The organism is Streptomyces tyrfis, from assembly GCF_037034285.1.
GTDB lineage: Bacteria > Actinomycetota > Actinomycetes > Streptomycetales > Streptomycetaceae > Streptomyces.
This window is the reverse complement of sequence record NZ_JBAGJZ010000011.1, coordinates 55,893-112,262: the sequence shown is the minus strand read 5'-3', so window position 1 is coordinate 112,262 and position 56,370 is coordinate 55,893. Positions and strand designations below refer to the sequence as shown.

At 70.2% G+C, this 56,370-nt stretch carries 53 protein-coding genes, 1 tRNA gene and 3 pseudogenes (2 of these 57 running past the window's edge); 35 read left to right on the top strand and 22 right to left on the bottom strand.

Features of this window, described 5'->3' with window-relative positions; all coding sequences use genetic code 11:
- From WA762_RS11225 to WA762_RS11205, 5 genes and pseudogenes are all read left to right on the top strand, one after another.
- A protein-coding gene (locus tag WA762_RS11225; RefSeq protein ID WP_335935306.1) for a dsDNA nuclease domain-containing protein crosses the window boundary here: on the top strand, positions 1-575 show its 3' end. It extends 805 nt beyond the left edge of the window; 575 of the gene's 1,380 nt are visible here — the last part of the coding sequence; its start codon lies beyond the left edge, outside the window; it ends in the stop codon at positions 573-575.
- Positions 572-1,144 (top strand): hypothetical protein, encoded by a 573-nt coding sequence (locus tag WA762_RS11220; protein WP_335935305.1) that lies wholly within the window; start codon positions 572-574, stop codon positions 1,142-1,144. The genes WA762_RS11225 and WA762_RS11220 overlap by 4 nt, the downstream gene beginning before the upstream one ends.
- A 1-nt stretch (position 1,145) precedes the next feature.
- Complete coding sequence (locus WA762_RS11215) at positions 1,146-3,083, top strand: AAA family ATPase (RefSeq protein ID WP_335935303.1); 1,938 nt, start codon at positions 1,146-1,148, stop codon at positions 3,081-3,083.
- Positions 3,084-3,834: 751 nt separating this feature from the next.
- Complete coding sequence (locus WA762_RS11210) at positions 3,835-5,586, top strand: restriction endonuclease (protein WP_335935301.1); 1,752 nt, start codon at positions 3,835-3,837, stop codon at positions 5,584-5,586.
- Positions 5,587-5,709: 123 nt separating this feature from the next.
- Positions 5,710-5,829: pseudogene (locus tag WA762_RS11205) on the top strand (IS5/IS1182 family transposase); the annotation flags it as partial.
- Between the two features lie 15 nt (positions 5,830-5,844).
- Here WA762_RS11205 and WA762_RS11200 read toward each other — a convergent pair.
- Positions 5,845-6,744, bottom strand: coding sequence for an AbiTii domain-containing protein (locus WA762_RS11200; protein WP_335935299.1), 900 nt, complete (start codon positions 6,742-6,744; stop codon positions 5,845-5,847).
- A gap of 341 nt (positions 6,745-7,085) precedes the next feature.
- Positions 7,086-7,598 carry an NUDIX hydrolase gene (locus tag WA762_RS11195; RefSeq protein ID WP_335935298.1) on the bottom strand — a complete coding sequence of 171 codons (513 nt, stop codon included), beginning with the start codon at positions 7,596-7,598 and terminating at the stop codon, positions 7,086-7,088.
- A gap of 211 nt (positions 7,599-7,809) precedes the next feature.
- Between WA762_RS11195 and WA762_RS11190 the strand changes: the two genes are divergently transcribed.
- From WA762_RS11190 to WA762_RS11180, 3 genes are all read left to right on the top strand, one after another.
- Positions 7,810-8,373 carry a helix-turn-helix domain-containing protein gene (locus WA762_RS11190; RefSeq protein ID WP_335935296.1) on the top strand — a complete coding sequence of 188 codons (564 nt, stop codon included), beginning with the start codon at positions 7,810-7,812 and terminating at the stop codon, positions 8,371-8,373.
- A gap of 27 nt (positions 8,374-8,400) precedes the next feature.
- Positions 8,401-9,102 carry a hypothetical protein gene (locus tag WA762_RS11185; protein ID WP_335935294.1) on the top strand — a complete coding sequence of 234 codons (702 nt, stop codon included), beginning with the start codon at positions 8,401-8,403 and terminating at the stop codon, positions 9,100-9,102.
- A 273-nt stretch (positions 9,103-9,375) separates the two neighbouring features.
- On the top strand, positions 9,376-9,708 hold the full coding sequence (locus WA762_RS11180; protein ID WP_335935293.1) for a DUF2516 family protein: 333 nt from the start codon (positions 9,376-9,378) through the stop codon (positions 9,706-9,708).
- A 3-nt stretch (positions 9,709-9,711) separates the two neighbouring features.
- Here WA762_RS11180 and WA762_RS11175 read toward each other — a convergent pair whose 3' ends face one another.
- From WA762_RS11175 to WA762_RS11165, 3 genes are all read right to left on the bottom strand, one after another.
- A complete protein-coding gene (locus WA762_RS11175; RefSeq protein ID WP_335935291.1) occupies positions 9,712-11,334 on the bottom strand; it encodes a PP2C family protein-serine/threonine phosphatase in 1,623 nt (540 codons plus the stop codon).
- A gap of 665 nt (positions 11,335-11,999) precedes the next feature.
- On the bottom strand, positions 12,000-13,061 hold the full coding sequence (locus tag WA762_RS11170; RefSeq protein WP_335935289.1) for a C40 family peptidase: 1,062 nt from the start codon (positions 13,059-13,061) through the stop codon (positions 12,000-12,002).
- 569 nt (positions 13,062-13,630) lie between these two features.
- On the bottom strand, positions 13,631-14,422 hold the full coding sequence (locus WA762_RS11165) for a class I SAM-dependent methyltransferase (RefSeq protein WP_335935287.1): 792 nt from the start codon (positions 14,420-14,422) through the stop codon (positions 13,631-13,633).
- Positions 14,423-14,781: 359 nt separating this feature from the next.
- On the opposite strand from WA762_RS11165, the gene mshA reads away from it, so the two are divergent.
- Both mshA and WA762_RS11155 read left to right on the top strand, forming a co-directional pair.
- Entirely contained in the window at positions 14,782-16,134 is a 1,353-nt protein-coding gene (gene mshA / locus WA762_RS11160) for a D-inositol-3-phosphate glycosyltransferase (protein WP_335935285.1), read from the top strand.
- Between the two features lie 232 nt (positions 16,135-16,366).
- Positions 16,367-16,867 carry a type III secretion system chaperone family protein gene (locus WA762_RS11155; protein ID WP_335935420.1) on the top strand — a complete coding sequence of 167 codons (501 nt, stop codon included), beginning with the start codon at positions 16,367-16,369 and terminating at the stop codon, positions 16,865-16,867.
- 60 nt (positions 16,868-16,927) lie between these two features.
- Here the strand turns inward: WA762_RS11155 and WA762_RS11150 are convergent.
- Positions 16,928-18,047: pseudogene (locus tag WA762_RS11150) on the bottom strand (MFS transporter).
- 421 nt (positions 18,048-18,468) lie between these two features.
- Here WA762_RS11150 and WA762_RS11145 point away from each other — a divergent pair.
- Positions 18,469-19,248 carry a hypothetical protein gene (locus WA762_RS11145; RefSeq protein ID WP_335935284.1) on the top strand — a complete coding sequence of 260 codons (780 nt, stop codon included), beginning with the start codon at positions 18,469-18,471 and terminating at the stop codon, positions 19,246-19,248.
- Positions 19,249-19,494: 246 nt separating this feature from the next.
- Here WA762_RS11145 and WA762_RS11140 read toward each other — a convergent pair whose 3' ends face one another.
- Positions 19,495-19,737, bottom strand: coding sequence for a hypothetical protein (locus WA762_RS11140; RefSeq protein ID WP_335935282.1), 243 nt, complete (start codon positions 19,735-19,737; stop codon positions 19,495-19,497).
- The gene (locus WA762_RS11135) at positions 19,734-19,982 is read right to left on the bottom strand and encodes a hypothetical protein (RefSeq protein WP_073789286.1); all 249 of its coding nucleotides are present in this window, start codon (positions 19,980-19,982) and stop codon (positions 19,734-19,736) included. The genes WA762_RS11140 and WA762_RS11135 overlap by 4 nt, the downstream gene beginning before the upstream one ends.
- Before the next feature lie 183 nt (positions 19,983-20,165).
- Between WA762_RS11135 and WA762_RS11130 the strand changes: the two genes are divergently transcribed.
- From WA762_RS11130 to WA762_RS11095, 8 genes and pseudogenes are all read left to right on the top strand, one after another.
- Positions 20,166-20,762 carry an AAA family ATPase gene (locus tag WA762_RS11130; protein ID WP_335935278.1) on the top strand — a complete coding sequence of 199 codons (597 nt, stop codon included), beginning with the start codon at positions 20,166-20,168 and terminating at the stop codon, positions 20,760-20,762.
- Between the two features lie 94 nt (positions 20,763-20,856).
- Positions 20,857-21,210 (top strand): hypothetical protein, encoded by a 354-nt coding sequence (locus WA762_RS11125; protein WP_335935276.1) that lies wholly within the window; start codon positions 20,857-20,859, stop codon positions 21,208-21,210.
- Positions 21,211-21,722: 512 nt separating this feature from the next.
- Positions 21,723-22,469, top strand: coding sequence for a hypothetical protein (locus tag WA762_RS11120; protein WP_335935274.1), 747 nt, complete (start codon positions 21,723-21,725; stop codon positions 22,467-22,469).
- Position 22,470: 1 nt separating this feature from the next.
- Positions 22,471-24,069 (top strand): hypothetical protein, encoded by a 1,599-nt coding sequence (locus WA762_RS11115; protein WP_335935272.1) that lies wholly within the window; start codon positions 22,471-22,473, stop codon positions 24,067-24,069.
- Positions 24,070-24,430: 361 nt separating this feature from the next.
- Positions 24,431-25,227, top strand: a protein-coding gene (locus tag WA762_RS11110) for an IS5 family transposase (RefSeq protein ID WP_443080566.1) whose coding sequence is annotated in 2 segments (ribosomal slippage) — positions 24,431-24,773 and positions 24,773-25,227 — 798 coding nt in all. Because the reading frame shifts where the segments join, the coding sequence is not laid out codon by codon here.
- A gap of 33 nt (positions 25,228-25,260) precedes the next feature.
- Positions 25,261-25,656: a hypothetical protein gene (locus WA762_RS11105; RefSeq protein WP_335935271.1), complete on the top strand. Its 396-nt coding sequence runs from the start codon at positions 25,261-25,263 to the stop codon at positions 25,654-25,656.
- Positions 25,657-25,772: 116 nt separating this feature from the next.
- On the top strand, positions 25,773-25,979 hold the full coding sequence (locus tag WA762_RS11100) for a DNA-binding protein (protein ID WP_335935269.1): 207 nt from the start codon (positions 25,773-25,775) through the stop codon (positions 25,977-25,979).
- 81 nt (positions 25,980-26,060) lie between these two features.
- Positions 26,061-26,603, top strand: a pseudogene (locus WA762_RS11095) (tyrosine-type recombinase/integrase); the annotation flags it as partial.
- 69 nt (positions 26,604-26,672) lie between these two features.
- Here the strand turns inward: WA762_RS11095 and WA762_RS11090 are convergent.
- Entirely contained in the window at positions 26,673-27,434 is a 762-nt protein-coding gene (locus WA762_RS11090) for a phosphoglyceromutase (protein WP_335935267.1), read from the bottom strand.
- A gap of 285 nt (positions 27,435-27,719) precedes the next feature.
- Here WA762_RS11090 and WA762_RS11085 point away from each other — a divergent pair, with 285 nt between their 5' ends.
- Complete coding sequence (locus WA762_RS11085) at positions 27,720-29,192, top strand: MDR family MFS transporter (RefSeq protein ID WP_335935266.1); 1,473 nt, start codon at positions 27,720-27,722, stop codon at positions 29,190-29,192.
- 161 nt (positions 29,193-29,353) lie between these two features.
- On the opposite strand, the gene WA762_RS11080 is transcribed toward WA762_RS11085, so the two are convergent.
- Both WA762_RS11080 and phoU read right to left on the bottom strand, forming a co-directional pair.
- Positions 29,354-29,503, bottom strand: a complete 150-nt coding sequence (locus WA762_RS11080) for a hypothetical protein (protein WP_187438691.1) — start codon at positions 29,501-29,503, stop codon at positions 29,354-29,356.
- Between the two features lie 599 nt (positions 29,504-30,102).
- Positions 30,103-30,780 carry a phosphate signaling complex protein PhoU gene (phoU, locus tag WA762_RS11075; protein ID WP_335935264.1) on the bottom strand — a complete coding sequence of 226 codons (678 nt, stop codon included), beginning with the start codon at positions 30,778-30,780 and terminating at the stop codon, positions 30,103-30,105.
- Between the two features lie 200 nt (positions 30,781-30,980).
- Between phoU and phoR the strand changes: the two genes are divergently transcribed.
- Positions 30,981-32,255, top strand: a complete 1,275-nt coding sequence (phoR, locus tag WA762_RS11070) for a two-component system sensor histidine kinase PhoR (protein WP_335935263.1) — start codon at positions 30,981-30,983, stop codon at positions 32,253-32,255.
- A gap of 5 nt (positions 32,256-32,260) precedes the next feature.
- Positions 32,261-32,932, top strand: coding sequence for a two-component system response regulator PhoP (phoP, locus tag WA762_RS11065; RefSeq protein WP_472911608.1), 672 nt, complete (start codon positions 32,261-32,263; stop codon positions 32,930-32,932).
- Positions 32,933-33,337: 405 nt separating this feature from the next.
- On the opposite strand, the gene WA762_RS11060 is transcribed toward phoP, so the two are convergent.
- The gene (locus WA762_RS11060) at positions 33,338-33,988 is read right to left on the bottom strand and encodes a copper chaperone PCu(A)C (protein WP_335935259.1); all 651 of its coding nucleotides are present in this window, start codon (positions 33,986-33,988) and stop codon (positions 33,338-33,340) included.
- A 765-nt stretch (positions 33,989-34,753) separates the two neighbouring features.
- On the opposite strand from WA762_RS11060, the gene WA762_RS11055 reads away from it, so the two are divergent.
- The 7 genes from WA762_RS11055 to WA762_RS11025 all read left to right on the top strand — a co-directional run bounded on the left by WA762_RS11055 (position 34,754) and on the right by WA762_RS11025 (position 42,807).
- Complete coding sequence (locus tag WA762_RS11055; protein WP_006380568.1) at positions 34,754-35,236, top strand: CarD family transcriptional regulator; 483 nt, start codon at positions 34,754-34,756, stop codon at positions 35,234-35,236.
- 727 nt (positions 35,237-35,963) lie between these two features.
- Positions 35,964-36,710, top strand: coding sequence for a 2-C-methyl-D-erythritol 4-phosphate cytidylyltransferase (gene ispD, locus WA762_RS11050; RefSeq protein ID WP_335935250.1), 747 nt, complete (start codon positions 35,964-35,966; stop codon positions 36,708-36,710).
- 55 nt (positions 36,711-36,765) lie between these two features.
- On the top strand, positions 36,766-37,308 hold the full coding sequence (gene ispF / locus WA762_RS11045; protein ID WP_335935249.1) for a 2-C-methyl-D-erythritol 2,4-cyclodiphosphate synthase: 543 nt from the start codon (positions 36,766-36,768) through the stop codon (positions 37,306-37,308).
- A gap of 311 nt (positions 37,309-37,619) precedes the next feature.
- On the top strand, positions 37,620-38,024 hold the full coding sequence (locus WA762_RS11040) for a PPOX class F420-dependent oxidoreductase (protein ID WP_335935248.1): 405 nt from the start codon (positions 37,620-37,622) through the stop codon (positions 38,022-38,024).
- A gap of 93 nt (positions 38,025-38,117) precedes the next feature.
- Positions 38,118-39,521 carry a cysteine--tRNA ligase gene (cysS, locus tag WA762_RS11035; protein ID WP_335935247.1) on the top strand — a complete coding sequence of 468 codons (1,404 nt, stop codon included), beginning with the start codon at positions 38,118-38,120 and terminating at the stop codon, positions 39,519-39,521.
- A 130-nt stretch (positions 39,522-39,651) separates the two neighbouring features.
- Positions 39,652-40,608 carry a 23S rRNA (guanosine(2251)-2'-O)-methyltransferase RlmB gene (rlmB, locus tag WA762_RS11030; RefSeq protein ID WP_335935246.1) on the top strand — a complete coding sequence of 319 codons (957 nt, stop codon included), beginning with the start codon at positions 39,652-39,654 and terminating at the stop codon, positions 40,606-40,608.
- Positions 40,609-41,100: 492 nt separating this feature from the next.
- Positions 41,101-42,807, top strand: a complete 1,707-nt coding sequence (locus tag WA762_RS11025; RefSeq protein ID WP_335935245.1) for a DoxX family membrane protein — start codon at positions 41,101-41,103, stop codon at positions 42,805-42,807.
- Between the two features lie 173 nt (positions 42,808-42,980).
- Here the strand turns inward: WA762_RS11025 and WA762_RS11020 are convergent, their stop codons facing one another.
- The 3 genes from WA762_RS11020 to WA762_RS11010 all read right to left on the bottom strand — a co-directional run bounded on the left by WA762_RS11020 (position 42,981) and on the right by WA762_RS11010 (position 45,751).
- Complete coding sequence (locus WA762_RS11020; RefSeq protein ID WP_335935243.1) at positions 42,981-43,691, bottom strand: nucleotidyltransferase family protein; 711 nt, start codon at positions 43,689-43,691, stop codon at positions 42,981-42,983.
- A gap of 156 nt (positions 43,692-43,847) precedes the next feature.
- On the bottom strand, positions 43,848-44,261 hold the full coding sequence (locus tag WA762_RS11015; RefSeq protein WP_335935242.1) for a hypothetical protein: 414 nt from the start codon (positions 44,259-44,261) through the stop codon (positions 43,848-43,850).
- Between the two features lie 353 nt (positions 44,262-44,614).
- A complete protein-coding gene (locus WA762_RS11010; RefSeq protein WP_335935241.1) occupies positions 44,615-45,751 on the bottom strand; it encodes an ABC transporter ATP-binding protein in 1,137 nt (378 codons plus the stop codon).
- Positions 45,752-45,934: 183 nt separating this feature from the next.
- Between WA762_RS11010 and WA762_RS11005 the strand changes: the two genes are divergently transcribed.
- A tRNA-Thr gene (locus WA762_RS11005) sits at positions 45,935-46,008 on the top strand.
- Between the two features lie 147 nt (positions 46,009-46,155).
- Here the strand turns inward: WA762_RS11005 and crcB (WA762_RS11000) are convergent.
- From crcB (WA762_RS11000) to crcB (WA762_RS10990), 3 genes are read right to left on the bottom strand one after another with little or no spacing between them, the layout of a single operon-like run.
- Positions 46,156-46,530: a fluoride efflux transporter CrcB gene (gene crcB, locus WA762_RS11000; protein WP_335935239.1), complete on the bottom strand. Its 375-nt coding sequence runs from the start codon at positions 46,528-46,530 to the stop codon at positions 46,156-46,158.
- Positions 46,527-46,880 (bottom strand): DUF190 domain-containing protein, encoded by a 354-nt coding sequence (locus WA762_RS10995; protein ID WP_335935237.1) that lies wholly within the window; start codon positions 46,878-46,880, stop codon positions 46,527-46,529. The genes crcB (WA762_RS11000) and WA762_RS10995 overlap by 4 nt, the downstream gene beginning before the upstream one ends.
- Before the next feature lie 16 nt (positions 46,881-46,896).
- Entirely contained in the window at positions 46,897-47,361 is a 465-nt protein-coding gene (crcB, locus tag WA762_RS10990) for a fluoride efflux transporter CrcB (protein WP_335935418.1), read from the bottom strand.
- Between the two features lie 395 nt (positions 47,362-47,756).
- Between crcB (WA762_RS10990) and WA762_RS10985 the strand changes: the two genes are divergently transcribed.
- Together WA762_RS10985 and WA762_RS35670 are read left to right on the top strand one after the other, a co-directional pair.
- Complete coding sequence (locus tag WA762_RS10985) at positions 47,757-48,323, top strand: inorganic diphosphatase (RefSeq protein WP_335935235.1); 567 nt, start codon at positions 47,757-47,759, stop codon at positions 48,321-48,323.
- Between the two features lie 50 nt (positions 48,324-48,373).
- Positions 48,374-49,135, top strand: coding sequence for a SixA phosphatase family protein (locus WA762_RS35670; RefSeq protein WP_443080564.1), 762 nt, complete (start codon positions 48,374-48,376; stop codon positions 49,133-49,135).
- A 113-nt stretch (positions 49,136-49,248) separates the two neighbouring features.
- Here WA762_RS35670 and WA762_RS10975 read toward each other — a convergent pair whose 3' ends face one another.
- Positions 49,249-49,746: an inorganic diphosphatase gene (locus WA762_RS10975; protein WP_335935233.1), complete on the bottom strand. Its 498-nt coding sequence runs from the start codon at positions 49,744-49,746 to the stop codon at positions 49,249-49,251.
- Positions 49,747-50,042: 296 nt separating this feature from the next.
- The gene (locus tag WA762_RS10970; RefSeq protein ID WP_335935231.1) at positions 50,043-50,621 is read right to left on the bottom strand and encodes a hypothetical protein; all 579 of its coding nucleotides are present in this window, start codon (positions 50,619-50,621) and stop codon (positions 50,043-50,045) included.
- 211 nt (positions 50,622-50,832) lie between these two features.
- On the opposite strand from WA762_RS10970, the gene WA762_RS10965 reads away from it, so the two are divergent.
- Entirely contained in the window at positions 50,833-51,504 is a 672-nt protein-coding gene (locus WA762_RS10965) for an LppU/SCO3897 family protein (RefSeq protein ID WP_335935229.1), read from the top strand.
- A gap of 247 nt (positions 51,505-51,751) precedes the next feature.
- Positions 51,752-52,855, top strand: coding sequence for an aminoglycoside phosphotransferase family protein (locus WA762_RS10960; RefSeq protein WP_335935228.1), 1,104 nt, complete (start codon positions 51,752-51,754; stop codon positions 52,853-52,855).
- A gap of 205 nt (positions 52,856-53,060) precedes the next feature.
- Here WA762_RS10960 and WA762_RS10955 read toward each other — a convergent pair whose 3' ends face one another.
- A complete protein-coding gene (locus WA762_RS10955; protein ID WP_335935227.1) occupies positions 53,061-54,278 on the bottom strand; it encodes an MFS transporter in 1,218 nt (405 codons plus the stop codon).
- A gap of 187 nt (positions 54,279-54,465) precedes the next feature.
- Here WA762_RS10955 and WA762_RS10950 point away from each other — a divergent pair, with 187 nt between their 5' ends.
- Positions 54,466-55,155, top strand: coding sequence for a FadR/GntR family transcriptional regulator (locus WA762_RS10950; RefSeq protein WP_335935226.1), 690 nt, complete (start codon positions 54,466-54,468; stop codon positions 55,153-55,155).
- A gap of 186 nt (positions 55,156-55,341) precedes the next feature.
- Here the strand turns inward: WA762_RS10950 and WA762_RS10945 are convergent, their stop codons facing one another.
- Positions 55,342-56,370, bottom strand: the 3' portion of a protein-coding gene (locus WA762_RS10945) for an NAD(P)/FAD-dependent oxidoreductase (RefSeq protein ID WP_335935224.1). It continues 372 nt past the right edge of the window; the window shows 1,029 of its 1,401 coding nt (coding positions 373-1,401); the start codon falls outside the window, past its right edge — the gene reads right to left on this strand; the stop codon is at positions 55,342-55,344.

The following is a 56,370-nucleotide window of genomic DNA, read 5'->3' as shown; positions in this document are numbered from 1 at the left end:
GCGACCGTAGCCAACTTGCTGTCTACATCGCCGACCCGAGCCGCGTCCGTCACAGCACGCGGATGCAGCAGCGCATCGGCCGGCGCAGCATCACTCGCGAGATCGTCCGCCAGGCGATCGCGTACACGACGGTTCAGCTGCCCACGTTCCCCCGAGGTCAAGCGCCCGTGCTGGCACCGGGAGGGGCAAAGCTCGGCCGCAAGCTGCGCCGGGGCCTGGTTCCCTCGGACGAGGCGGCGTTCGCCGAACGGCTCCGCTCCGCGTGGTACACGACCTGGTCCGAGCGCCGCTCCGGCCTGGCCGGGGATGAAACCGACCTTTTGAACCTGTCCATGGACGTGCTGGATATGGCCTTCGAGTGCCGACGCCATGCGCGCGCTCAGGTCGCCGAGGGCAGCGAGTTCGGCAACAAGATGAACGACCTGCTGGCCGAGAAACTGAAGGTCGACGCTCTGCCGTCGCCGCCGCCGTTCTTGCTCAGCAACCTGCATTTGCGAGGGCTGGCCTACCAGTTGTGCGACGAGTGCCTCTTCTTCTTCTCCGAGAATTTCAACACGGATGAGGAAGCCTCATGACCCATAGCGCCGACTTCGAGACCGCCGTAGCGCGCATGCGGACTCAGCGGCGGCAGGCAGAGCAGCGTGAGGTCCACTACCACGAGGCGCGCATCCTCCTGCTCATCTCGCAGTTCACCACCCCCAAAGGGGGGCTCGACGGCCTGACCAAGCTCGCCAAACTCGACTTCCTGCTGCGCTATCCAGCGATGTTGGAACGTCTCCTGCCTGCTGGCGAGGCGTCGTGGCCGGAAGGAACCGCCCCCACACCACCCGAGCGCCTCGCGGTCGAAAGCCGTATGACGCGCTACAAGTACGGGCCCTGGGACCAGCGCTACTACAGCGTCCTCGGCTCACTCGCCGCCCGCGGCCTGATCGTCTACAGCAACAGCGCCAGAGCCGAATTCCGCGCCACGCCGCAGGGCGCCGCCGCCGCGGCCTCTCTTGCCGCAACGCCGGAGTGGGACGTTGTCGCCAGCCGCATCAAGCTGCTCAAGCGGCATTTCAACAAGTCAGGATCGGCCTTGAAAAACCTCATCTACGACCGTCTGCCCGACGCCGTCGACCGACCCTGGCGGACGGAGATCTGACATGGCCGTCCACCTGCGCATCGTGGCCTTGACCGTCACCACCGCCGAGGCGGAACAGACCTACCGCTTCGACCGTCCGGCCACCGTGATCACCGGCCCCATCGGCACTGGCAAGTCCAGTCTGCTGATGCTCTTCAAGCACGCCCTCGGTGGCAGCGCCATGCTCACCCCGGCGGTCCGCGACCATGTCCTGTCGGTCCAGGCCGAGGTCGTGGTCGGCGACGAACGTGTCGTTCTCAAGCGGACCATTGAGGGAGACACCGCCGACACTGTGGATCTCCTCGATCCACACTCCCTCGCTCTGGAACGCACCCTGCCTCTGCGGGCCTCGGAAGGCGCCACCACGCTCTCCGACCATCTCCTGGACGGGCTTGGCTTCCCGCGCGAACAGATCGCCGCACGGCGAGAAGGAGCAGCGCGGCCGCAGAACCTCACCTTCAACGACCTGTACGCCTACGTCTACCTCCAGGCGCGCGAGATCGACCGTCAGGTCGTCGGTCACCTGGACAGCTGGTTTGAGACCAAGCGCAGAGAGCTCTTCCGCCTGATGTTCGGGCTCACCGACAGCGCGCTCATGGAGCTCAAGCGCACCAGGAACCAGCTCTTGGACACGCTGAAGGCCAGAACCGCCGAGCACGACAACGTCAGCTCCTTCCTGGCAGCCTCCGACCCCCGCAGCGACGACGAACTGCGGGCCGAACTCACTCAGCTACGCGACACTCTGGAGCGGGCATCGTCCGCCCTGGCCAGCCTCCGCACCGAACTTGAGGAACAGACCGCCGCCGACACCGCGCTGCGTGACGAGCTACAGAACGCCATTCGCGCCGCCCGGCAGACCGAAGAAGAAGTGTCCGCGGCTGCTGACCTAGTGGAGGCGCGACATGCCGTCGTCGCTCAGGTACAGCTCGACCTCTCCCGTCTCGCACGGTCGGTCACGGCCATCGACCAGCTCTCTCCCTTCGAGTTCGTCGTCTGCCCGCGGTGCATGCAGTCGCTGGCCGCCCGGGCCGTCGAGGACGGTCACTGCCTCGTCTGTCTCCAACCCGATCCAGTCGAGGCCGACATCGACCCGGCTGCCATCGAAGAGACACGCACGGCCCTGCAGCAGCAGCTTGAGGACGCACAGCGCATCCAGCAGTCGGACGAGGCGCACCTGCAGACCGTCCAGGAGCGGTCGCAGCAACTCAGCTTTGCCGTCACCAGCCTGCGCCGGGAGCTCGACGCCCAGACCCGTGATGCGGTCGCCCCGCGCTTCGACGCCATCGCCGAGGCCAGCTCCCGCGTCGCCTCGCTCAAGGCCAGCATTGATGCCATCACCCAACTGCGCGAATCCTGGGGACGGGTGCGCACCATCGACGCGGACATCCGCTCGCTTAAGGCCGACCGACGGCAGGTCAACAAGGACATCAAGGAGAAGTCCGAGCAGCTCAAGGCCAGCCAGACTCTGCTCGGTGACCTCAGCACTGAGTTCAGCCGACTGCTCACCAGCTGGAACCTGCCCTGGGTCGACACGGCCGTCATCGACCGCGACACCTACCTGCCGGTGGTCAACGGACGGCCCTTCGAGACCCTGCAGGCCTCCGGCGGGGGCATCGCCACCTCCGTCAACCTCGCCTACAGCCTCACGCTCCTTGCCTTCGGACTCGACCACTCCGACGTCCTCGTTCCATCGCTCCTCGTGATCGATTCACCGCGTAAGGCCTTCGGCAACAATGCCTCCGACCGGCAGCGCGCGGCCGAGATCTACAGTCGCTTCAGGACCCTGGCTGACGCATATGGCGAACGCTTGCAGCTGATCATTGCCGACAATGACCCCCCGCCCATCACCAGCGACTTCTTCGGCAAGGTGGAGTTCGACTACGAGAACCCCATGGTGCCCGGCGTGGATCATCCCGGCCCTGATCAGGTCACTCGCATCGAAAGCCAATCGGATAGCTAGTCGCGCAGTGCGGGCTACGGATGCCCCCGAAACTGCGGTGGGCACAGGGGAGGGGGAGTCAGCCTTACCTCGCCATCCGCTGGGTACGTAGCACCGAACTCCACGACACCTTCGTCTCCCTCGCCTGAAGCGCTCATCTGCCGGTGACGCCTCAACAAGCCTCCCCGCGAACCCCCGCGATGGAGGATGTATGCCGGGGGGCGGATGTCCTCCGGACGTGAGATGCCTCGGAACGCTGTCAGCGTAGGCTGTCGGCCAGTCAAGGCAGCTGGGTCGGAGGGGGTGTGCCATTTCCATGGCCGATGAAGTTGTACGTGAGGGTAGGAATCCGTCTGCAAGCGTGTTTGAAAGGCTCCTCGGTGCAACCTTTCAACACCATAGCTCAGAACCTCCTTCGGTATTGACGAGCGAAGGCCCTCCTGGCGACACCTATGAAGCCCCTGAAGGGTGGAACACCCATCGAGAGACATCATGGAGATCGCTAGCGTCGAAGGCTGACGAATTACTTGCGGTTGGGCCAGTTCTACTGATTCCTGAATGGGAGAGACTGCCGGCAAATAAGAAGTACCGCACTCGTTGGAGCTACGAAGTACTACTTGAAGATTTGGTTCCCCCGGAGCGGGACGCTCACCTGGCCGTGCTCTTGCCGTCATCTGCTCTTACCTCTCATGCGGAGGCTGACTTCAGGGCGGCTGTGAGGGAGCGGTGGCATCTGTCGACTGTTCTCTACGCGGCTGGTGTCTTGCCGAAGGTGCATACCGGTCTGGAAGTCGCGGCAGTTTTCCTGCACGCGCGGCAGCCCAAGGAAGCCGTCGTGCGAATGTTCCGCATGCCTCATCGTGTTGATCCCAAGTCGGTTGAGAAAGATTTCGAGAAGTTGCTCCGTATGCGGGGCGGAAGGAGTAAGAACGGCTACGTCGTGCGGGATCTCATCCCTGCGCACGAGCGACTGCACTTTGAGCGACACGATCCAGCAGTGCTGGCCCTCCGTGAGGATCTGGTCGGGTACGGGAGTGTGGCGAAAGTGGGTGATCTGTTCACCAAAGCGCCAAGCGTCCATCGCCACACATTGGGTGAGAAAACCAGCTCAACTGGCCAGCCGGGTGCTGTCCGCGTACTGCGAGGGCCCGATGTGCTCACGGATGGCTCGATCGCACCTCCTGACCCCGAAGATATCTGGGCGCAGGTGCCATCGGACTGCTTGTTGCAGGCTGGGGATCTGATTCTGCGATCCATCTCTCGGCCTACAGACCGCCATCGTTTTGTGGTCAGTGAAGTCGGGGATGATGACCTGCCGGCTGCGGCAAGCGAACATGTGATCGTGCTGCGCCCGAAGGTGCCTTTGGAAGCACATCAGCTTCGCTTTATTCTGCTGTTCCTTCGGTCTCCAATGGCAGGGCCGATGCTGGCGCAAGCGGGTGTGCACATTCTGTGGCGAGACCTCGCAGACTTGACGCTGCCGCAACCGGACGGGGCACTGGCATCCGCTCTGGACAACCTGGAAATCTCGAAGCGGCGCCTAGAAGAGTGGCACAGCGAGGCGGATGAGGTCCTTCAATCCGTCTTCCTCGACCAGAGCGCAGCTCAAGGCCGCGACCGGATCGTACGATCTGGTCAAACTCTGCGGCTTAGGGTCGCAGCCGCTAGCCTTCTTGATGATTTGGGTCACACGGTCCGTACACGCTTCCCTTACCCGGTCGCCCTGCGCTGGCGTGAGACTGAGGCCGCGATGAGCGTGCGAGACGCTGGCCCTGCGTATCAAGCAATTCTCGGCACCGCTGAGATCCTCCTGGCCTACAGTGCTCTGTTGGTAGGGGCGCTTGCCAGGGAAGAAGGAATAGAACTGGGCTCGCTTCACGCCATTCGTGGCCAACTGGAACGAGGCCGGGGGCCAGGGTTCGGTGAATGGGTAGCCACACTGGACGAAATTTCCAGCAAGCGAAAGAGGAGCAGTCTTCCAGCAGAACACCCCCTCAACGCCCTTGGTTCCATGTTCGCAGACGAGAAAGTCGCTGACGCACGCAAGCGTCTGTACAGCCGCCGTAATGATGAAGACCACGAGCGACGAGTGGACCGCGTCGACCTGCCACAGGCGCGTGACGCAGCCTTTGGTGAACTTTCCAGGTTGATTGAGGGTGGAAGATTCTTGGCCGACTGGTCTTTGATTCAAATCACCGACCTGCACTGGGACGCGCTTCTAGGGCGCTCGGTGATCGACTATCGAAACTTGATGGGTGATCATCCAGTGGTGCCCACGAGTACGATGATCTGGGACCGCAGTGACATCGAGAAGGGGAGCCTGTACCTCAAAGATCAGGAAAACAGGCTGCATTTGCTACGGCCTTTTCTGGTTGGGTGTCTCTGTCGACGATGCCGTAGCTGGTCGACCTTTCACATCGATAAAGCCTCTCAAGGTACGGTCACCCTCAAGTGCCTCGAATATGGGCATACCTTTGACGATCCGGCGCTAGTGGAACCGTTTCGGCACGTTGGATTGCTTTAGCGCCGCGAGTGCGAAAGGGTATGGCATTCCTGCAGTCGCGGTTCGTGACACTCCAGATAGTTTCGTAGTCACGAGCGCGGGTGCTGCATGGGCCAGTCGAACGTGCACTCCGAGGCCTCATGGCAGGCCATGGCCACTCTCAAGCCCTGGCGGCTCCTCCGCAAGCTCCGGTGCTCGACCACCCGGATCACCTGCCTTGTCCAGGCCTTCCGCACCGTGCATCTCACCAGTTCAGGCCGATGATGGAAGGCCTTAGCGTCAGGAGTTGCCGACCTCGGGTGCGCTCAGGGTCAGGATCTCGCCGAGGGTGATGTAGGTCTGCAGGAAGATGAAGCGGGCCTCGTCGATGGTGACCTCGGCGTGAGTGCCTGCAGAGCACCGGCCATAGAGATCGAACAGGGTCCGACGCAGCCGGTCCCTGCGGCTCTTGGATGCCCCGCAGGCGTGGGTGTGTGCTTGGAGCCGGTTCAGCACCTGCTGCGGTCCGACCTTCAGGTCGACTTCGTCCCCGATCTTGTACGGCTCGTCCCGGGCCGGGAACACATAGTCCGCAGAGGAGTCGATCAACCGGCGGCAGGTGGTGAGGGCCTGGCTGACAGACTCAGAGTCACCGTCCCGGAGACGGTCAGAGATGCGCTCGATCTTTTCGAGCGCAGTCCCGCTCGCCACCGCCAACGACCCGTCGACCCTCTCTTGGGCGTCCGCGAACAGACTTGCCTGGAGTTCGCTGAACAGAAGCTCGTGGTAGATCTCGGTAACCATGTCATAGACGGTCGCGACGACTTGCCCGAAGATCCCAGTCCACGTGCTGAGGGAGGCTGAGGAATGAAGGATCCGCTCATCATGGGCTCGCGCCGCAACTAGGGCCATGTCGCCCGAATAGTTGCCCCCGCCGCGCATGGCGTCGATGGCCTGCTGCGCGGACTCGACCTGGGCCTCCACCTTCGCGATCGACTGGGTGTAAAATGTCTCCTTCTCCCGGTCGGCCCAGCGGCCCGCCCGTTCGATCCACGCCAGCGCCGAACCGTCGGTTGGGTACCCGTTGCGCTCGAACCCGAGGAACTTCGTCAACTCGGTGTGCCCGACCAGTCGGGCGAGCCTGCTCGCCTTCAGGACGACCTCGGACGCCTTCAACCGCTTGAGCTCAATGTCGGCCAAGAGCTCGTCCGCAACACGGATCGCTTCTTCCTGTCGCCCCACTGCTGACCACCCGTCTGCTCGAACTCTGCTGGTAGCAGTCGTACCACGCGGGTCCGACACTTCTGTGCCGATTATTCAGTGGCCACTAGAGCTCCGATCGGTCCGTGCTCTCCCAGAACGAGGTCCTTCGTCACCGCCGGACTGCTGACGCGGACGCTCCCCTCTGGCGAGGTCCAGAGCCATCGAGTTGCGCAACGAGCGGGAGTCGACCAAGCATCCGTAATCCCTGTCGCGAACAGCCGTCCTCACAAGGCGCGTTGGCCGCAATCAGGCATCCAAGCCCGCGAGGCGGGCAAGGGTCAGGACTGCGCGGTCCGGAACGCGAGATATCGACTGAAGGCTTCGTGGCTGTCGGGAGTGAAGCGCCACTCCAGCAGAGCCGACCGCACCTCTGGCTCCGTCAGCCAGCCATGCCAGGCGACCTCATCGGGATCGGCGGCCACGGTGTCCGGCACCACGGTTTCGTGAACGCCGAGCCAGTGAGGGCTCAAACCGCTGCGGTTGAGGAACGTGAACAGCAAGCGCGGCAGCACATGAAGGCCCAGCTCTTCGGCCAGTTCCCGCCCGGCAGCCCGTTCATAGGACTCGCCCACGTCCACGGCGCCACCGATCACGACCTCATAGAGTCCGGGGAAGCGCGAGAGCTGCTCCGACCGCCGGTGGACGAGGATCCGTCCATGCTCATCACGACACACCGTCACGGCGACCCGATGCAGCCAGCCCTCCCGGATGGCCTGCCGGCGGCTGACCACCACCCCCAGCACACGATCTTGATCGTCGACACGCTCCACCAGTTCATCCACGACGGACACCCTGGCAGAGCCCACCGGCAACGCCGCTTCCCGGCGACTCGCAGAACCGGACCAAGAGCACCTGCGTAAGGAGGTCGGACCCGGATGACGACAGTTGTCGTGCAAATGCGACACCTATCGTGCTCAGGCTCATTGGGCCGGGCGAGTGGAGTAGCGCACTTTTGCAAGCGGGTGCTTGCAATAGTTAGCGAGGGTGGCGCACCATCGGGGTATGGCATCACTCAACGTCGGCAATCTCGGTGAGTACCTGCGCGAGCAGCGGCGCAATGCGCAGCTGTCGTTGCGGCAGCTCGCCGATGCCGCCGGGGTGTCCAATCCCTACCTCAGCCAGATCGAGCGCGGGCTGCGCAAGCCGAGCGCCGAGGTCCTGCAACAGGTCGCCAAGGCGCTGCGGATCTCCGCCGAGACCCTCTATGTGCGGGCCGGGATTCTGGACGAGCGGGACCGGGAGGAGTCGGAGACGCGGGCGGCGATTCTGGCCGACCCGTCCATAACCGAGCGGCAGAAGAGTGTGCTGCTGCAGATCTACGACTCCTTCCGCAAGGAGAACGGCTTCGAGCCCGGACCGGGTTCCGGAGCCGCGGACGCTGCCGGAACCGGAACCGGAACCGGAACCGGAGCCAGAGCCGGAGCCGGAGCGGAGCCCGACGGTGCGGACGGACGTTCCGGCGCGGACGGCGGCCCGGGCGCCGACCCCGTTTCGATGCCGGAGCCGAAGTCGAAGCCGATGCCGGAGCCGAAGTCGAAGTCGAAGCCTTCAAAACCCTCACACTGAGCCTGATGATCCGGGAGGACCACAGTCATGGCCATCACCGATGACCTGCGCAAGACCCTCACCGACCCCACCCCCCTCTACTTCGCCGCCGGTACGGCCGATCTCGCCGTCGAGAAGGCGCGGAAGGTCCCGGCGCTGATCGAGCAGCTGCGCGCCGAGGCGCCCGAGCGCATCGAGGCGATGCGCAACACCGACCCCAAGGCCGTGCAGGAGAAGGTGGCCACTCAGGCCAAGGAGGCCCAGGCCACCGTGCAGGCCAAGGTCGGCGAGGTGATCGGGGCGTTCGACAGCGACCTGCGGAAGCTGGGCGAGAGTGCCCAGGACCTGGCGATGCGCAGCCTGGGCATGGCGGCGGAGTACGCGGTGCGGGCCCGGGAGACGTACGAGAAGGTCGCCGAGCGCGGGGAGCGGACCGTGCGGAACTGGCGGGGCGAGACGGCCGAAGAGATGGTCGAGATCGCCGTCGTCGTCGAGCCGCGCAAGGAGTCGAAGCCGGCCGGTCCCAGGACGACCGGCACCACGCGTCCGGCCTCCTCGGGCGGTACGGGCAGCGCGAGCGGCACCGGCGGTACGGGCCGTACGCGTACGGCGGCGGCCGACGGGCAGGGCAAGGCCGCGCCCGCCTCGAAGGCCGGCGGAGCGGAGGGCAAGGCTCCGGCCGCGCCCGCCAAGAAGGCGCCCGCGCGCAAGCCCGCCGCGAAGAAGACCACCCCGCCGTCCACGAAGTAACCCCCGGAGCCCTGGTCGCACCCGGAGCCCTGGTCGCACCTGGAGTCCCGGTTGTACCTGGAGTCCCTCCGGCGTACCTGGAGCCCCCCGGTACGTCTGCCCCCCGGCGTACCGGTGCCCCGGGCGGCAGGCGCACCGGCGTCACGGACCGTCGTGGGCGGGGCCGTGGCGCCGGGGCGCCGCAAGGGCCGGGCGGGTGCCTTCTGGGGTGTCCGGCCCGTTCCGGGTACCTTGGCCGCGAGGCGCTCCATCATCCATTAGGCGGTGCACACCATGTTGCTCACAGGATTCAGCACTCTCATCTGGCTGCTCTACATGGCCATGCTCGTCCTGGCCGTGGTCGCGCTGGTCATGGCGGCGACGGCCCGTGAGGACGCCTACCGGGCCGCGGACAAGCAGAAGAAGTCCTTCTGGCTGGTCATCCTCGGTGTCGCCGTCGCCGTGAACCTCTTCGTGCCGATGCTGTTCCTGCAGCTGGCCGGTCTGGTCGCGTCCATCGTGTTCCTGGTGGACGTGCGGCCCGCGCTCAAGGCCGTCTCGGGCGGCGGATGGCGCGGCGGGTCCAGCAGCGACGGGCCGTACGGGCCCTACAACGGCGGGCGCTGAGCCCTACGCGGCGCCCGTCGCGTTCGCGGGCGAGGCCGATCCGGGGCGGGGGCGCGGGATGCCCCGGCCCCGGTCGCCGCTCGGGTCCCGGACTCCGCCGGGGTCCCGCTCCCGGCCCGCGCCCGGGTTCTCGCCCGTGCTTCGGTCCTCGTCCGTGCCCGAGCCCTCGCCCGGCTTCCGGACGCCACCCGACTTCCGGTCTTCGCGCGCGTCCCGGTCTTTGTCCGCGCCCCGGTCCTCGTCCGCGTTCCGGCGGCGGATCCGTTCCTGGTCGCGGTCGAGCAGCAGCACCGCCACGTCGTCGGTGAGCTCGCCGCCGTTCAGTTCCCGTACGCGGGTGACCGCGGCCTCCAGCAGGTCCTCGCCGGTGAGCCCCTGCGCCAGCTGCTGGTCGACCATCGCGAGCATGCCGTCCTGGCCCAGCCGCCGGGTGCCGTCCCCGACGCGTCCCTCGATCAGCCCGTCCGTGTACATCATCAGGCTCCAGGAGCCGCCGAGCTCGACCTGCCGGCGCGGCCACCTGGCGTGCGGCAGCAGGCCGAGAGCCGGGCCGCCGTCCTCGTGCGGGAGCAGCCGCGCGGCCCGGCCGGGGCGCGCGATCAGCGGGGCGGGGTGGCCCGCGAGGCAGAGTCCGGCGCGCCGCCCGTCGGGGGCGATGTCGACGGTGCAGAGCGTCGCGAAGATCTCCTCGCTCTCCCGCTCGTGCTCCAGCACCTCCTGGAGCGTGGCGAGCAGTTCGTCGCCGCACAGTCCGGCCAGGATCAACGCCCGCCAGGCGATGCGCAGTTCGACGCCGAGCGCCGCCTCGTCCGGGCCGTGCCCGCAGACGTCCCCGATCATCGCGTGGACGGTTCCGTCGGGGGTGCGGACCGTGTCGTAGAAGTCCCCGCCGAGCAGCGCGCGGCTGCGGCCGGGGCGGTAGCGGGCGGCGAAGCGCAGCTCGGAGCCTTCGAGCAGCGGGGTGGGCAGCAGGCCGCGTTCGAGGCGGGCATTCTCCTGCGCGCGCAGCCGGGACTCGGTGAGCTGGTGCTGTGCGAGGTCGGCGCGCTTGCGTTCGACGGCGTAACGGACGGCGCGGCTGAGCAGCCGCCCGTCGAGTTCGCCGCGGAAGAGGTAGTCCTGGGCGCCGACCCGTACCGCCTCGGCGGCCAGCTCGGTGTCGTCCCGGGCCGTCAGGACGAGGACGGCGTGGCGCGGGGCGATCCGCAGGACATGCCGGAGCGCGGCGAGCGCGTCCGCACCCTCGGCCGCCCCGGCCGCCCGTGCGTCCCCGGTCTCCCGAGCCGCCCCGGTCTCCCGTACGGCCCCGGTCTCCCGTACGGCCCCGGCATCGGCGCGGGCAGAACCGGAGGAGGCGTTCCCGTTGCGGGACGCGCGTATCTCGGCGTCGGCCGGGAGGGCCAGGTCGAGCAGGACGCAGTCCACGTCGTCCGTGAGCAGCCGGGCCGTCTCGGTCAGGTTGCGGGCGGTGCGGACGCGTATCCGGGTGCCGGCCGAGGCCGGGAGCTCGGGGACGGTGAACGTGCCCGCGGGGTCGTCCTCGATCACCAGAAGGGTGAGGCCGGTGGCGGGGGAGGGTTCCGCGGCGGGAGCGGGCTGGTCCTCCCGAGGTTCGGGTACGGGCATCGGTTCGGTTCCTTCCCTCCCCCCGAGGGCGCGGCGGGACGACGAACGACGACCTGCCAGACGGGGACGATAGCGGGCCGCGCTGTGGAAAAGGAATGGCGTCCCATGCCCGCCCGGCCGTCCTCCGCCCGGTCATAAGCCGCGTCCTGCCACGGATCCGGCGGGTCGCACCGTGACGGAGGCGGCCGACGGGGGCCCGGGCATGACGAAGCTCACGCGGGAGGGACGGTGGCGAGCGTCACTCGCGCGACGTCCGCAGGCGGCCGCCCTCGGGTGCGGGGGGCTTGCCCACCGCGCGGCGCGGCAACACGGTCACCGCGCCGGAGGGGGCCGACACCGCGCAGTGGCTGGGCGCGAGAGCCGCCAAGGGACGGGCCGCGTCGGAACGGCCGCAGCGTCGGCACGGGCCACGTCGGAACGGGCCGGTCACCGCACGCCGCGTATCGCCCGCCGCGCGCCGACCAGCCCTCTGCCCGCGCAGGACCGCCGGTCTCCACCGCCGACCGGGGCCCGCCCTCACTCCGGCCCGCCCTCACCCCGGCCCGCACCCCACGCCGGTCCACGTCCCCGCACCGGTACGCCGGTCTCTGTCCGCACCGGTACGCCGGTCCCTGCCCGTACCGGTCCACCGGCGTCCGGCGTCCGCCCTCCGCTTCGGCGGGCGCCTACTTGTCCGGGCGGACCACGCCGAGTATCTGCATCGATCCCGCGCCCGCCAGCGTGACGTCGCGGCCGGGGCGCGGGGCGTGCACGATGGCGCCGTCGCCGATGTACATGCCCACGTGGCTGGCGTCGCTGTGGTAGATGATCAGGTCGCCGGGACGCATGTCCTTGATGGCGATGTGCGGCAGCAGCCGCCACTGCTCCTGCGAGGTGCGCGGGATCGGGCGGCCGGCCGCGGCCCACGCCTGCGACGTCAGCCCCGAGCAGTCGTAGGAGTCGGGACCTTCGGCGCCCCAGACATACGGCTTGCCGATCTGCGAGGTCGCGAAGGCCACCGCCTTCTTCCCGCTGGCGCTCGCCTCGCGGTTGATGTCCTTCAGCGCGCCGGAGCTCAGCCAGGCCGTCTGCAGCTTGTACTGGGCCTCTTCCTCCAGCTTGAGCAGCCGGGCGCGCTCCTCCTCCTTCAGCTGGGACTCCAGCTTCTTCGCCGCGGCGATCTGCTCCTTGATCTTCTTCTTGGCCTCGGCCTGTTCGAGACGGTTGGCCTCGAGTTTCTCCCAGTACGCGGTCGCGTCCTTGCTGTACGTCTCCAGGTTCTCCTGGGCCCTGTCCAGCTCGCCGAGAACGCCGCGGGCGGCCTGCTGGCCCTCCCAGACGCGGTTCACCCCGTCCAGGAACAGCTGTGGATCGTCGCTCAGCATGAACTGCGCGCCGGGCGGCAGCCCGCCGTTGCGGTACTGCTCGCGGGCCTGGGCGCCCGCCTGGCTCTTGAGCTCGGCGATCTTCGCCCGCCCCGCGACGATGGCCCGGGCCAGTTTGACGATCTCCTGGGACTGCTTCTTCGCCTTCTCGGCGGCGAGGTTGTACGCGTCGGTGGCCGCGCCCGCCTTGCGGTACAGGGCGTCGATCTCCTTGCCCACCTCTTCGAGGCTCTTCGCCGGCTTCGCCGCGCTCTTGGAGGGGGGCGGCGGCGAAGGCGCGGCGAATGCCTGGACCGGCGCGGTGAGCACGGTCAGCGCGCAGACCAGAGTGATCGCGGCTGCGGCACAGTGACGTCGTTTCACGTGATCCCCCTCCGAACGAATCTGATAACGAATCTGATTTACCGTCAGTAACTATTCATCGATGGCGCGATCGTGCCACGCCGTACCGAAAAGCAACAGAGGCTCACCCCCGCTGTTCCGGCGGTCGCATGCGTCGCCCGGCGACCCGGGGAGCGCCTCCCGCGCCCGGGAACTCCTTCCGTGCCCCCGGAGTCCGCCCTGTCGCGGAGACCGTCGCCCCCACCAACTGGACGACCGACGTCCCGTCAGTGTTCCCGCACTCCACCCTTTCCGGCCCGGGTGACCGAGGCGCGTTTCAGCGCAGGACGGTGCGTATGGGGGCGCGATGGGGTGAGGCGAACTGCTGTATGACGGGATGATACGTATCAGGATGCGATAAACGGTGTATATCGCTGCCTGCGGCTCGGCGTAGGGCTTCCGCGTACGGTTTTTGCGTACGGCTTCTGCGTACGGTTCTGTGCGCGAGTCGGGCCTAGGAGCCGGGCGTAGGAGCCGGGTGTACGAGCCAGGTGGGTGCGTCGGGCGAGCGCGTCAGGCGAGGGTGTCGGGCGAGCGCGTCGCGTACCGGTTCAGCGCGCGTCGGACGGCCGGGCGGGGCGGAGGGCGTCCCACCGCACCGTGACCTCGCCCTGGCGCCAGCGCCGTACCCCGTCCGTCAGCGGCCAGTCCGCCGACAGCGTCCGTACCGCCGTGATCCAGCGCTGCCGGGCGCCGAGCGCGGCGTACGGGGCGGCCGCGGCCCACGCCCGGTCGAAGTCGCGCAGGAAGGCGTGCACCGGTTCGCCCGGGACATTGCGGTGGATCAGCGCCTTGGGCAGGCGTTCCGCCAGGTCGGAGGGGCGGTCCAGGGAGCCGAGCCGGGTCGCGAACGTCACCGTGCGCGGCCCTTCCGGGCCCAGCGCCACCCATACGTGCCGGCGCCCGATCTCGTCGCAGGTACCCTCCACCAGCAGCCCGCCCGGTGCGAGACGGGCGCACAGCCGCCGCCAGACCTCGGCCACCTCGCCCTCGTCGTACTGGCGCAGCACGTTCGCCGCCCTGATCAGGTCGGGCCGGCGGGGGAGCGGAATCTCGAAGCCGCCGTGCATAAAGGTGAGGCCGTCGCGCTCGTATGGCTTCGCCGCCGCGACCCGTTCCGGGTCGATCTCGATGCCGACCACCTCGGTGCGCGGTTCGGCGGTGCGCAGGCGCTGGAGCAGTTCGACGGCCGTCCAGGGGGCGGCCCCGTAACCGAGGTCGACGGCGACGGGCGCGTCGGCGCGGCGCAGGGCCGGGCCGTGGGCGGCGGCGATCCAGCGGTCCATGCGGCGGAGCCGGTTCGGGTTGGTGGTCCCGCGGGTCGCGGTGCCGATGGGGCGCATGCCAGCGAGCGTAACGAGCGCCGGGGGCGGGCGGGGGGCGCGGGTCCCGGGTGGGCGTAGCAGACGTACGCCGGGGCGGGCATATGCCGGACGGGAGTGCACGGGGTGGGTGCACGCCCCGTTCGCGATACCCGCCCCGGCGTGCGGACGTATCTGATATGCGCCTCGGCACGCGGGTTTCCCCATACGCGCCCCGGCGCACGCCCTGCTTCCGATACGCCCCCCGGCGTGCGGACCCCGAGCGCGCAACGTAATGATTTGGTAAAGCGGAAATGAAAGGGGCGGCCCCTCTGTTTTCGCTCCCGAAAGGGGCTCAGGTCCCTTCGATGTCGTGCCCTGAGTGAGGAGGACCGGACGACGTGAGTCAGTACGTCTCCCGGCTCGGCAGCAGTCGCGTGGCGCCGCGTCTCAGGTTCCCCGCGGCCTTCCCCGGCGGCCACCGCAAGCCCCGCCGTATCGCGATGCTCTCCGTGCACACCTCGCCCCTGCACCAGCCGGGCACCGGCGACGCGGGCGGCATGAACGTCTACATCGTGGAGCTGGCCCGGCGCCTCGCCGCGATCAACATCGAGGTCGAGATCTTCACCCGGTCCACCACCGGGGGACTGCCCCCGGCGGTCGACCTGGCGGCCGGAGTCCTCGTCCGGCACGTCGACGCGGGGCCGTACGAAGGGCTCGCCAAGGAGGAGCTGCCCGCCCAGCTCTGCGCCTTCACCCACGGCGTCATGCAGGCGTGGGCGGGCCAGCGCCCCGGCTACTACGACCTGGTCCACTCCCACTACTGGCTCTCCGGCCACGTCGGCTGGCTCGCCGCCCAGCGCTGGGGCGTCCCGCTGGTCCACGCCATGCACACCATGGCCAAGGTCAAGAACGCGGCGCTCGCGGAGGGCGACACCCCCGAGCCCGCCGCCCGGGTCATCGGGGAGACCCAGATCGTCGACGCGGCCGACCGGCTGATCGCGAACACCACCGAGGAGGCGGACGAACTGGTCCGCTTCTACGCGGCCGACCCCGGCTCCGTCGCCGTCGTCCACCCCGGGGTCAACCTGGACTGCTTCAGCCCGGCCGACGGGCGCGCCGCGGCCCGGGCCCGTCTCGGACTGCCGCAGGACGCCCTGATTCCGCTCTTCGCCGGCCGCATCCAGCCGCTGAAGGCGCCGGACGTGCTGCTGCGGGCCGTGGCCGTGCTGCTGGAGCGGGACCCCTCGCTGCGCACCCGCATGGTCGTGCCGATCGTCGGCGGCCCGAGCGGCAGCGGCCTCGCCAAGCCGGAGGGACTGCAGAAGCTGGCGGCGCGGCTGGGCATCGCCGATGTCGTACGGTTCCATCCGCCGGTGCGGCAGCACGAGCTCGCCGACTGGTTCCGGGCCGCCTCCGTGCTGGTCATGCCCTCGCACAGCGAGTCCTTCGGGCTGGTCGCGATCGAGGCGCAGGCGGCGGGCACCCCGGTCGTCGCGGCGGCCGTCGGCGGGCTCCCGGTGGCGGTACGGGACGGGATCAGCGGTTTTCTGATACCGGGGCACGATCCGCGGGCGTACGCGGAGGCGCTGGCCCGGTTCGCGGACGCGCCGGAGCTCGTCGCCCGGATGGGCGCGGCGGCCGCCGCCCACGCCCAGCGCTTCGGCTGGGACACCGCCGCGTCCGCGACCGCCGACGTGTACACGGCCGCGATGCACGCGCGTCGCCGTCGCGTACGCTCGCACCATGGCTGACGCTGACGCACCCGAGGACGCGGCGACCGGCGAAGGGGCCGCCGCCCAAGCGGCGCCCGCCGAAACGGCGAGGACAGAAGCGGCGAGCACCGAAACGGCTACGGCCCGCGCGGCGACCGCCCAGGTCCCGGCGGCCGATCGGACCGAGCGGACCGATCAGATCGAGCGCACCGAGCGCACCGAGCGCACCGAGCAGGTCCCGGCCTCCTCGCAGACCGATGAGAGCGAGCAGATCGACCAGGCCGACCGGATCGCGCGGATCATCGAGGCGGCCCTGACGGACGCCGAGCTCGAATGGGAGAGTCCGCAACCGGGCGACTACGTCGTCAAGCTGCCCGGCACCCGCAAGCTGTCCACCACCTGTTCGCTACGGGTCGGCAGGCACTCGCTCTCCCTCAACGCCTTCGTCATCCGCCACCCGGACGAGAACGAAGCGGCGGTCCACCGCTGGCTGCTGGAACGCAACCTCCGCCTCTTCGGCGTGAGTTACGCGGTCGACGGCCTCGGTGACATCTACCTCGTCGGCCGGCTGCCGCTCTCCGTGGTCACGCCGGAGGAGCTCGACCGACTGCTCGGCACGGTCCTGGAAGCCGCCGACGGCTCGTTCAACACCCTGCTGGAACTGGGTTTCGCCAGTGCGATCCGCAAGGAGTACGCGTGGCGGGTCTCGCGCGGCGAGTCGACGCGGAACCTGGACGCGTTCACCCATCTGACCCAGCGACCGGAACGCTGACACGGGCTCCCGCGGCCTTCCTCCCCGCCGGCCGACGTCGTCCCCGCGCCCGCCGGCCGACTACCGGCGCCGGCCCCCGCGCAGCACCCGCCCACCGACCAGCACCGCGCAGCCTCCCGCGGTCAGCAGCCCGCCGGCGAGAAAGGCCCCCCCGCACACCGGCGAACGGCAGGACCAGCCCGCCGAGCGCCGCGCCCGCCGCGATACCGGCGTTGTACGCACCGGAGTTCGCGGCGAGCGCCATGTCCGTACGCCCCGGTGCGCAACGCAGCATCTCGTTCTGGGCGACCATGAAAACCGGCCCGAGCGCGCCGCCCATCAGCACCAGGAACACCACCGCCGCCACCCGGTCCTGGCCCGCCGCGTACAGGCCGAGCATGCCCGCTGCCTGCGCGGCCACCGCGGTGAGCAGCGCGCCCTGCGGAAACCGGTCCAGCACCGCGCCCGTGACGCTCACCCCGGCCAGACACGCGGCGCCGAAGGCCACGAACAGGGCGCTGACCGCGCCCGGCGAGAACCCGCTCACGTCGTCCAGGAACGTCACGATGTACGTGTAGCCCGTGAACGCGCCGACGGCGGACAGGGTCCCGGCCGCGAGGACGATCCCGAACCGGCGGGCGTCGGGAACGGTTCCGTAGGCGGCCCGCTCCTCCTCCGGACGCGAAGTCGGCAGCAGAACGGCGATCGTCACGAGAGAGACGAGCCCCAGAACCGCCGGCACGGCGACCGGAACCTCCCAGCCGCTCCGCCGGCCCAGCCAGGTCCCGGCGGGGACGCCCAGTACGAGGGCGAGCGACCCGGCGACGGAGAGCGCCCCCAGCACACGCCCCCGGACCTCCGGCGTGAACAGCCCCACCGCCACCGGCCCCATCACGGCCCAGAACAACGCCTGGGCCAGCGCCGTCGCCAGCCGAGCCGCGAGCAGCACGTGGTACGAGGCGGCCAGGGCCGCGAGCAGACTGGATGCGACGAGCACGGCCAGCAGTCCCGCGAGCACATGACGACGGGGCACGGCCCGCGCCGCGCGGGCCAGCGGCAGGGACGCCGCGGCCACCGTCACGCCGTAACCGGTGACCAGCAGACCGACCGCCGGGACCGACACCCGCAGGCTTCCGGCGATGAGGTCCAGGAGGCCGATCGGCAGATTCTCCACGGTGTTGAAGGTGAAGGCGGCCAGCATCAGGGCCGCGAGCACCGCGAACCCGCGCCAGGCGGCCGCAGGTGCCATCCCCGCCACATCCGCCGTATCTGCCGCATCCGCTGCATCTGCCGTGCCCGCCGTAACCGCTGCGATCGGCGTGACCGCACCGTCGTGCCGCCTCCTCGCCGGTCCCGTCGGCTCCGTGGCGTCCTCCATGAAGGAAGCTCACCGGTCCCGCCCGGCCCGCCGAAACCGAATTGGCCCCGCCGCAGGGACCCGCAGACCTCCGCCCTCCGCCCTCCGCCCCACCGCCCTCCGCATCGACGCAAAGCGCCTTCACAGCTTGATCACAGCACCGTCACGATCGCGGCGCTTTCCCCAAGTTGTTGATCATCAAACCAAGTTCACTTCTAGAGTGGGTCAAATCCAGGAATCCTGCACAGAGATACGGACTCGAACCATGCGACCCACCGTCATACGCCGGACCGCCCTTACCGCCAGCGCGGCGTGTGTGGCCCTCCTCGTCACCGCCTGCGGCGGTGGCTCGGACTCCGGTTCGGGATCCGACAAGCCGGCGGGCACCAAGGGCAAGGAGTCCGCCGCCGCGAAGCCGGCCGCCAAGGCGCTCACCGCCGCCGAACTGGAGAAGGCCGCGCTGGCCCAGGGCGACGTCGAGGGGTACAAGATCGCGAAGGCCGCGGACAAGGACACCGTCACCAAGAACGACATCAAGTCCGAGAACGCGGCCTGCACGCCGCTCGCGAACGCGCTGATGGGCGCCGAGGTCGGCGAGCCCGCCGCGTTCGTCCGGCGCACGGTCGTCAGCGAGCCCAAGAAGAAGGAGGGCCTGAAGCCCGAGGAGATGCTGAAGGCGGCGCTCGACATCACGACGACGCAGCTCGCGCTCGGCTCGTACGACGGTACGGGCGCGGCGGATTCGGTCGCCGCGCTGCGCAAGGCGGCCACCGCGTGCACGGGCGGGTTCGACTTCACGGCGGCCGGTCAGCCGAACAAGGTCACCAAGGTCACCGAGGAGCAGGTCAAGGGCGGCGAGGAGGCGGCGGCCTGGACCGTGGAGATGTCGGCCTCCAGCGGGAAGTTCGAGATCAAGCTGGTGGGCATGCGCCAGGGTTCGTCCTTCGCCTCGTTCTCCTCGATGAACCTGGCCGCGATGGGCAGCGGAGGCGGCTTCGAGCTGCCGACCGCAGTGGTCGAGGCCCAGGCGGCGAAGCTGGCGTAACCGCCGGGTCCCGGGCGGGCCACGGGGGTACGGAGCACGGGACCGAGGGCCGGGCCGGCGAACGGGCGCACGGTCAGGCACGGCCGGACGGAGACGGAGACCGACGGCCGGACGGAGACGGAGACGGAGACCGACAGCCGGATCGGACCAGGTCCGACCCGGTCCGATCCGCACCAACCAGACCGATCCGCACCGATCCGCGCTGACCCGCACCGCACCGCACCGCACCGGTCCGGACCGGTCCGTTCACGGCAGCGGCACGAGTCTCACCACGGTGACGATCAGAACAGACCCGGACACGTAATAGAGCACGATCGCCCCCGCGACCGTCGCCTCGCGCCGGTCGCGCTCGCTCTTGACCGCCGTGGACCCGTGCCCGTACGGGTCCCGGCCCAGGGTGCGGGCCATCTCGTCCCGGAAGACCTCGCTGTCGCGCATCTTGGCCAGGGTGTCGTCGGCGGGCGGGGCGTAGGAGATACGGAAGCTCAAGCGACCGTCCGCCTCTCGGCCTCGTCCTGCGCCAGCCGGTCCAAGATCTTCTCCGCCTCCGGGTCGGGTACGGCCTCCAGCATCCAGTGCCGCATGACGGCCTGGATCTCGCCCACGCCGGCGTCGTTGATGGCGCGGTCGAACTCCTCGCGTCTCTCCTCCGGCAGCGCGGCGCGGATGGCCGGGATGCTGTTGGGCACGTCGACTTCGGCGCCGCCGACGAAGGTCTTCAGGGGCTCGCCCATGGTTGCTCTCCCTGCTCTCCTCGCTCCTCCGCACCCGGCCCGCGCAGGACCCGTCACCGCACCGTCGCAGGCCGGTGCGAGCCGCACGGGTGGACTCCCGCCCCCCCGTGCGGGCCGTTGCTCGGCCTCACGGTAGCGCCAGGCGCCGCAGCGGACCGGCGACCCGCACGATACGTTCGTCCCGTGACAGGAACATCATGGGACATAGTGCTGGTTGGCGGTGCGTCAGGCATCGGGAAGAGCCGCCTGGCGGCCCGAATCGCGGCGGAACACGGGGCGTTCACGGTCGAGTTCGACGACGTGGTCAGCGCGGTCGAGGCGATGACGACTGCCGAGCAACACCCGGCCGTCCACCACTTCGACGACATCCCCGACGCCTCGCAACTCCCCGTCGAGGAGGTGCTGGACCTCCAGATCGCCACAGCCCGCGCCCTCGAACCCGCGGTACTGGGCGTGGTCCGCAACCGTCTGACCGTCGACGTCCCCGCCGTGATCGAGGGCGACTACCTCACCCCGGCCGCCGTCTCGGCCGCTCTCCGGGAGAGCCGCGCGTCCGGCCGCCGCGTCCGGGCCGTCTTCCTGCACGAGGCCGACCCGGACCAGATCACCGCCAACTATGCCTCCCGCGAGCCCGGCAACGGCGAACAGCGCCAACGAGCACAGGTCAGCGCCGCCTACTCGCACTGGCTCGCCGCCCAGGCCGCCCACCACGACCTCCCGGTCGTCGACTGCCGCCCCTGGAACACCCTCGCGTCCCGCGTGGAACAGGCGCTGAGCTAGGAAAAGAACCGGCCACCAACCGCACCAACCCACCCCGCACCCCCGGGCCGCCCGCCCGACCGGCGTTGTCACACCCCCGCCGTACGCTCGGCCCGTGAGCGTTTCCGTCTACTACAGCGCCCGTCGGGCACAACCGCTGACCGGCCCCGAGACCGTCGCCGTCGAGCGCGTCGTCACCGCCCGCACGGCGTCGTTCCCGTACGACGACGAGGAGAACCTCTGCCTCTACGACGCGGACGGCGACCACGACGACGAGATCCTCGCCGGTTCCACCAAGCTGCCGAGCGACCCCGACAGATGGCTGCCGGCGATCTCCCATGTCCTCGACTCCGTGACCGAACTGCGCCGCACCGTGGCCGGCGCAGACTGGCATGTACACCTGGACGACGTCGACATCCCCTGGACCGAGACCGAGGGCTACGCCCTACCGGGCCTGCGCGACGCGTAACCCGCGCCGGACCCATTCCCGCAGGGGACAGCCGCGTACGACGAAAAAGTCCCCGCCCGCGGCGAATCGCGGACGGGGACTCTCGGAGTCCAGTGGCTACTTCTTCTTGCCCTGGGTCTTGTCGGGGATCTTGATTACCCGAGTTTTCGCTGCTCAGGGTCGATGGGCTCGTACGCCCGGCCGTCGTCGTTGGTCGTCATTGGCCACTGTTGAGCAACCTCGGACGGCCCAGCTCTGCCGCGCTCTGCTGACGGACAGCACCTTCCACCTCAGCGGACGACAGTCCGCCACGACGGCGGGTGCGCCAACGGACCACGCACGCGTGTGCCTCGCTGCACCCTCACCGGCCTCAACCACGCTGCCATGCCGTCGACCAGAGCAAGTTGCGCCGGCCGAGGAAGGACCGGCAAGCCAGCAGCCCACAAACGATGTCGAGGATAGACTGTGGCTCCCGGGGGGCCTTTGGCATGAGGCTGCTCCGACCTGCGTGTGTCCTGGGGGAGGCATCGTTAATGGGTGACGGCGCTATGGATTCGACCGAGAACACAGGAATTTTTAAGCACTTTTCTCATCTGGCCGATCTCAGTACTTATGTAATTCGATCCTCAACGTCTGAATGTGGAACATCGCTCGGCGCTATTTTGCAGCTTGAAGCAGATATTGGGCTATGGGAAGCCCGAATGGCGGATAGGCCCGAGGCTGGACAGCTCGCTGACGCGCGGCGAGAATTGGGTTTTGCCACGTACGCAGCTTCCTGTGGCTTGTACAGAATGGCTTTCGGCGGCATTCGTACCTTCTTGGAACTGAGCTTTGCCGCTGTTTATTTTTCTGCCAATGAGCTTCATAGAAGGCAGTGGGTATCCGACAAGCGAGACTTCTCCTGGTCGGAAGCGCTCGATGAGAATTCTGGCGTCCTCTCAAAGCCTTTTATGCGCGAGTTCTTTGAACACGATGTCGAGGAAGCGGCAGCCTATGCAACTCTGGCCGCGAGATCGTACCGGCATTGCTCGCAGTTCGTTCACGGCAAACTCGCAGTAACAAATTCTCTGCCAAAAGATGTTAGCTTTTCCAAAGCGGCGCTAGAAGATTGGGTTACGACAGCAAGAAACGCAGCGCAGGCGGTCCTGTTTTTGCTGTATGGGCGATTTGCGGCAGAGTTCCTTTCGCGAGACAATGGTCAATTGGGTGCGACATTGGAGCACACTCTCTCTCATCTGAAGTCGGTTCGTACCGTGCTCGGTCTTCCTCTGGAGGGGTAGCATGCAGAGTGACATCGTTTATCGCACAGAAGACATTCCTCCAGAGGAAATTCTCGACTATTTGGTTGAGACGGATACGGATCGCCATCTCATCGATTCATTGAAGGGGCGGTCTCCGGTTGTCCTGAAGGGGAGTCGTGGCGTCGGCAAGTCATTTTTGATGAGAGCTGCCGAAGCGGAGATTCGTCGGGATTTCCCTGAGTTGAAGATCTTGCCCGTATATGTCACTTTTGCACAGGCAAGCCTCATTCGGCAAGATACGCCAGACCGTTTCTTGATGTGGATGATGGCTAAGTTGTGCACGAGTATCCTGCGAGCCGCCTCGACGTTTGGCTTGACCCTTCCCGGCGGATCTGCAATTACTGCAATCCAAGGAAATTCCGCCATTGGCAACTACTCGGGGATGCAAAAGGTTGAATCCATTTTCGAGACATCGTGGATGAGTGATCGGCAGGAAGACCTGCCTGTGAGCGTGCCGGACCCCGAAATCCTGCGTGACGCTGTGGAAGATCTCTGCCGGTATACGGGCATTAAGCGTGTGGTCGTATTCGTTGACGAGGCAGCCCATGTCTTTATACCGGAGCAACAGCGCCAGTTCTTCACCTTGATGCGCGACCTGCGGAGCCCGTATCTGACGGTCAAGGCTGCAGTCTATCCGGGCGCTACTTCTTATGGGCACGCTTTCCAGCCTACGCATGATGCATCCTTGCTGTCAGTGGACCGCAATGTTACGGATTCCGAATACGCTGCAGCAATGCGGTCGATCGTTTACAAGCAAGATGATTCGCTGAAGAAACAGATCGAACCGAATGGGGATGTGTTCGACACGCTTTCTTATGCGGCCACGGGCAACCCTCGCATCCTACTGAAGACGCTCCTCATGCGCGCGCCATTCAATCGAAGGAATGCGCAAGAGACGATCAGGGAGTATTATCGAGAAGAGATCTGGAAAGAGCACTCGAATTTGTCGGAGAGGTATCCCGGGCACAGTGAGTTGATTGATTGGGGGCGGGGTTTCATTGAGGACTCCGTACTGCCTGCGCTATTTGCGCGAAATAGTGGTCGCTCGTCGCAGACCTCTTCCTACTTCTGGATTCATCGGGATGCGCCCCAGGCTGTTCGTGAAGCCCTGCGCTTGCTCTGCTATAGCGGAATCGTGCAGGAAGGTGATGCGGGCATTCGAGCAACCCGCGGAGAGATCGGTACCCGCTACATGGTTAACTTGGGGTGTATCTTCGCCCAAGATGCGGAACCGATTAAGTTTGGCCAGCATGTCAGGCAGCATCTGTACTTGAAGCGAATGGTTGAGTACGGGGCAAATCATGCGGCTTATCGACCGATCGATAAGTTTGCTCTGGGAAGCATCGATTCTGCGGGTAATCAGGCCCTTGAAGCGCAGCTGGATAGGTCCATTGACTACCTTGATGTGACTGATTTTCAGCGTTCAAAGCTTCGGGACGAACTTGGCTTGCTAACGATTGGTGAGGTCCTCAAGTCTGATGAGGAAGTTTTTAAGCGAGCTTATTACGTCGGCACCAAGCGTGCTCGTCAGATGAGAAATGCTGCAGTCACCGCTGTTTTGGAATATCTCTCCGGCTGACTTCGTGTAGCTCAGATACCCCTGGCCCAGACCTGAAGGGCCGTCGCTGTCCGTTGACGGCGGCGGCCCACTCGGGCGATTCACAGATCGACGCCAATCCCTATCAGGTCGATCACGGGGGGCGTGGTTCAGGGCGTCAAGGTGGAGCGCGTCACTGTACGAACGCCCTTGACGCTCTGGGTCTCGACTGCTCGGCTCTGCCTGGGGCGACGGCGGACGGGATGGGAGCTCCCGCACCATCCACTTACGGCCGGCACTCGCGAACGGTCCCCCGCCTTCCTAAAGCCTCAGCGTCCCCGCGGGAGATATGTCCTTAGATGTCGTCACATTTGGTGGCTTGAGTAGTCCGCGCTGTGTGGTGATGGTCGAGCGCATGGTGCCGGATGAGCTGTGGGAGCTGTTCCAGCGAGTGGTCCCGCCTGCTCCGACTCGACCGAAGGGCGGCGGCCGGCGCAGGTACGGGGACCGCGAAGTGCTGGCCGCGATCATCTTCGTGGCCACGACGGGCTGCACCTCGCGGCAGATGCCGCCGGTCTTCGGTTCGTCGGGGCCGACCGCGCACCGGCGTTTCACCGAGTGGAGTGCCGCCCGGGTCTGGGCCAAGTTGCACCGCGTCGTCCTTGACGAGCTGGGCTCGCGCGGCGGCTTGGACTGGTCGCGCTGCGCGATCGACTCGGTGAACATGCGGGCCCTGAAAGGAGGGAGCTGACAGGTCCGAATCCTGTCGACCGGGGCAAGAAAGGCTCGGAGATCCACTTGATCACCGACCGGACCGGTCTGCCCATCTCCGTCGGGATCTCCGGCGCGAACCTCCATGACGGCCAGGTGCTTGAGCCGCTGGTGCGCGGCATTCCGCCGATCCGTTCGCGTCGCGGCCCCCGGCGGCGACGGCCCGCCAAGCTCCACGCGGACAAGGGATACGACTACGACCACCTGCGCCGATGGCTCCGCTCGCGCGGCATCCGTCACCGCATCGCCCGCAGAGGCGTCGAATCCTCCACGAGGCTCGGCCGGCATCGCTGGACGATCGAGCGCACGATGACCTGGCTGGGCGGCTGCCGCCGCCTGCACCGCCGCTACGAGCGCAAGGCCGAGCACTTCCTGGCCTTCACCGCCATCGCCTGCACCCTCATCTGCTACCGCAGGCTGGCGGCCTGACAGACAGCACCCGCAGGTGGGACGATCCACAGCATGACCGAATGGATGCATCACACCCCGCGCTGGACGGTCATATCGGTCTGCGTCATCGCAGCCGTCCTGCTCTTCGTCGGCGCTTTCGCGCACGTCACCGACCTCCTCAGCCACGGACTGCACCCCTACGACTGGGCACCAGGGTGGCTCAACCTCTACTGGTCGTCGCTGGCACTGTTCGACGCGCTCGTCGCCGTGCTCCTGATCCAGGGCAAACGCCGAGGAACCGACCTCGCCTGCGTCATCATGGCGACCGACCTCGCCGCTAACTGGTACGCGGACTACGGCATCCAGCACAGCAACATCGCTGCTCAGCCCGGCCTTCAACGACTGGCAGTCTTCGCCGCACTCGTCCTAGGAACGGCGCCGTTCATTCGACGGCACCTCACCAATTGAGACGACGTCTTCCGTGCTCGCTCACTGGGTCTTCGCCGGCATCGGCCTGTCCGACGCCGAAACCTGGCTTGCCTCGTCCCTCAAACCCGTCCCCGGAACGGAAGGAGAGCCCACACATGGCTGATCGACGCCGCGCCTCGGCCGAAGTAACCGCCGCACCGCGCGCCCTGCCCTCGCGGTTCCTGACTCCTGACGACCTGGTGGAGATGTTCGAGCTGCCCAGCGTCGAGACGGTCTACCAGGGGCACCGTAAGCGCACCGGTCCGTGTGGTTTCCGGGTCGGCCGGCACCTGCGCTTCGACCCGGACGACGTACGCGCCTGAGTGGAGTCCCAGATCAAGGGGACCGCTGCCTGATGGTCGGACACATCCGAGACCGCTGGTACAAGAAAGAGAAGGGGCCGGACGGCAAGCCTCGTGGTCCAGCAGCTCAAGCTGAGCCGCAGCAAGCCCGTCTTCGCCCCGCCGAAGGGCGGCAAGCTCCGGGACGTACCGCTCCCCGGTCCAGTCGCTGACGCTCTCCGCGCCCACATGAAGCGATTCCCACCGGTCGAGATCACCTTGCCGTGGAAGGTGGCGGACGGGCCTCCGGTGACCAAGCGGCTGATCTTCACCAGGCAGCGCGGCGGGCACGTCTGGCGTACGTCGCTCAACGAGGGGGCGTGGAAGCGTGCCCTCGCCTCGGCTGGCGTGATCCCCGAGCGGAAGCCGGGCGGGTCGTACGCCGGGTCCCGCGAGAACGGCATGCACGCCCTCCGCCACTTCTATGCCTCGGTGCTCCTGGACGCGGGCGAGAACATCAAGGCCCTCGCCGAGTACCTGGGTCACTCGGACCCGGGCCTGACGCTCCGCGTGTATGCGCACCTGATGCCGTCCAGCCAGGAGCGCACCCGCAAGGCGGTCGCCGCCGTCTTCGACACGGCCCGACCGGAGTCATCCCGCACCTGACGGCCCAGAGGCAGCGAAAAGCCCCCTCCCGGCGGAGAACCCGCAGGCAGGGGGCTTGTTCGTGGGCGCCTACTTCTTCTTGCCCTGGTTCTTCACGGCCTCGATGGCGGCCTTCGCGGCCTCCGGGTCGAGGTAGGTGCCGCCCGGCTTCACGGGGCGGAAGTCGGCGTCCAGCTCGTAGACGAGCGGGATGCCGGTCGGGATGTTCAGGCCCGCGATGTCGGCGTCGGAGATGCCGTCGAGGTGCTTGACCAGGGCGCGGAGGCTGTTGCCGTGGGCGGCGACCAGGACCGTGCGGCCGGCCAGCAGGTCCGGGACGATGCCGTCGTACCAGTACGGCAGCATGCGGACGACGACGTCCTTCAGGCACTCGGTGCGCGGGCGCAGCTCCGGCGGGATGGTGGCGTAGCGCGCGTCGTCGCTCTGCGAGAACTCGGTGCCGTCCTCCAGGGCGGGCGGCGGGGTGTCGTACGAACGGCGCCAGAGCATGAACTGCTCCTCGCCGAACTCGGCGAGGGTCTGTGCCTTGTCCTTGCCCTGAAGGGCGCCGTAGTGGCGCTCGTTCAGCCGCCAGGAGCGGTGGACGGGGATCCAGTGGCGGTCCGCGGACTCCAGCGCGAGCTGCGCGGTGCGGATGGCGCGCTTCTGGAGGGAGGTGTGCAGCACGTCGGGGAGCAGACCGGCGTCCTTCAGCAGCTCACCGCCGCGGACCGCCTCCTTCTCGCCCTTCTCCGTGAGGTTGACGTCCACCCAGCCGGTGAACAGGTTCTTCGCGTTCCACTCGCTCTCGCCGTGGCGGAGGAGGATCAGCTTGTACGGTGCGTCGGCCATGGCCCCGAGCGTAATCGACCCGGTACGGGCGCCGCGCAGCCGGTCACAGGGCGGACAGGCCGGGCGCGAGCGAGCCGGGGGAGGAGGGGAGAGGAGGGGAGAGGAGGGGAGAGGAGGCGCCGGGAGACGCGTGGGCGGGCGGGGCGGTGGCCGGTGGTCGGCGTCGATTGACGGTCGGCGTCAATTGACTGGCGGACCGGAATCGTGCATTTGTAATGTTCCGTCTGCCGTCGAGCCTCTTACTGGCGGCATCCGTTCCATCGCACGTCCCCGGGGGGATTCCGTATGTCAGTCGCTGGTCTCAGACGGGCCGCACGGGAGTCCGTGTCCGGCCTTCCCCGGGAGTTCTGGTGGCTGTGGACCAGCACCCTGGTCAATCGACTGGGGGCGTTCGTCGCCACGTTCATGGCGCTCTACCTCACCATGGAACGGGGCTACTCCGCCTCGTACGCCGGGCTGGTGGCCGCGCTGCACGGGCTCGGCGGGGTGGTGTCCGCGCTCGGGGCCGGGGTGATGACGGACCGGCTCGGGCGCCGGCCGACCATGCTGATCGCGCAGACCTCGACCGCCGTGTCCGTGGCCGTGCTCGGCTTCATGGTCCATCCGGTGGCGATCGCGGCCGTGGCCTTCCTCGTCGGCATGGCGAGCAACGCCTCGCGGCCCGCGGTGCAGGCGATGATGGCCGATATCGTGCGGCCCGAGGACCGGGTGCGGGCGTTCTCGCTCAACTACTGGGCGATCAACCTGGGCTTCGCCGTCTCGTCGGCCGGCGCCGGGTTCGTCGCCGAGTACAGCTATCTCGCCGGGTTCCTGGGCGAGGCCGCGATGACGCTGTTCTGCGCGGTCGTCGTCTTCGCCAAGGTGCCCGAGTCGCGCCCCGAGCCGGAGGCCGGGCCGGGGAAGGCAGCGGCGCACGGCCGGGCGGACGCCGGTGGCGCCGGTGGCACGGGCGAGGTGCGGCTCTCCACCGTGCTGCGCGACGGACGGTTCATGAGCGTCGTCGGGCTGTCCTTCGTCATCGCTCTGATCTTCCAGCAGGGCTATGTGGCCCTGCCGGTGGCGATGGGGACCCACGGGTTCTCCAGCTCCGACTTCGGCACCGCCATCGCCGTCAACGGCGTGCTGATCGTGGTGCTTCAGATCCCGGTCACCCGTTTCATCCAGCACCGGGACCCCCGCCGACTGCTCGTCGTGTCGTCCCTGCTGGCGGGGTACGGGTTCGGGCTGACCGCCTTCGCCGGGTCGGTCACCGCGTATGCGCTGACCATCTGCGTCTGGACGGTCGCCGAGATCGTCAACTCGCCCATCCAGACCGGCCTGGTCGTCCGGCTCTCGCCCGCCCGGGGGCGCGGCCGGTACCAGGGCATGTACACGATGTCCTGGTCCGCTGCGGCGCTGATCGCGCCGCTGATGTCGGGCCAGGTCATCGACCGCTTCGGGACGGGGTGGCTGTGGGGGGCGTGCGCGGTGCTGGGGACGACGGCCGCGCTCGGTTACTGGCTGTTGATGCGGAACCTGCCGAAGGAGGAGACGGTGACGACGGCCGAGGGCGCGGGCTCCTCGGACAGCGGTGAGAACAACGGGGAGAGCGGGGAGAGCTGGGAGAACGGGGAGAGCGGGGAGATGGAGGGCCGGGCCGTGAGCGGTCGCGCGGAGGGCGATGGCGGCGACGGGAGCGAGCGGAACGGCGCGTCCGCCTCGTCGAGCGGGTCGCCCGCATCGCCGGCGCCCGGGCAGGTGCCCGTGGAGACCGGCTGACGCGTCCTCGCTCGCCCTTCGCCCGCCTCTCGCCCGTGACGCGCAGGTCGCGGGGGAGACGATGGACGCGGCGGTGCCCCGCGCGGAGCGGCAATCACTGCCGCTCTGCGCGGGGCACCCGCCCATTCGCTCCGGCGTCGGGCCAGCCGCGGCGCCGCAGGTCAGCCGCAGCAGCCGCCGCACTGGCACGGGGCCCCGGACTGGCAGCCGCAGCCGCAGCCCGAGCCGCAGCCGCAGGCGCCGAGCAGGGGCAGGTGCACCGCGTCGGCGGGCGCCTCCTGCCGGGGGTCGGTCGTGGGGGAATCGGCCATGGTTCCTCCTCAAGGCGTACAACAGGGCCGTGCGCCGACAGCGACCCGTGCACGGCCAGGGCGTACGCACAAGGCGCGCCGCCCCTCCCCATTGGATGCCCCCAGGGGCGGGCGCATCAACGGCGCACATGCGCAGAACGCCTGTGCGATCGGAACGCGACCGCGTACGCCCCCGAACGCGTTACCCGTCTACGCCACCGCACCCGTCGCATGCGTCGCACCTGTCGCATGCGTCGCACGCGTACTTCAGCGCCGCCGCGCCGCGGCCGTGCGCGTTACACACGTCCATGCGACATGTGTAACGCGCAGCGCCCGTCACGCACGTAGTGTCTGTCGCGCGCACGCGGTATCTGTCCGCACGCACGCAGTATCTGTCGCACGCGTGCAGCGACCGCCACATGCATGCAGCGGCCGCCACGTACGCCGCACCCGTCGCACCCGTCGCACGCAGAGCATTCGCCCTGTCGCCGGGGTACGACCGCGCGACACACACCGCGCGCCCCCCGCGACCGCCCCCCCGCGGCCGCCCTCTCCCTGTCGCCCGCGCCCGTACCGCCCGTCCCAGCCCCAGCCGGCGCTCCCTCCCCCGCCCGCAGCGGCTACGCGCCCTCCACCGTCGTCTGCTGCTGGATCTCGTCGGCGTGCTCGCCCGTCACCAGGTAGACCACGCGCTTGGCCACCGACACCGCGTGGTCCGCGAAGCGCTCGTAGTAGCGGCCGAGCAGCGTCACGTCCACGGCCGTCTCGATGCCGTGCTTCCAGCGGTCGTCCATCAGGTGCTGGAAGAGGGTGCGGTGCAGCAGGTCCATCTCGTCGTCGTCCTGCTCCAGCTGGAGCGCCAGGTCGACGTCCTTGGTGATGATCACCTCGGCCGCCTTGGCCATCAGGCGCTGGGCCAGCTGCCCCATCTCCAGGATGGTCGCGTGCAGGTCGCGCGGGACCGGCGACTCCGGGAACCGCAGCCGGGCGAGCTTCGCCACGTGCTGGGCGAGGTCGCCCGAGCGCTCCAGGTCGGCGCTCATCCGCAGCGAGGTGACCACGATGCGCAGGTCGGTCGCCACCGGCTGCTGCCGGGCGAGCAGGGCGATGGCCCGCGCCTCCAGGTCGTGCTGGAGGTCGTCGACCTTCTGGTCCGCGGCGATCACGCTCTCCGCGAGCTTGAGATCGGCATCGAGCATGGCCGTCGTCGCCCGGCCGATCGCCGACCCGACGAGCCGGGCCATCTCGACCAGGCCCTCACCGATCGAGTCGAGTTCCTCGTGGTAAGCGTCACGCATGAGAAGTCCCTCTCCAGTCCGCTGTGCAGTGCGGGGGGCCGGCTCCGGGCCCCACACTGCCACCCTGGGCGGCCTACGCGTCGCCTTCCGGCCGCGCAAGTGAACCGCCCCTTGCTCCTCGGTGAACTCTGGGCGACGAGTGTTCGGATTGACACTCGGATGGCTGGGAGCCCCCTCCTGGACCCGCATAACCTTGACGTATGGACGTGAACGCGGCAGTCGCCGCAGCCGCGGCGATCGGCGGTGCGTGTACCGGCGTGATCGCCATGCTCGCGTTCCGCTGGAGCGAGCGCGACCAGAAGAAGCCGACGCGAACCTCCCTGCGGCCCGACGGCAACGCGGCTCTTCCCCCCGGCGTGGACACGGTCCTGTCCGTGCTCAGCTCCTCCGCCGTGGTGCTCGACGAGAGCGACAGCGTGGTCAAGGCCAGCTCCGCCGCCTACGCGCTGGGCCTGGTCAGGGGAGGCCGGCTCGCCGTCGAGCCGATGCTGAACATGGCCAGGGACACCCGCAGGGACGGCGAGATAAGGCAGGTCGAACTGGACCTGCCCCGGCGCGGCACCGGCCGCGGCGAGGCCCTCGCGGTCTCCGCCCGGGTCGCCCCGCTCGGTTCCCGGCTGGTGCTGCTGCTGGTCGAGGACCTCACCGAGGCCCGCCGCATAGAGGCGGTGCGCCGCGACTTCGTCGCCAACGTCAGCCATGAGCTCAAGACCCCGGTCGGCGCGCTCTCGCTGCTCTCCGAAGCGGTGCTGGACGCCTCCGACGACCCGGAGGCGGTGGAGCGGTTCGCCGGGCGGATGCAGATCGAGGCGACCCGGCTGACCAATCTCGTACAGGAGATCATCGACCTCTCCCGGGTGCAGAACGACGACCCGCTGGAGGACGCCGAGCCGGTACGGGTGGACGAGCTGGTGGCCGAGGCCATCGACCGCTGCCGCCAGCAGGCCGGCTCGAAGCAGATCACCATGGCCGCGGGCGGCACCGCGGAGCTCCGCATCTGGGGCAACCGCGGCCAGCTCGCCGCGGCGCTCGGCAATCTCGTCGAGAACGCCGTCAACTACAGCCCCGCCCGTACCCGAGTGGGCATCGCCGCCCGGCGCGTGCCCGTACCCGGCGGGGACCACATCGAGATCGCGGTGACCGACCAGGGCATCGGCATCTCGGAGAAGGACCGCGAGCGGGTCTTCGAACGGTTCTACCGCGTCGACCCGGCCCGCTCACGGGCCACCGGTGGCACCGGCCTCGGCCTCGCCATCGTCAAGCACGTGGCCGCCTCGCACGGCGGGGAGGTCACGGTCTGGAGCTCGGAGGGCCAGGGCTCCACCTTCACCCTGCGGCTGCCCGAAGCGGGCCCCGCACGGGAACGGGACCGCAGCTCGGGCGGACCACTCGTCGCCGACGGCGACGAGGGCCCTTTCGGACCCGCTCACCCCGACACCCTTGAACCATTCCCTGCCCCGGAGGTCCTTCCGTGACCCGAGTGCTTGTCGTCGAGGACGAGGAGTCCTTCAGCGACGCCCTGTCCTACATGCTCCGCAAGGAGGGTTTCGAAGTCGCCGTCGCGGCCACGGGGCCGGACGGTCTCGACGAGTTCGAGCGCAACGGCGCCGATCTCGTGCTGCTCGACCTGATGCTGCCCGGCCTGCCGGGCACGGAGGTCTGCCGTCAGCTGCGCAGCAGGTCCAACGTCCCGGTGATCATGGTCACGGCCAAGGACAGCGAGATCGACAAGGTCGTCGGCCTGGAGATAGGAGCCGACGACTACGTCACCAAGCCCTTCTCCTCACGGGAGCTCGTCGCCCGCATCCGCGCCGTGCTGCGCCGCCGGGGCGAGCCGGAGGAGGTCGCCCCGGCCGCCCTGGAGGCGGGACCGGTGCGGATGGACGTGGACCGCCATGTCGTCACGGTCTCCGGCGGCAAGGTCGACCTGCCGCTCAAGGAGTTCGACCTGCTGGAGATGCTGTTGCGCAACGCGGGCCGGGTGCTGACCCGCATGCAGCTCATCGACCGGGTCTGGGGCGCGGACTACGTGGGCGACACCAAGACCCTCGACGTCCACGTCAAGCGGCTGCGCGCCAAGATCGAGCCGGACCCGGGCGCGCCGCGCTTCCTGGTGACGGTCCGCGGTCTCGGGTACAAGTTCGAGCCGTAGGCCCGCCGACCCATCGGCCCGCCAGCCCGCCAGCCCATCGGGTCGTCGGACCATGGGCCCATCAGGGATCGTCGAGCCCATGGGTTCGACGGGCCCGCCGCCCCGCAGGCCGTGGTGACGGGCAGCCGGCGTACGGGCCTGTCGGCGCCGGTGCACGGCGGCCTGTCGGCAGCCGCGTGTCCAGGTGCACCACGGCGGAGGGCGCCCCCGAAAGGGAGGGCGCCCTCCGCCGTTCACGTGCTGTGCGCCCGGGGCCGTTCACGCACCCGGGCACCTGCGTCCACTCACCCGCGGCCCAGGTCACCGGACGCGGCCCGGGTCACCGGACGCGGGCCGGGCGGCCGGACGCGGACCCGATGACCCGAGTGCCGGGCCGGGGCGGCCCGGCCGCGGCCGTGCCGCGGCCTACTGGGCGTCGGTCTCGGCGTCGTCCTGGGCCGGCGCGTCGTTCCCGGAGCCGGACCCGCCCGAAGCGCCGGGGGTAGCGGAGCCGGACGACTTGCCGGAGGGCGACGCGGGCGGCGTCGACGGGGCCGTCGGCAGCGAGCTCGGGCCGAAGTCGGTGAAGAAGCTGGTCGCCGGGACGACGAGCACACCGAGCGGGACCTCGCCCGTCGAGCTGAACTTGAAGACGACGTTCTGGACGCTGCCGTCCTGGGCGGCCTCGCGGCCGTCCTCGATCACGGCGGACGCGTTGCCCTTGCCGCCGATGACGACCCGGCCGCCGGCCGGGATCACGATGGGGCCGCTGCCCTTGGCGGAGTGCAGCTTCACCGTGGCGCTCGTGCCCGGCAGGGTGACGGAGTCGAGGGTCTGCTGCGCGGTGCCGTCGTTGAAGAGCGTCGCGGAGACGACGGCCGGGCCCTCCGCGTTGCGCTCGGGCTGGGTGATGAGGTTCGCGTTCTGGATGCTGATGTCACCGGAGGTGGTGGCGGCGCTGTCCGGCTTCACCTGGAGCGTCGCTGCGTCGTTCCCCGCACCGCACGCGGCGAGCGAGGCGATCGAGAACACGATGGCTGTGGCGGCGAGGGCGCCGTGTCGAAGGCTGCGGCTCACGGCGGCGGCAACTCCTTGAACGATCGGTCTGCGGACGGGGGCTCGGGACGACGCGGGGCCGCCCCGCGGGCGACGTAAAGCCGCCCTAAGGATGTGTCAGCGGCATCAGGCTACCGAGCCGCCCCATCCGCCCCGCACCCGACCCGCCCCTACACGCCCCGGCACTTCCGCGGGCAGCCCGCCGGAGCTCCCTCGGGAACCCCGGCGGCGGCCTCCTGGAAACCTCGACGGCCGCCCCCTGGAATCCCCGGCGCGCCGCCGGGCCCGCGTCGTACGGCGTACGGCACCGGGTCGTCTTCCCGGCGCGGGGCCCGCGCCGGGAGTGTCTTCGAATCCGGGTGGCGGCCTGATGACACATGTCGTTCACATATTGCCGGTGATCAATTCATGGATGTGGCGCATTCCATGCGCATAAGCGATCACAGCGGAGAGTTGATCAATTCCATTGACCAGCGCGGCTTACCCGTCACTTACAACCGGACGAGTGATCGATCTTCGAACGGAGTACGGAAAGTTTGGCGCGAAGAACCCGGCAAAACGGGACGTTCGGGCACCTCGGAGAGGGGTTCCGGGGTGTGCGACATGCCTGTTTCGCCCCGCCCGTGCAGCCGCTCCGACCTGCGAATACCGCCTTCCGTGAACCTCCCGCAGCACGTGCCCGACACTGTTGTCAAGCCCCGAGATATGCCCTGACCTGCGAAAACGCCATTCAGGAGAAGCTGTTCTCGTGTTACCCTTGATAGCCACGGAAGGGGTACCTGTCACATGACGTTCAAGGTTGGCGACACCGTGGTCTATCCCCATCACGGGGCCGCGCTGATCGAGGCTATCGAAACTCGCCAGATCAAAGGCGTGGACAAGACCTACTTGGTGCTCAAGGTCGCCCAGGGCGACTTGACGGTTCGTGTGCCGGCGGACAATGCGGAGTTCGTGGGCGTGCGCGATGTGGTCGGGCAGGAGGGACTGGACCGGGTCTTCGAGGTGCTGCGCGCGCCGTACGCCGAAGAGCCGACGAACTGGTCCCGGCGCTACAAGGCAAATCTGGAGAAGCTCGCCTCCGGCGATGTCATCAAGGTCGCCGAAGTGGTCCGCGACCTGTGGCGTCGTGAGCGCGAGCGCGGACTCTCCGCGGGCGAGAAGCGAATGCTGGCCAAGGCTCGCCAGATTTTGGTGAGTGAGCTCGCTCTCGCGGAGAACACGAACGAGGACAAGGCCGAGGCTCTGCTCGACGAGGTACTCGCGTCCTGAACCGGCGCCTGCCGGTCTGAAATAAATGCGCTGCGGTGCCCGCTGACAACCGTATTCACGGAACGTCGGTCGGGTGCCGTGGCATGTCCGGATACCGGGATATGAAGCCCGGGAAGCGGGCGTATCCGCGAGGCCGGACGTGACAAATCCGTGAATATCCACGAATGGGCAGGCCGGAACGGACCGACCGGTCCGGGTGTCTCGGACGCCGCGAACGTCACAGCCGGCACGGAAGCAGCGGCCGCTCCGCGGCAGCGCGGAAGCGGAAGTCGAGACGTCCGGCAGGCGCGGAGAACGTCGGAGAACGCCTCAGGGCCGCCGGGACCGCGGGGCCGCCGGGGCTGCGGAGACCGCGGAGAACGCCCGCGTGCGGGTGCGGCCCCGAACGCGACGGGTCGCGCGGCTGCGGGCGAGCGACGCGAGCACGGAAGAAGGTGCTGGAAGAGCGAGGCGCAATCCAGCCGGATTCAGCCAGGGCATGGCCGGATTGTGGCTGGATATCGATGATTGCGGCCGAGCTCACCCCTGCGTTGGCTTCAGCGGCGATCCCCCCGATACTTTGCTCGCGATCCTGTGCGGCCGACCCCGAGCGGCCGGTACGGCCCGCCCGGCTTCGACCGGGTGTCACGGAAAGGGCCCGGTCGAGTCGTGGCGGCGCCCGGCTCGCTTGTGGCCATACCCACGCCGGCCGTGGAAACAAACATGCCGAAGCCCCGGAGTGCAACCGATGTCTGATCAACCGCGTCCCTCCCGCACCGCCGCCGTGGTTCCCGCGGCCGGCCGCGGTGTCCGGCTCGGCCCGGGTGCCCCCAAGGCGCTCCGGGCGCTGGGCGGCACGCCGATGCTCATCCACGCGGTACGGGCCATGGCCGCGTCCCGTTCCGTCTCGCTGGTCGTCGTCGTGGCGCCCCCGGACGGCGCGCCCGAGGTCAAGCACCTGCTGGACGCCCACGCCCTGCCCGAGCGCACCGACTACCTCGTGGTGCCCGGCGGCGACACCCGCCAGGAATCGGTGGGCCTCGGCCTCGCCGCGCTGCCCGAGGACGTCTCCGTCGTGCTCGTCCACGACGCGGCCCGCCCGCTGGTGCCGGTCGACACGGTGGACGCGGTGATCGAAGCGGTACGGGACGGCGCGCCCGCCGTCGTGCCCGCGCTGCCGCTGGCCGACACCGTCAAGGAGGTGGAGCCCGGGGCCCCGGGCGAGCCGGAGCCGGTGCTCGGTACGCCGGAACGCGCCCGGCTGCGCGCCGTGCAGACTCCGCAGGGCTTCGACCGCGAGGTCCTCGTGCGCGCGCACCGGGAGGTCGCGGTCGACGGCGAGGGCGCCACGGACGACGCGGGCATGGTGGAGCGGCTCGGTGAACCCGTCGTGGTCGTCGCCGGGCACGAGGAGGCGTTCAAGGTGACCCGGCCGCTGGATCTGGTGCTGGCCGAGGCGGTACTCGCACGCAGGAGGGCGAACGATGGCTTCTGAGACTTCCGGGGCTTCCGGGGCTTCTGAGGAAACGGTTCGGGAGGACGGGTCCCGGGTGGGCGCGGCTTCCGGAGAAACGGCCCCGGCGGGAACGCCCCGGGGGCGGACCGGGCCCGCCCCGGTGATCCCGCTGGTCGGCATCGGCACCGACATCCACGCCTTCGAGGAGGGCCGCGAGCTGTGGTGCGCGGGTCTGCTGTGGGAGGGCGAGGGCCCGGGGCTGGCCGGTCACTCGGACGCCGACGTCGTCGCCCACGCCGCCTGCAACGCGCTCTTCTCGGCGGCCGGGCTCGGTGACCTCGGGCAGCACTTCGGCACCGGGCGTCCGGAGTGGTCCGGCGCCTCCGGGGTCACGCTGCTGACCGAGGCGGCGCGGATCGTGCGGGCCGCGGGCTTCGAGATCGGCAACGTCGCCGTCCAGGTCGTCGGCGTACGGCCGAAGATCGGCAAGCGGCGCGAGGAGGCGCAGCGGGTGCTGTCGGCCGCCGTGGGCGCGCCCGTCTCGCTCTCCGCCGCCACCTCCGACGGGCTGGGCTTCACCGGGCGGGGCGAGGGCCTCGCCGGGATCGCGACCGCGCTGGTCCACCGCACCGGCTGATCCGCCCGGCTCGCCCGCCCGCTGCCGACCCGTCCGCCTGCCAGCCGCCCGCCTGCCGACCCGTCCGCCTGCCGCTCCGCCCGCCCGCCTGCCGCTCCGCCCGCCCGCCTGCCGCTCCGCCCGCCCGCCTGCCGCTCCGCCCGCCCGCCTGCCGGCCGCCTGCCGTCGGCCGGCGCGCGGGGCCCGCAGGGCGGCGGAACGCGCGAGGCCGTGGAAACCGGCGGGCGGGAGCGGGAAGCCGGAGGAGCGGAACGTGGTTGAGACAGGGGAGGAACTGGAGCACCGCCGATCGCACCGGAGGACGCAACGCCATGACCGCAGCACTCTCCGACGACCTCAAGGCGCTTCTCGACACGCCCGTCTTCGTCACCCTCGCCACCATCCAGCCCGACGGCAGCCCGCAGCTCTCCCCGGTGTGGGTGAAGCGCGACGGCGACGACCTGCTGGTCGCGACCTCGGTCGGCGTCCGCAAGGAGCGCAACCTCCGTCGCGACCCGCGGGTCTCCGTCGTCGTGCAGCCCTTCGACGCCCCGTACACATACTCCGAGATCCGGGGCACGGCCACGCTCACCAGCGAGGGAGCACAGGAACTCACCGACGAACTGTCCGTCAAGTACACCGGCAAGCCGTACGCGGAGTTCGCCCCGTCGGCCCCCGCCGACGCCGAGCGCGTGATCGTCCGGATCACTCCGCGCAAGGTCCTCGCACGGGTCTGAAGGAGCCGCCGGAGCGCACCGCTTCTCACGAAGTAGGACCCGCGATCCCCGAGGGGGCGCGGGGCACTGGCGCGCGCCCACTACCCTTGAGGCGTGACTATTCGCCTGTACGACACCAGCGCCCGGCAGATTCGTGACTTCGTCCCGCTCACAGCGGGCTGTGTCTCGATCTACCTGTGTGGTGCCACCGTTCAGGCGGCCCCGCACATCGGGCACATCCGGTCCGGTCTGAACTTCGACATCATGCGCCGCTGGTTCGAGTACCGCGGCTACGACGTCACGTTCATCCGGAACGTCACCGACATCGACGACAAGATCATCTCGAAGTCGGCCGAGCAGGGCCGGCCGTGGTGGGCCATCGGCTACGAGAACGAGCGGGCGTTCAACGCCGGCTACGACGCGCTGGGCTGCCTTCCGGTCACGTACGAGCCGCGCGCGACCGGGCACATCCCCGAGATGATCGAGATGATGCGGGGCCTGATCGAACGTGGTCACGCGTACGCGGCGGACGGCAACGTCTACTTCGACGTGCGTTCCTTCCCGGGCTATCTGTCGCTGTCCAACCAGGACCTGGACGATCTGCGCCAGCCGTCGGGCGAGGGCGAGACCGGCAAGCGCGACCCGCGCGACTTCGCGATGTGGAAGGCGTCCAAGCCGGGCGAGCCCAGCTGGGAGACCCCGTGGGGCCGCGGCCGTCCCGGCTGGCACCTGGAGTGCTCGGCCATGGCGCACAAGTACCTCGGCCGGGCCTTCGACATCCACGGCGGCGGGATCGACCTGATCTTCCCGCACCACGAGAACGAGATCGCGCAGGCCCAGGCGTTCGGCGACGACTTCGCGCGGTACTGGGTGCACAACGGCTGGGTCACCATGTCCGGCGAGAAGATGTCGAAGTCGCTGGGCAACTCGGTGCTGGTCAGCGAGATGGTCAAGGCGTGGCGCCCGATCGTGCTCCGCTACTACCTCGGCACCCCGCACTACCGGTCGATGATCGAGTACAGCGAGGAGGCCCTGCGCGAGGCCGAGTCCGCGTTCGCGCGGATCGAGGGCTTCGTGCAGCGCGTCGTCGAGAAGGCGGGCGGGGTGGTCGCCCCGGCCGACGAGGTGCCGCCCGCGTTCGCGGAGGCGATGGACGACGACCTGGGCGTCCCGCAGGCGCTCGCGATCGTCCACACCACGGTCCGGCAGGGCAACTCCGCGCTGGCCGCCGACGACAAGGAGGCCGCCGTCGCCAGGCTCGCGGAGGTCCGGGCGATGCTCGGCGTCCTCGGGCTCGACCCGCTGGACGAGCACTGGGCGGGCGAGACCGACCGCGGCGACGATCTCCACGGGGTCGTGGACACGCTGGTGCGCCTGGTCCTGGACCAACGCGAGGCGGCCCGCGCCCGCAAGGACTGGCCCGCCGCCGACGCCATTCGCGACCAGCTGAGCCAGTCCGGGCTCGTCATCGAGGACAGTCCGGCCGGACCGCGCTGGTCCCTGGGCCCGCGCTCGTAGGCGGCCCGCGGGGAGCCCGTGTGTGCCGTCCGGAGTCCCGGACGGCACACTCATGGGGGCACACTTCATATACGTACGCAACGCACGCTTGAACGCACGCTTGTCTGAGCAGCAACGAAACAGGTAGGTCATGGCCGGGAACAGCCAGCGCAGGAACCGCCGCACGTCCAACAAGAAGGGCGCGCAGGTCGGCAGCGGTGGCCAGCGGCGCCGTGGCCTGGAGGGCAAGGGCCCGACACCGCCCGCCTCCGCCCGCAAGGGGCACGTGAAGAACCGCGTCGCCAACGCCAAGGCCAAGCAGGCCGCGATCCGCCGCCCCGCCCCGCGCCGCGGCGGCGCCAAGGGCACGTCGGAGATGGTCGTCGGCCGCAACCCGGTCTTCGAGGCCCTGCGCGACGGCGTGCCCGCGACCACCCTCTACGTCCAGCAGTACATCGACAACGACGAGCGGGTCCGCGACGCGCTCCGGCTGGCCGGCGAGCGCGGTGACGTCAACCTGATGGAGGCCCCGCGCGCCGAGCTGGACCGGATGACCAACGGTCTGAACCACCAGGGCCTCGTCCTCCAGGTCCCGCCGTACGAGTACGCGCACCCGGACGACCTGGTGGTCGCCGCGCACGACAACGGCGAGGAGCCGCTGATCGTCGCCCTCGACGGCGTCACCGACCCGCGCAACCTGGGCGCCATCGTCCGTTCGGTCTCCGCCTTCGGCGGGCACGGCGTGGTCGTGCCCGAGCGGCGCGCGGCCGGGATGACGGCGGGCGCCTGGAAGTCCTCGGCGGGCACCGCCGCCCGCACGCCGGTCGCCCGGGTGACCAACCTGACCCGGGCCCTGGAGGGCTACCAGAAGGCCGGGCTCACGGTCGTCGGCCTCGCCGCGGACGGCGAGCACACCGTCGAGGACCTGGAGGCGCTCGACGGCCCGGTCGTCGTCGTCATCGGCAGCGAGGGCAAGGGCCTGGGCCGGCTCGTCGGCGAGACCTGCGACTACCGGGTCCGCATCTCGATGCCGGGCGGCGCGGAGTCCCTGAACGCCGGTGTCGCGGCCGGGATCGTGCTCTACGAGGCGGCGCGCCGCCGGGCCTGAACCGTACGCGCGCGGCGGCGCGGCCGGGGCCGAACCGTTCGCGTGCGCGCGGCCGGGCCCCGAACCGTATGCGGGCGCGCTGTGGGGTCACTGTGGGGTCAGAGGCGCCCCCCCCGCGTGCGCGCGGGCGCGTTCTGCGGGGGCGGCCCGGCGTGCCCGCCCCGGCCGGGTCTGAGCGGCGCACGCTGCCGCGCGCGGCGGCGCGGTCGGCTCTGCTCGGGCAAGCGGCCCGTCTGTGCGCGGGGCGCGCGATGGCGTACACCTGTTCCATGCCGTAAGCCCGTTCCACGCCGTCGCGCCTGGCGCGGGCGTGCCGTCCCGGCGTGCCGAAACGGCGCGTGGGGGCGGGCCCGCGGGCTTTCGCGGGGGCCGGAGCGGGCCGCGCGGGCGGGCGCGTACGGCACCGGCGGGCGTCCGCCCGTCCGTCGTTGACGGGCCTCGGACATATCGGTCCCGTCAAGGCAGTGTCCTAACCACCCGTCACTCGGTTAGATGAGTGTGGACACCAGAACGCCTCGGTTCGACGAACTACCCGCCCTGAGCATGACCAAGGTGGACTGCGATCCTGCGCAGGTCATCGTCAACCACGCCAGCTTCCGGGTGCAGCTCGCGCCCGGCCAGCGCGTACGACTGCGCGGGCTGGCCCCCGCGGGCGTGCCCAGGATCCCCGCCATGAGCGGTCCCGCGACGGCGGCGCGCGGTCGGCGCGCGCCCGTCGTGTGGAGCGGCCGGTCCGCTCCCGGCGACCCCGGCGCCACCGGACTCCTCCAGGCCGTGCGGAACTCGGCCGGCGCCCGCCCGGCCGGCGCGTACGACTCCGTGGACTCCTACGCCGACGGCCCCGGCGGTTCCGGCCGTCCCGGTCGCGCGTTCGACGCCGAGCCGGACACGGGTGCCACCCGGCTCATCGACCGCCTGGAGGAGGAGACCCAGCCCAACCCGGTCATCACCGCGCCCCAGCAGCCGGGCCCGCGCGGCGGCGGTCCGCTGCTGCCGCCGATGCGGCAGGCGGTCGGCGCCTACGACCCGGTGGACGACCGCGGTCCGTACGGCCGCGGCGGATACGCGGGCGCCGACGGCGACCCGGACGCGGCGGGGGACGACGAGTTCGGGTACGACGACGGCGCCGAGGGCCGGGCCCGGCGCCACGGCAACGACGCCGTGCGGCACGCGTACTACCCCGGCCGCCGGATGAACCTCGGCGTGGTGCTGCTGCCCCTGCGGGTCTTCCTCGGCTTCATCTCCATCTACGCCGGCATGGGCAAGCTGTGCGACCCGGTGTACTTCGACGGCGGCGAGCGCGGCTCCATGGTCACGTGGCTGAACTCGCTGCATCCCTGGGCGCTGGCCGAGCCGCTGCGCGACTTCGCGCTCGGGCACCCCGTGGGCGCCGGGCTCACCGTCGCCTTCCTCCAGGTCGTCGTCGGCGTCCTCACCGTCCTCGGCCTCTGGCAGCGCGTGGCGGCGTTCTTCGGCGCCCTGCTCTCCGCCGCCCTGCTGGTCACCGTCAGCTGGCGCAGCGTCGCCGTCTACGACGCGCCCGACATCATCTGTCTCGCCGCGTGGAGCCCGCTGATCATCGCCGGTGCGCCGGTCTACTCCGTCGACGGGCGGCTCGCCGGCGAGGCCTGGCGCACCCTCGGCCCGCGTTCGGCGATCTGGGACCTCCGCCGCCGGGTGCTGCGCCGGGGCGCCGCCGTCGCCACCGTCGTCATCGGGCTCACGTTCATCACGGGCTCCGTGCTCGGCGGCGCGGTCCGCTCCTCCGGCGTGGTGACGGTGCCGGGTCCGCACGGCAATCCGACCAACCAGCTCCCCGGCTCCCCGCTCCCGGAGGAGTCCCGTACGGGCGGAGCCTCCCAGACCCCCGAGGGCCGCCGTCCGTCACCGACCCGCAGCGGCACCGCCACCACCCCGTCCACGGAGGCGTCCGCGTCTTCCGAGGGCCCCGCGGGCTCCGCGCGCGAGCCGGGCCGCGCGGCGTCCGGGGCCGGGCAGCCCAGTCAGACCCAGGGCACGGTCCAGCAGGTCCCGCAGCGGACGGTCCCGCAGCAGCCCCCGTCGGGCAGCTCCGGCCCGAGCTCCTCCGGTTCCACCGGCACCGGCGGCGGCTCCACGGGCGACAGCGGCTCGGACGACGGCTCCACCGGTGGGCCGTCCGGTGCCGGGCAGAACCCCATCGGCGGCCTGCTCGGCTGATCCGGCGGGCTCATGGCGGAGGGGCGGTCACCGGACGCACGAGTCCGGTGACCGCCCCTCCGTGTGCGCCGGGCGCGTGGGCGCGGGGGCGATGCGTGCGCCGGCTCCCACGGGTGGTCGAGCACCGGCCCACCGGCTGTTGAGCGCCGGCTTGCCAGCCACCGAGCGCCGGCCTACGGGCCGTCGAGTTCCTTGGCGGCCTCGGTCAGGTCCTTCGCCGTGTCGATGGCCCGCCAGTACGCCCCGTGCGGCAGCGGGTACCCCGCCAGCCTGCGCTCGCGCGCCAGCTTGGGGAACGTCGTGCGCTCGTGGTCGCCCCGGTCCGGCAGCAGGCCCGTGAAGGCGGGCGAGAAGACGTACACGCCGGCGTTGATCAGATACGGCGACGGCGGCGCCTCGATGAAGTCGGTGATGTGCCCGAACGCGTCGGTCTCCACCGCCCCCCACGGGATCCGCGGCCGGGCCAGGGCCAGGGTGGCGGTCGCGTCGCGCTCGGCGTGGAAGGCGGCCATCTCGCGCAGCGAGAACCGCGTCCAGATGTCGCCGTTGGTCGCGTACCAGGGCTCGTCCGGCTCGGGCAGCCGGGCCGCGGCGTACTTCAGCCCGCCCCCGCGGCCCAGCGGCTCGGACTCCACGACGGTCGTCACGCGCAGCGGCAGCACCGCCGAGTCCAGCCACTCCTGGAGCACCTCGGCCAGATGGCCGCACGACACCACGACGTCGGTCACGCCCTCGGCGGCCAGCCAGGAAAGCTGATGGCCGATGATCGGGGTCCCGGTGCCAGGGATCTCGACCATCGGCTTGGGGCGGTCATCGGTGTACGGGCGCAGCCGTGATCCCTGGCCACCCGCCAGAATCACGGCCTGCGTCGGATACGTATGCATAGCAGGCACGATATGTGGTGCCTGCTGTCGTGGTGTCCGGTGATGCCGTCTCCGCTTGACGCCGTCTCCGCTGCCGGTACGGGGGCTCCGGTGCGTCAGGTGCCGGGGCGGGCGCCGGAGTGCCGGGGCCCCGGGACGCGGAGGCGGGCGGGCGGGTCAGCTGAACTGCGCGACGCCCGAGGCGAACGAGGTGTCGCAGACGGGCCGGGAGAACCGGTGAGCGCGCGTCGGACCGTACTGCTCGACCGCCGCACGGCCCAGCGCCTTCGCGATCGACATGCAGTGCCGGGCGAGCGAGGGGCGGCCCTCGACGGAGCGCTGAAGGTCCGTCAGCGCGACGCCCGGGTCCTTCTCGCGGAGCTCCAGGAGCAGTCGGTCCCGGAGGATCTCCTGCGGGGCGCGCGCCTTGGCGTGCTTCGAGACGTCCTGGGCCGAAGCGGCCAGGACCTGCGAATCGGTGGTGTGCGCTGCCCACGGCACGCTGGTGACGGCGAGGGTCCCGGAGAGGACCATCACGACGGGCAGTACGAGGGCGAGGGAACGGCCGATACGGCGAGCGGTGTGGGTCACGCAGCGAGCGTAGCGGGCGGTAATGGAACGGCGACATCTTGTCACCCTTGAGGGGGATGGTTCGAGGGCGCCTTTCGAATCCGGCGTTGACGAGGGGCGTTGGACTGCCCGCCGCCCGAGGGAATCGACGCCGTCGAACCCGTCCAATGCGTCAAACCTGTGCCGGTGTCGCGGTACGCGAACGGCCCCGCACCGGGAACGTGCGGGGCCGCCGGGTGTGCGCGGGCGCGTGATGGCCGATCGCGTGGTGCATGGTGCGCGTCGCGGCCATCGCGTGCGGAAGCGCGGGCGTACGCGTATGGGCGTACGGGCGCGGGCGTACGCGTACGGGAGGCGTACGCCCGCGCGGGGCGTCAGCCGGTGAGGCGGGCGCCGGTCGAGGTCGAGAAGACGTGCAGCTCGTCCGGGCGCGGCACGACGTGCAGCTTGGTGCCCTTCTCCGGGACGGAGCGGCCGTTGACGCGGACGACCAGGTCCTTGTCCTCGCCGCCGACCCGGGCGGAGCCGTAGACGTAGCCGTCGGCGCCGAGCTCCTCGACGACGTTGACCGAGACGGCCAGGCCGGCGGGGGAGTCGGAGCTGTCCTTCGTCAGGGACTTCGCGGCGGCGCCGCCGTGCTCGACGATGTCGAAGTGCTCGGGGCGGATGCCGACCGTGACGGTGGTGTCGCCCTTCTCGGCGGCGGCGGTGAGCGCCTCGCGCGAGACCGGGACGACGCTGTTGCCGAACTTCACGCCGCCGTCGGTGATCGGGACCTCGACCAGGTTCATGGCCGGGGAGCCGATGAAGCCGGCCACGAAGAGGTTCGCCGGCTTGTCGTACATGTTGCGCGGCGAGTCGACCTGCTGGAGCAGACCGTCCTTGAGCACGGCGACCCGGTCGCCCATGGTGAGGGCCTCGACCTGGTCGTGCGTGACGTACACCGTCGTGATGCCCAGGCGGCGCTGGAGCGAGGCGATCTGCGTACGGGTGGAGACACGGAGCTTGGCGTCGAGGTTCGACAGCGGCTCGTCCATGAGGAAGACCTGCGGCTCGCGCACGATGGCCCGGCCCATCGCGACACGCTGGCGCTGACCGCCGGAGAGCGCCTTCGGCTTGCGGTCCAGGTACTGGGTGAGGTCCAGCATCTTGGCGGCCTCTTCGACCTTCGCCCGGATGTCGGTCTTGTTGACACCGGCGATCTTGAGCGCGAAGCCCATGTTGTCCGCGACGGTCATGTGCGGGTAGAGCGCGTAGTTCTGGAACACCATGGCGATGTCCCGGTCCTTCGGCGGCAGGTGCGTGACGTCGCGGTCACCGATGCGGATCGCGCCGGCGTTGACGTCCTCAAGACCCGCGAGCATGCGGAGGGAGGTCGACTTGCCGCAGCCGGAAGGACCGACGAGGACGAGGAACTCACCGTCCGCGATGTCGATCTCCAGCTGGTCCACGGCCGGCTTCGTCGAGCCGGGGTAGATGCGGGACGCCTTGTCGAACGTGACACTGGCCATGCTGAATCTTCTCCTCCACCGGCAGGAACGTGCCGGACGATCCGAGTAGGGAGTGGAGTGGTCTGGTCCACTTGAGTGAATCCTCAGCGACGCTACCTGGACATGTGGAATCTGTCAGCAGTTCGAGGGGCCTGAAATTCCGAGGCCGTGCACGGGCCGCGGTTGGTTACACTGCTCCGGCACGCCTCCTTAGCTCAGCTGGCCAGAGCAACGCACTTGTAATGCGTAGGTCGTCGGTTCGAATCCGACAGGGGGCTCACATGGGAACCCCGGCTCGGAGTGCTTCTGAGCCGGGGTTCATCGCTGCTGGGGTGCGCTGCTGCCAGGATTCATCGCTCTCGGGTCGCGTTCCTGTTCCTTCCCGTCCGTTCCCGTCCGTTCCCGTCCGTTCCCGGGCGGCTCGGTCAGCCCCAGAGGGTGCGGGCGAGGGTCGCTCCGGCGAAGGCGGCTCCGAGGCCGGCCGCCGTGCCGGCCAGGACGTTGGCCGCCGCGTAGAAGCGGGCGCCGTCCTCGGCCAGGCGGAGCGTTTCGTACGAGAAGGTCGAGTACGTCGTCAGCGCGCCGCACAGGCCGGTGCCGAGCAGGAGCTGGGTTCCGGAGGAGGCGGCTCCGGCGGCGGCCGCGCCGGTGACCAGCCCGAGGACCAGGCAGCCGACGACGTTGACGGTGAAGGTGCCCCACGGGAAGAGGCTGTCGTGCCGGGACTGGATCGTGCGGTCGGTGAGATAGCGCAGCGGGGCCCCGACCATGGCGCCCGCGATCACCAGCAGCCAGTTCACCGTCGCCGGCCCTCCCTTTCGCGTCCGGTGTAACGGATGACCTCGCAGTCGTCGAGGATGACCAGGCCCTGGGCGACGAGTTCGTCGAGCTGCGGCAGGAACGCCCGGATCCGCTCCTCGGTGTCGACGATCACGATGGCCACCGGCAGGTCCTCGCTCAGGGACAGCAGCCGGACCGTGTGGATCAGGGAGGAGGCTCCGAACCCCTCGATGCCCCGGAAGACGGAGGCGCCGGCCAGCCCGGCGCTGCGGGCGCGGTGGACGATCTCGGTGTACACGGGCTTGTGATGCCACATGTCCGCCTCGCCGACGAAGACGGTGACGCGCAGCGCGGAACCGGTGAGCCTCATGACTGCCTCCAGGACCTCATGACTGCCTCCAGGAGATGACACGGCGCGTCAGGGCGACCGCGATCCAGACGGCGGTCAGGGCGACGACCGGGGTGAGGGCCAGATAGGCCAGGCCGGTGCGGACCTCCCGGCCGTCGACCAGGCGCTGGACGTCGACGGCGTAGGTGGAGAAGGTGGTGAAGCCGCCGAGGACTCCGGTGCCGAAGAAGGGCCGTACCAGCCGGTGGGCCGCCCAGACGTCGGTGATCACCACCATGAAGACGCCGATCACCGCGCAGCCGACGGCGTTCACGGTCAGGATCGTCCACGGGAAGGCGCCGGCCGCCGTGGGCCACAGCAGCGAAGCGCCGTACCGCGCCGCGGCCCCCACCGCGCCGCCGACCGCCACGGCGGCGATCACGGGGCCCTGCCGCAGCCGCGGGTCCTTGCCCCGTCCGGGTACGCGGAGATCGACGTCGGGGTCGACGGGTTCGTTCAGCATCGGGGTCCGGGGCTCTTCCACGCATGACTCCTACTCGCCGGGCACGGAACGTACGGTGCGCGCGTCGCAAGTAGGGACCGTTGGCGGCTTCGTCGCCGCGGTTCGGGTACGGCGGGCCCCACCGCCGTGCGGCGATCCATGAGAAGGGGAACACCGCTCGAACCAGCCTACCGGGTGGCGCTGCGGCTCTCCTGCCGAGTGGTTGCGCGGGGCGGGGCGGGGACGGGGACGGTGTCCGGGTGGGTACGGTCCGGGCGGGCGCGGTGGTTGTTGCGTTCGCACCCGCGCGGGACACTGGAACTCGTCCGGTGACGAGGCTCGCCGTTGATCGCGCCGGTACGGGGCCGACGGAGTCCCGCGAGCCAGTCGCCCGGCGTCGCGGGAGGTGGCGAGGGATGTCACGGATCACCGTCGAGGTCGAGTCGACCGTCGGGTCCTCCATCGGGAAGCGGGACCGCGCGGGGCGCGAGGGGCACAGTTCGTCAGGTGTGTCCGGGGTGTCCGGGGTGTCGGCCGCCTCGACCGCGCCGGAAGGGGCGGACGCGCGGGATGTGGGGGACGCGGGGGAAGGACTCGGCGGCTGGCCGGTGGGCCAGGGGTGCGTCGAGGACACTCTGGATGCGGACGGCCGGTCCGTGCGCTCGCTGGTCCTGATGCGCGAACCGGCCCGGTCGGGCGACGAGGTGGCGGCCTGGCCGGTGGCGTTGCTGCATCTGAACGACGGCCGGCGCGACGTGGACGAAGTGGTGTGCGTCGCCGAGGCCGAACCCTTCGTCGACCTCGTCGACACCACGGACCTGGAGCGCTGGCACGCGGAACCCGCCGCGTGGGCGACGGCGCTCGGGCGGCTCTCGCCCGACACGCGGTACCGGGTGACGGGGTGCGGCAGCCGCAGGGAGGCCGATCAGCTGGTGTCGGACGCGCATCACGCCTACCTACGGCTGACGGGGTGCCTGGAGTGAACGGGGCGGCAGGAGGGACGTCGAGGAAGGTCGGGGCGTCGGGGGCGGCCATGGCGTCGGGGGAGGCCGGGGCGTCGGGGGCCGGGGCCTTCGAAGGCGAGCGGCGGCTGATCGTGCTGAGGCACGCCAAGTCGGCCTGGCCCGAGGGCGTTCCCGATCATGAACGCCCGCTCGCGGGCCGGGGCCGGCGGGACGCCCCGGCGGCCGGACGCCGACTGTACGAGGCGGGTTACACCCCCGACCTGGTCGTCTGCTCGACCGCCCGGCGCACCCGGGAGACCTGGGACCTGGCCGCCGCGGAGCTGCTCGTCCGGGGAGCGGCAGCGGTGCCGTCGGAACCGGTCGGGGCGCTGCGGGAGGCGGGGGTGCCGGAAGCGGTGTGTCCGGAGGTGGGGCGTCCTGCGGCGGCGGGTCCGGAGGTGGTCTTCGAGCCCCGGGTGTACGAGGCGAGCGCGCCCGCCCTGCTCGGGGCCGTACGCGACGCCGTCGGACCGGGAGCGGGGGCCGGTGCGCTCGTCGCTCGTGGCGGAGGCGGAGGCGGAGGCGAGGGCCGGGGCGGGGGTGGAGGCGAGGGCCGTTCCCGGGGCCGGTGCCGGACGGTGTTGCTGGTCGGGCATCAGCCCGGGGTGCAGGAGCTGGTCCTGTCCCTGGCGGGCGGTGGGGACGAGGAGGCGCTGGCCCGGGTCCGTACCAAGTTCCCGACCTCCGCGTTCGCGGTTCTGGCGCTGCCGGGCGCCTGGGACGGGCTCGTGCCCGGGGCGGCGGTGCTCGCCGACTTCGTCGTCCCCCGGGGACCCGTCCCGGGGCGGTGAGGACGGGCGACGCGCGGTCCGCCCGGCGACGCACGTCCGGTCGAGGCGTCACTCGGGGCCAGGCCGTGCCGTGCTGTTACTCGGTGACGCGTCGTCCACTCGGTGACGCGTCTTCACCCGGGCCGGGTGGGGCCGCCCCGGGCGCGTTCGCGTGATGCCTCGATCTCCGCGTACGCCGAGTCCCGTCCCTCCCAATGGGACCCTTCGACGGACTTGCCGGGCTCCAGGTCCTTGTAGACCTCGAAGAAGTGGGTGATCTCCAGGGTGTCGAAGGCGGGGATGTCGTCGATGTCCTGGACGGTCGCGTAGCGCGGATCGTGGGCGGGCACGCAGAGGACCTTCTCGTCGGGCCCTTTCTCGTCCCTCATGATGAACATGCCGACGGCCCGGCACTCGATGGTGCAGCCGGGGAACGTGGGGTCGCCGACCAGTACGAGGGCGTCGAGCGGGTCTCCGTCGCGGCCCAGCGTTCCTTCGATGTAGCCGTAGTCCGCCGGGTACTTGGTGGACGTGAACAGCATCCGGTCCAGGCGGATGCGGTGCAGCTCGTGGTCCATCTCGTACTTGTTGCGGGATCCCCGGGGGATCTCCACCGTCACGTCGAACTCCATGACCGCCTCCTGGACCGGTGACACCGGCGGCACCGGCACGCCCGGCGCACGCGCCCGGCGTGCGCCTCCTCCACATCTTCGGCCGCGTCGCCGTGCTCGGCAGTGTGGCGGGGTTCTGGTGCGGCCGATCGGGGCATGGCGGTGTGGTGGTGCGGGGGTGATGCGTGATGCGTTGCGGTGACGTGGGGCGGCGGGTCGGAGTCGGTGTCCGGGCGGGCGGGCGGTACGGGAGGCGGCGTCCGGGCGGGTGGTACGGGGCGACGGAGGCCAGGGAGGCCAGGGAGGCTGGGGGAGGGTCAGGGGAGGTCGGCGCGGCCCAGCCAGGCCGGACGCACGGGCACGCCGTCCGCGTACCGCTCCGTCCGCTGTTCCTCGGGAGGCTCCGCCTGCTGCTCCGCGTGCCGCTTGGCGGGGAGCTTCAACCACCGTTCCGGCCGGTCCTGGTCGGTGCTCGGCGGTGCGGGGGCCGGGGGCTCGTGCCCGGTTTCCGGTTCCGGTCCCGAGTCCTGCTGTTGTCCCAGTCCCAGTCCCAGTCCCGGTCCCGGTCCCGGTTCGGGTTCCGGATTGGGTTCCGGTTCGGGTTCCGGTTCCGGCTCGGGGGCGGCGCTGTCCTCCAGGAGCTCCGCGACCGTGAAGCGGGTGCTGAACGACTGCCAGGCGCCGTCGACGACCAGGAGGAAGCCGTCGCCCGTCCGCAGGAGCCGACGCCGCTTCTGGCTCCAGGGGTGTTCCGGCGTATGGTCCCGCGCCCGGCGTTCCAGCTCCAGCAGGGCCTCTTCGCGGGTCCCGTCCACATGCGCCACCACGTACGCCTCGGTGTGCTTGCGTTCGCCGCCGCCCCTGGTCATCTCCATGACCAGACCCCAAGTCGTCATGCGTCCCCCTCGGTTCCTCTGCGTCGCATCTTCTTCGCTTCGCTTCCGTTCCCTTCTTACCTCCTTTCTTTCTTCGCTTTTTGCTCGCGTTTTCCGCTCGTCATCCAGGAACCGCGACGGGCCCTCCTGTCGTCCTCACGCGCGCGAGCCGCCGCACGGGTCATGACAAGTGCCATGCGGGCAGGCCGCATTTCCCAACCCGAGGAGCGGCATGAGAGTTCACGACAGCACGCGACCCCTGAGCAGCGGACCGGGAGAGGGCGTCTCCGTACGGCGGCGCGATTCTCGCAAGGTTCTCCTGGACTGCTCAAAGGCGGCGTTGCTCGTCGCGCTCGTCCTGGGAGCCGGTACGGCTTGCAACAAGGAGGACCTGAAGAGCGCCGCCTCGGACGGGGGCCACGCGACCAAGGAGTGGAAGGTCGGTGACTGCGCCGGGCCCGACGAGAAGGAGGGGAAGGACGCCTACCAGGCTGTGGACTGCGGCGACTCCAAGGCGACGATCAAGGCCCTTGAGATCAAGGACGGCGCCATCTTCGCCGACTCGATCCAGTGCCCGGCCGGCACGGACGTGATCATCTCCGTGAAGATCTCCTTCGGTTCGAGCAAGTCCAGCGCCGGCATTCCCAGCAAGACCGTCTGCGGGCGGAACCTGTCCGGCGACCACCCCGGTGACGCGGGGGCGGGCGGCGGCCAGTTGGTGAAGGGGGACTGCGTCGACGGCGAGGCCAAGGAGGTGCCCTGCGGCAAGGGGGGCGCCGATGTCTTCAAGGTGCTCGCGCTGACGAAGACGGCCGAGGAGTGCCCGTCGGGCGCCGATCACCCCATCGAGCTGTTCCCGAGCCCCGGCCGGCCGTACAACGCGATCTGCACCACCAAGGCGTGACGAGGCAGGACAGGGCACTGAGCTGACGTGACGTCAGGACGCGAGGCCGGATCCGGTGGTCCGGCCTCGCGTCGTGTCCGGACCGGCGGCGAGCGGGGAGCGGGCGGGTAAATCGGTTGTGGGGTGCGCGGAGGGCCGGGATGGTGGGCCGGGACGCCCTGCGGCGATGCGTGGGCGATGCGCGTGGAGCCGCAGGTTCCCCGAGGCGCGTACGAAATGCGTTCCGTACGCTGATGAGAGGTCTTTCGTGGTCGCCGGAAAGATGCACGCCGATGAAGCGGATATCGACGCCCCGCTCGTCGGAAGGCTGATCCGCGCGCAGTTTCCGCAGTGGGCGGGGCTCGCGCTCGAGTACGTGGCCTCGTCGGGGACGGACAACGCGATGTACCGGCTCGGTGAGGACAAGGTCGTACGACTACCCCGTATCCCCGGCGCGGCCCGGCAGGTCGGCAAGGAGCAGCGGTGGCTGCCGGAGCTGGCCCCTTCGCTGCCGCTGCCCGTCCCCGAGCCGCTGGGCAAGGGGGCTCCCGGCAAGGGCTATCCCTGGGCCTGGTCGGTGTATCCGTGGCTGGACGGTGAGACCGGCGAGAACACCGCGTACGCGGTCGACCCGCGCCGTACCGCCGTCCAGTTGGCCGGATTCATCACCGCCCTGCACGCGATCGACGCCGCCGATGGGCCGCCCCCGGGCGACCACAACTTCTTCCGGGGGGTGCCGTTGGCCGCCCGGGACGTCGCGACCCGCGAGGCGATCGCGGCGCTGGGGACGGTTGGTGGCGGTGGCGGTGGCGGTGGCGGTGGTGACGGTGGTGGGGCTGGGGCTGGGACCGGGTCCGGTTCCGGTTCCGGTTCCGGTTCTGGTGGTGGATCCGGTTCCGGTGGTGGATCCGGTTCCGGTGGTGGTTCCGGTGACGGTGCTGGTGATGGCGTCGGTGTCGGCGCGTCCGAGCCGTTGGCCTTGGCGGCGGACGCGTTGACCGAGGCCTGGGAGTCGGCGCTTCGGGCGCCGGAATGGGGCGGGCCGGGCGTCTGGATCCACGGCGATCTCTCGTCCGGGAACCTGCTTTTCGGGCGTTCGGGGCTGAGCGCGGTCATCGACTTCGGCGGCCTTGGAGTCGGCGACCCCGCCTGCGATCTGCTTGCCGCCTGGGAGATCTTCTCCGCTGCCGAGCGGGAGGTCTTCCGCGAGGCCCTCGCGGTCGACGCCGCGACCTGGCGGCGGGGGCGTGGCTGGGCGCTGTCCGTCGCGCTGATCCAGTTGCCCTACTACTGGCGTACGAACCCCAGGGTCGCGGCGCGGTCCCGCCATGTGATCAGGCAAGTGCTGGCCGACCGGGCCGACGGCCTGTGATCGGGGCGCCTGACCCGGGCCGGGCTCAGTCGCGCCCGCGACACGGGCTCGGCCGTACGCCCGGGTCCGTACCGGGCTCGGCCCCGGGCTCGGCGGTAGGACCGGGCTCGTACGGGGCTCGGCGGTAGGACCGGGCCCGTACGGGGCTCGGCGGTAGGACCGGGCCCGTACGGGGCTCGGCCCCGGGCCCGGGTCCGTACCGGGCTCAGTCGCGCGCCCGGGAAGTGGTCAGGGACAGCCCGACGGCGAGTTGGAGAACGGCGAGCGCGATCAGCAGGGCGAGCGGAAGATCCCAGCCACCAGTGGCCGAGCGCAGCAGCCCGACGCAGAACGGGCCGGCCGAGGCCACCAGATAGCCGGTGCTCTGCGCGAACGTCGACAGCGCCGCCGTCTCCCGCGCGCTGCGCCCGCTGGTCCCGATGATGGCCAGGACCAGCGGGAACGCCCCCAGACCGAGGCCGGTCAGTACGGCCCAGAGCGCGGGCAGGGCGAGCGGCGCGCACAGCAGACCGAGGTATCCGGCCACGAGGGCGGCTCCGACGACGACGAACGCCGTCCGCAACCGCCCGGGCCCCTTGGTCAGCGGCATCAGCGCGAACGTCGAGGGGATGCCCACGAGCAGGGTCAGGCCCAGCAGGCTGCCGGCCTGCGCGGACGACATCCCCCGGTCGGTGAGCATGCTGGGCAGCCAGCCGATCACCGCGTAACTGCTCAGCGACTGCAGTGCGAAGAACGCCGTGACCAGCAGCCCGAACCTGGTCCGCCCCATGCTCCAGGCCGAGACGTCCCCGGCGTCGGCCGCCCCGTGCGCCGTGGACTCCCGCGCTCCGCGGCCCGCCACGGCCCACACCGCGAGCGCGAGCAGGGCGGGCAGCGCCCAGACCGCCAGCCCCGGCGCCGGCCCGCCCACGAGGTCGGCGACCGGGACCGCGGCCGCGGCGGCCACCGCCGAGCCGAGGGCCATCGTGGTGGTGTACAGCCCGGTCAGCAGGGCGACGCGGTGCGGGAAGCGCGCCCTGACGACGGCGGGGAGCAGCACGTTGCACAGCGCCAGCCCGGCCGCGCCGAGCAGCGTCCCGCCCAGCAGCGCCGTCGTGCCGGGCGCCGCGCGTACGGCCACGCCCGCGCACAGCGCCGTCAATGCCAGCAGGACGGCCCGCTCGACACCCAGGCGCCGGGCCAGCATGGCGCCGCAGGCCCCCACCGCCGCGAAGCAGAGGGTCGGCAGCGTCGGCACCAGCGCGGCCGTCACCGGGCCGAACCCCGCCCGTTCCCGCAGCGGCTCCAGCAGTGCCGACGCGCTGCTGATGCTCAGCCGGAGATTGAAGGCGATCAGCACGATGCCGAGGCCGGTGAGCCAGGCGCCGCGGGCACGGGGGGAGAGCGAACGGGCGCGTTCGGCGGAGCTACGGGTCAGAGACATTCATCAAACGTAAGACGTCTGACCTTTGATGTCCAATGATCAGAGGTACGCTGCTCTCCCGGCCCATGAGGCAGTGCGCCCCATGCGTCCACGAGTCCATGCGTGCGTCCATGTGTCCGTGCGCATGTGCGCATGTGCGTCTGTACGTCGGCAGCGGTCCGGATACCGACCTGTGAGGGGAGTCGTCATGGCCCTGGCCTCGGCCCGTCGTACCGCGCTGGTCGACGACGTGATCGCGAGTCTGCGGGACGAGATCACGTCCGGGCGCTGGCCGGTCGGCTCCCGGATCCCGGCCGAACCCGTGCTCATCGAGCAGCTCGGGGTGGCCCGCGGCACCCTGCGCGAGGCCGTCCGGGCTCTGGCCCATGCCGGGCTGCTCCAGGTCCGGCAGGGCGACGGCACCTATGTGCGTGCCACCAGCGAACTCTCCGGCGCGGTCCAGCGGCTCGACAGCGGACTGGGCGATGTCCTCGAAGTGCGTCAGGCCCTGGACGCGCAGGCCGCCCGCCTGGCCGCGGACCGCATCACCCCGGAGCGGCTCGGCGATCTGGCGGCCCTGCTCGTCCGGCGTGCCGACGCCTGGCGGCGGGGCGACCGCGAGGCGTGGATCGAGGCCGACCGCTCCTTCCACCAGGCCGTCGCCGACGCCTCGGGCAACGCCCTTCTGAGCGATCTCTACGACGCCCTCGGCCCGTCCCTGTACCGCTCGATGGCCGCGCACTGGTCGGAGGACGGGTTCGAGGGCGCGGACCCCCGAGGCCATGAAGACCTGCTGGACGCGCTCCGCGCCGGCGACGCCGAGCGCGCCGCCCGCAGCGCCACCGGCAACATCGACGCCACCGCCCACTGGCACTCCGCGCGGCCGCCGCACGCGTGATGCGGGCGCGCGGGCGCTTCACGTGCGACCTGCGGACGGCGTGCGCGTGCCTCCGTACGGGCGCTTCGCGTGCGACCCGCGCCGCGCGCGACGGCGCGCGCCTCCCCGTACGGGCGCCCCGGCGCCCGCCTGGCCGCCCGCCCCGGTGCTCGCCTGGCACCCGCCCCGGCGCCGTCCGGCCCGTCGTCAGTGCCGGCCGGCCAGTCGGTCGGCGGCCTTCGCCACGGGGTCGGTGTCCGCTCGGGACGAGGCGAGTTCGCGGCGGTCGGCGGCACGGTAGGCGGCGTACATGCTGTGCACGCCGAGCCAGCGGAAGGGTTCGGGCTCCCACTTGCGGACCTTGTGGCCGACCCACGGCAGCGTGGTCAGCTCCGTCGGGCCGGACTGGCCGGAGTCCTGCTGGATCAGGTCGCGCAGGGTGCGCGCGGCGAGGTTGGCGGTGGCGACGCCGGAGCCGACGTAACCGCCCGCCCAGCCGAGACCGGTGGAACGGTCCAGGGTGACGGTGGCGCACCAGTCGCGGGGCACGCCGAGGACGCCGGACCAGGCGTGGTCGATGCGGACGCCCGCGGTGACCGGGAAGAGCCGGACGAGGATGTCGCGGAGCGCCTCGATGGTGGCGGCCTGGGTGCGGCCGTCGTTGTCGGTGGCCGAGCCGTAGCGGTACGGGACGCCGCGCCCGCCGAGCGCGATGCGGTCGTCGGCGGTGCGCTGGGCGTACATATAGGCGTGGGCCAGATCGCCGAGGGTCTCGCGGCCCTCCCAGCCGATGGCGTCCCAGACGGACCGCGGCAGCGGCTCGGTGGCGATCATGGACGAGTTCATGGGGAGCCAGGTGCGTCTGTGGCCCTTGAGCTTCGCGGTGAAGCCCTCGGTGCAGCGCAGGATGTACGGGGCGCGGACGGTGCCGTACGGGGTGCGGGCGTGCTTGGGCTCGATGGCGGTGACCGGCGTCGACTCGTGGATCGTGACGCCGAGCGCCTCGACGGCCGCCGCCAGGCCCGTGACGAGCTTGACCGGGTGCAGTCGGGCCCCGTGCGGGGTCCAGGTGGAGCCGACGGCTCCGGTGACGTTGACGCGTTCGGCGGTCTCGCGGGCGCCGCGCAGCACGCGGTCCGTCTCACCGAAGGCGGTCTCCGCGGAGTGGAAGTCCTTCAGTCGTGCCAACTGGGCCGGCGTGTAGGCGACTTCGAGGACCCCTCCCTGGTGGATGTC

Excerpts from the sequence above, each read along its gene's own strand:
- WA762_RS11220 (WP_335935305.1), top strand. The coding sequence starts at position 572 with ATGACCCATAGCGCCGACTTCGAGACCGCCGTAGCGCGCATGCGGACT.
- WA762_RS11215 (WP_335935303.1), top strand. The coding sequence starts at position 1,146 with ATGGCCGTCCACCTGCGCATCGTGGCCTTGACCGTCACCACCGCCGAG.
- WA762_RS11190 (WP_335935296.1), top strand. The coding sequence starts at position 7,810 with ATGGCATCACTCAACGTCGGCAATCTCGGTGAGTACCTGCGCGAGCAG.
- WA762_RS11185 (WP_335935294.1), top strand. The coding sequence starts at position 8,401 with ATGGCCATCACCGATGACCTGCGCAAGACCCTCACCGACCCCACCCCC.
- WA762_RS11180 (WP_335935293.1), top strand. The coding sequence starts at position 9,376 with ATGTTGCTCACAGGATTCAGCACTCTCATCTGGCTGCTCTACATGGCC.
- WA762_RS11175 (WP_335935291.1), bottom strand. The coding sequence starts at position 11,334 with ATGCCCGTACCCGAACCTCGGGAGGACCAGCCCGCTCCCGCCGCGGAA.
- WA762_RS11165 (WP_335935287.1), bottom strand. The coding sequence starts at position 14,422 with ATGCGCCCCATCGGCACCGCGACCCGCGGGACCACCAACCCGAACCGG.
- WA762_RS11145 (WP_335935284.1), top strand. The coding sequence starts at position 18,469 with ATGCGACCCACCGTCATACGCCGGACCGCCCTTACCGCCAGCGCGGCG.
- WA762_RS11135 (WP_073789286.1), bottom strand. The coding sequence starts at position 19,982 with ATGGGCGAGCCCCTGAAGACCTTCGTCGGCGGCGCCGAAGTCGACGTG.
- WA762_RS11120 (WP_335935274.1), top strand. The coding sequence starts at position 21,723 with ATGGGTGACGGCGCTATGGATTCGACCGAGAACACAGGAATTTTTAAG.
- WA762_RS11115 (WP_335935272.1), top strand. The coding sequence starts at position 22,471 with ATGCAGAGTGACATCGTTTATCGCACAGAAGACATTCCTCCAGAGGAA.
- WA762_RS11105 (WP_335935271.1), top strand. The coding sequence starts at position 25,261 with ATGACCGAATGGATGCATCACACCCCGCGCTGGACGGTCATATCGGTC.
- WA762_RS11100 (WP_335935269.1), top strand. The coding sequence starts at position 25,773 with ATGGCTGATCGACGCCGCGCCTCGGCCGAAGTAACCGCCGCACCGCGC.
- WA762_RS11090 (WP_335935267.1), bottom strand. The coding sequence starts at position 27,434 with ATGGCCGACGCACCGTACAAGCTGATCCTCCTCCGCCACGGCGAGAGC.
- WA762_RS11085 (WP_335935266.1), top strand. The coding sequence starts at position 27,720 with ATGTCAGTCGCTGGTCTCAGACGGGCCGCACGGGAGTCCGTGTCCGGC.
- WA762_RS11080 (WP_187438691.1), bottom strand. The coding sequence starts at position 29,503 with ATGGCCGATTCCCCCACGACCGACCCCCGGCAGGAGGCGCCCGCCGAC.
- phoU (WP_335935264.1), bottom strand. The coding sequence starts at position 30,780 with ATGCGTGACGCTTACCACGAGGAACTCGACTCGATCGGTGAGGGCCTG.
- phoR (WP_335935263.1), top strand. The coding sequence starts at position 30,981 with ATGGACGTGAACGCGGCAGTCGCCGCAGCCGCGGCGATCGGCGGTGCG.
- WA762_RS11055 (WP_006380568.1), top strand. The coding sequence starts at position 34,754 with ATGACGTTCAAGGTTGGCGACACCGTGGTCTATCCCCATCACGGGGCC.
- ispD (WP_335935250.1), top strand. The coding sequence starts at position 35,964 with ATGTCTGATCAACCGCGTCCCTCCCGCACCGCCGCCGTGGTTCCCGCG.
- WA762_RS11040 (WP_335935248.1), top strand. The coding sequence starts at position 37,620 with ATGACCGCAGCACTCTCCGACGACCTCAAGGCGCTTCTCGACACGCCC.
- rlmB (WP_335935246.1), top strand. The coding sequence starts at position 39,652 with ATGGCCGGGAACAGCCAGCGCAGGAACCGCCGCACGTCCAACAAGAAG.
- WA762_RS11025 (WP_335935245.1), top strand. The coding sequence starts at position 41,101 with ATGAGTGTGGACACCAGAACGCCTCGGTTCGACGAACTACCCGCCCTG.
- WA762_RS11020 (WP_335935243.1), bottom strand. The coding sequence starts at position 43,691 with ATGCATACGTATCCGACGCAGGCCGTGATTCTGGCGGGTGGCCAGGGA.
- WA762_RS11010 (WP_335935241.1), bottom strand. The coding sequence starts at position 45,751 with ATGGCCAGTGTCACGTTCGACAAGGCGTCCCGCATCTACCCCGGCTCG.
- WA762_RS10995 (WP_335935237.1), bottom strand. The coding sequence starts at position 46,880 with ATGAGGCTCACCGGTTCCGCGCTGCGCGTCACCGTCTTCGTCGGCGAG.
- crcB (WP_335935418.1), bottom strand. The coding sequence starts at position 47,361 with ATGCTGAACGAACCCGTCGACCCCGACGTCGATCTCCGCGTACCCGGA.
- WA762_RS10985 (WP_335935235.1), top strand. The coding sequence starts at position 47,757 with ATGTCACGGATCACCGTCGAGGTCGAGTCGACCGTCGGGTCCTCCATC.
- WA762_RS35670 (WP_443080564.1), top strand. The coding sequence starts at position 48,374 with ATGGCGTCGGGGGAGGCCGGGGCGTCGGGGGCCGGGGCCTTCGAAGGC.
- WA762_RS10975 (WP_335935233.1), bottom strand. The coding sequence starts at position 49,746 with ATGGAGTTCGACGTGACGGTGGAGATCCCCCGGGGATCCCGCAACAAG.
- WA762_RS10970 (WP_335935231.1), bottom strand. The coding sequence starts at position 50,621 with ATGACGACTTGGGGTCTGGTCATGGAGATGACCAGGGGCGGCGGCGAA.
- WA762_RS10965 (WP_335935229.1), top strand. The coding sequence starts at position 50,833 with ATGAGAGTTCACGACAGCACGCGACCCCTGAGCAGCGGACCGGGAGAG.
- WA762_RS10955 (WP_335935227.1), bottom strand. The coding sequence starts at position 54,278 with ATGTCTCTGACCCGTAGCTCCGCCGAACGCGCCCGTTCGCTCTCCCCC.
- WA762_RS10950 (WP_335935226.1), top strand. The coding sequence starts at position 54,466 with ATGGCCCTGGCCTCGGCCCGTCGTACCGCGCTGGTCGACGACGTGATC.